The organism is Actinophytocola xanthii (assembly GCF_001921205.1).
Taxonomy (GTDB): Bacteria; Actinomycetota; Actinomycetes; order Mycobacteriales; family Pseudonocardiaceae; genus Actinophytocola; species Actinophytocola xanthii.
Genome location: NZ_MSIE01000073.1, coordinates 1 through 47,843, shown reverse-complemented (window position 1 = coordinate 47,843; position 47,843 = coordinate 1). Strand labels below are relative to the sequence as shown.

47 protein-coding genes are annotated in these 47,843 nt (G+C 73.1%); 30 read left to right on the top strand and 17 right to left on the bottom strand.

Translation table 11 applies throughout. The annotated features are described in order from the left end of the window. Nucleotides 1-333 precede the first annotated feature (333 nt). The 3 genes from BU204_RS31360 to BU204_RS31350 all read left to right on the top strand — a co-directional run bounded on the left by BU204_RS31360 (nt 334) and on the right by BU204_RS31350 (nt 2,233). Nucleotides 334-759, top strand: coding sequence for a hypothetical protein (locus BU204_RS31360; RefSeq protein WP_075129405.1), 426 nt, complete (start codon nt 334-336; stop codon nt 757-759). A gap of 3 nt (nt 760-762) precedes the next feature. Then, the gene (locus BU204_RS31355) at nt 763-1,371 is read left to right on the top strand and encodes a cell wall protein (RefSeq protein ID WP_075129404.1); all 609 of its coding nucleotides are present in this window, start codon (nt 763-765) and stop codon (nt 1,369-1,371) included. Nucleotides 1,372-1,435: 64 nt separating this feature from the next. Continuing rightward, on the top strand, nt 1,436-2,233 hold the full coding sequence (locus BU204_RS31350; RefSeq protein WP_075129403.1) for a MauE/DoxX family redox-associated membrane protein: 798 nt from the start codon (nt 1,436-1,438) through the stop codon (nt 2,231-2,233). Between the two features lie 4 nt (nt 2,234-2,237). On the opposite strand, the gene BU204_RS31345 is transcribed toward BU204_RS31350, so the two are convergent. Both BU204_RS31345 and BU204_RS31340 read right to left on the bottom strand, forming a co-directional pair. After that, a complete protein-coding gene (locus tag BU204_RS31345) occupies nt 2,238-2,756 on the bottom strand; it encodes a YqaA family protein (RefSeq protein ID WP_143229887.1) in 519 nt (172 codons plus the stop codon). 78 nt (nt 2,757-2,834) lie between these two features. Further along, nucleotides 2,835-3,392 (bottom strand): GNAT family N-acetyltransferase, encoded by a 558-nt coding sequence (locus BU204_RS31340; RefSeq protein ID WP_075129402.1) that lies wholly within the window; start codon nt 3,390-3,392, stop codon nt 2,835-2,837. Between the two features lie 26 nt (nt 3,393-3,418). On the opposite strand from BU204_RS31340, the gene BU204_RS31335 reads away from it, so the two are divergent. From BU204_RS31335 to BU204_RS31325, 3 genes are read left to right on the top strand one after another with little or no spacing between them, the layout of a single operon-like run. Next, nucleotides 3,419-4,978 (top strand): serine/threonine-protein kinase, encoded by a 1,560-nt coding sequence (locus BU204_RS31335; RefSeq protein WP_198943054.1) that lies wholly within the window; start codon nt 3,419-3,421, stop codon nt 4,976-4,978. A 43-nt stretch (nt 4,979-5,021) separates the two neighbouring features. Further along, nucleotides 5,022-6,131 carry an EamA family transporter gene (locus tag BU204_RS31330; protein ID WP_233160805.1) on the top strand — a complete coding sequence of 370 codons (1,110 nt, stop codon included), beginning with the start codon at nt 5,022-5,024 and terminating at the stop codon, nt 6,129-6,131. Next, a complete protein-coding gene (locus BU204_RS31325; RefSeq protein ID WP_269844675.1) occupies nt 6,128-7,348 on the top strand; it encodes a winged helix-turn-helix domain-containing protein in 1,221 nt (406 codons plus the stop codon). Before BU204_RS31330 ends, BU204_RS31325 begins: the two co-directional genes overlap by 4 nt. A gap of 65 nt (nt 7,349-7,413) precedes the next feature. Here the strand turns inward: BU204_RS31325 and BU204_RS31320 are convergent, their stop codons facing one another. Together BU204_RS31320 and BU204_RS31315 are read right to left on the bottom strand one after the other, a co-directional pair. Next, nucleotides 7,414-8,331 carry a DUF4097 family beta strand repeat-containing protein gene (locus tag BU204_RS31320; RefSeq protein ID WP_075129399.1) on the bottom strand — a complete coding sequence of 306 codons (918 nt, stop codon included), beginning with the start codon at nt 8,329-8,331 and terminating at the stop codon, nt 7,414-7,416. A 5-nt stretch (nt 8,332-8,336) separates the two neighbouring features. Continuing rightward, nucleotides 8,337-8,873: a toxin-antitoxin system HicB family antitoxin gene (locus tag BU204_RS31315; RefSeq protein WP_075129398.1), complete on the bottom strand. Its 537-nt coding sequence runs from the start codon at nt 8,871-8,873 to the stop codon at nt 8,337-8,339. Nucleotides 8,874-8,984: 111 nt separating this feature from the next. On the opposite strand from BU204_RS31315, the gene thyX reads away from it, so the two are divergent. Then, complete coding sequence (gene thyX, locus BU204_RS31310) at nt 8,985-9,737, top strand: FAD-dependent thymidylate synthase (RefSeq protein ID WP_075129397.1); 753 nt, start codon at nt 8,985-8,987, stop codon at nt 9,735-9,737. Nucleotides 9,738-9,741: 4 nt separating this feature from the next. After that, entirely contained in the window at nt 9,742-10,137 is a 396-nt protein-coding gene (locus BU204_RS31305; RefSeq protein WP_075129396.1) for an ACT domain-containing protein, read from the top strand. A gap of 55 nt (nt 10,138-10,192) precedes the next feature. Here BU204_RS31305 and BU204_RS31300 read toward each other — a convergent pair whose 3' ends face one another. Next, on the bottom strand, nt 10,193-11,257 hold the full coding sequence (locus BU204_RS31300) for a DNA polymerase IV (RefSeq protein WP_075129395.1): 1,065 nt from the start codon (nt 11,255-11,257) through the stop codon (nt 10,193-10,195). A gap of 33 nt (nt 11,258-11,290) precedes the next feature. On the opposite strand from BU204_RS31300, the gene BU204_RS31295 reads away from it, so the two are divergent. Genes BU204_RS31295 through BU204_RS31280 form a run of 4 tightly spaced genes read left to right on the top strand, consistent with a single transcriptional unit; the run spans nt 11,291 to nt 16,145 of the window. Beyond that, nucleotides 11,291-12,778, top strand: a complete 1,488-nt coding sequence (locus BU204_RS31295; protein ID WP_233160803.1) for a serine/threonine-protein kinase — start codon at nt 11,291-11,293, stop codon at nt 12,776-12,778. A 25-nt stretch (nt 12,779-12,803) separates the two neighbouring features. Further along, a complete protein-coding gene (locus BU204_RS31290) occupies nt 12,804-13,430 on the top strand; it encodes a TIGR03085 family metal-binding protein (protein WP_075129394.1) in 627 nt (208 codons plus the stop codon). A 22-nt stretch (nt 13,431-13,452) separates the two neighbouring features. Continuing rightward, the gene (gene dapA, locus BU204_RS31285; protein ID WP_075129393.1) at nt 13,453-14,466 is read left to right on the top strand and encodes a 4-hydroxy-tetrahydrodipicolinate synthase; all 1,014 of its coding nucleotides are present in this window, start codon (nt 13,453-13,455) and stop codon (nt 14,464-14,466) included. After that, nucleotides 14,463-16,145: a ribonuclease J gene (locus tag BU204_RS31280; RefSeq protein WP_075129392.1), complete on the top strand. Its 1,683-nt coding sequence runs from the start codon at nt 14,463-14,465 to the stop codon at nt 16,143-16,145. Before dapA ends, BU204_RS31280 begins: the two co-directional genes overlap by 4 nt. 20 nt (nt 16,146-16,165) lie before the next feature. Here the strand turns inward: BU204_RS31280 and BU204_RS31275 are convergent, their stop codons facing one another. Next, a complete protein-coding gene (locus BU204_RS31275; RefSeq protein WP_075129391.1) occupies nt 16,166-17,170 on the bottom strand; it encodes an EamA family transporter in 1,005 nt (334 codons plus the stop codon). Nucleotides 17,171-17,274: 104 nt separating this feature from the next. Here BU204_RS31275 and BU204_RS31270 point away from each other — a divergent pair, with 104 nt between their 5' ends. Continuing rightward, complete coding sequence (locus BU204_RS31270) at nt 17,275-17,766, top strand: Lrp/AsnC family transcriptional regulator (RefSeq protein ID WP_083661795.1); 492 nt, start codon at nt 17,275-17,277, stop codon at nt 17,764-17,766. Here BU204_RS31270 and BU204_RS31265 read toward each other — a convergent pair. Further along, nucleotides 17,756-18,616, bottom strand: a complete 861-nt coding sequence (locus BU204_RS31265) for a lysophospholipid acyltransferase family protein (protein WP_075129411.1) — start codon at nt 18,614-18,616, stop codon at nt 17,756-17,758. The genes BU204_RS31270 and BU204_RS31265 overlap by 11 nt on opposite strands. 124 nt (nt 18,617-18,740) lie before the next feature. On the opposite strand from BU204_RS31265, the gene BU204_RS31260 reads away from it, so the two are divergent. Continuing rightward, nucleotides 18,741-21,329 carry an FtsK/SpoIIIE family DNA translocase gene (locus BU204_RS31260; RefSeq protein ID WP_408608065.1) on the top strand — a complete coding sequence of 863 codons (2,589 nt, stop codon included), beginning with the start codon at nt 18,741-18,743 and terminating at the stop codon, nt 21,327-21,329. Nucleotides 21,330-21,406: 77 nt separating this feature from the next. Beyond that, on the top strand, nt 21,407-22,546 hold the full coding sequence (locus BU204_RS31255) for a lipase family protein (RefSeq protein WP_075129390.1): 1,140 nt from the start codon (nt 21,407-21,409) through the stop codon (nt 22,544-22,546). 211 nt (nt 22,547-22,757) lie between these two features. Here BU204_RS31255 and BU204_RS31250 read toward each other — a convergent pair whose 3' ends face one another. Beyond that, nucleotides 22,758-23,294: a phospholipase gene (locus BU204_RS31250; protein WP_233160802.1), complete on the bottom strand. Its 537-nt coding sequence runs from the start codon at nt 23,292-23,294 to the stop codon at nt 22,758-22,760. Between the two features lie 117 nt (nt 23,295-23,411). After that, nucleotides 23,412-23,909: an amino-acid N-acetyltransferase gene (locus tag BU204_RS31245; protein WP_233160801.1), complete on the bottom strand. Its 498-nt coding sequence runs from the start codon at nt 23,907-23,909 to the stop codon at nt 23,412-23,414. Nucleotides 23,910-23,950: 41 nt separating this feature from the next. Between BU204_RS31245 and rimO the strand changes: the two genes are divergently transcribed. The 7 genes from rimO to pspM all read left to right on the top strand — a co-directional run bounded on the left by rimO (nt 23,951) and on the right by pspM (nt 29,651). Continuing rightward, on the top strand, nt 23,951-25,384 hold the full coding sequence (gene rimO, locus BU204_RS31240; protein ID WP_233160800.1) for a 30S ribosomal protein S12 methylthiotransferase RimO: 1,434 nt from the start codon (nt 23,951-23,953) through the stop codon (nt 25,382-25,384). After that, complete coding sequence (pgsA, locus tag BU204_RS31235; protein WP_075129387.1) at nt 25,381-25,998, top strand: CDP-diacylglycerol--glycerol-3-phosphate 3-phosphatidyltransferase; 618 nt, start codon at nt 25,381-25,383, stop codon at nt 25,996-25,998. The genes rimO and pgsA overlap by 4 nt, the downstream gene beginning before the upstream one ends. Continuing rightward, complete coding sequence (locus BU204_RS31230) at nt 25,991-26,539, top strand: CinA family protein (RefSeq protein WP_075129386.1); 549 nt, start codon at nt 25,991-25,993, stop codon at nt 26,537-26,539. Before pgsA ends, BU204_RS31230 begins: the two co-directional genes overlap by 8 nt. A 151-nt stretch (nt 26,540-26,690) precedes the next feature. Next, the gene (locus BU204_RS31225; protein WP_075129385.1) at nt 26,691-27,149 is read left to right on the top strand and encodes a helix-turn-helix domain-containing protein; all 459 of its coding nucleotides are present in this window, start codon (nt 26,691-26,693) and stop codon (nt 27,147-27,149) included. 15 nt (nt 27,150-27,164) lie between these two features. Next, nucleotides 27,165-27,830 carry a hypothetical protein gene (locus BU204_RS40355; RefSeq protein WP_075129384.1) on the top strand — a complete coding sequence of 222 codons (666 nt, stop codon included), beginning with the start codon at nt 27,165-27,167 and terminating at the stop codon, nt 27,828-27,830. Between the two features lie 99 nt (nt 27,831-27,929). Then, a complete protein-coding gene (locus BU204_RS31215; RefSeq protein WP_075129383.1) occupies nt 27,930-28,781 on the top strand; it encodes a PspA/IM30 family protein in 852 nt (283 codons plus the stop codon). A 30-nt stretch (nt 28,782-28,811) separates the two neighbouring features. Continuing rightward, nucleotides 28,812-29,651 (top strand): phage shock envelope stress response protein PspM, encoded by an 840-nt coding sequence (gene pspM, locus BU204_RS31210; RefSeq protein WP_075129382.1) that lies wholly within the window; start codon nt 28,812-28,814, stop codon nt 29,649-29,651. A gap of 207 nt (nt 29,652-29,858) precedes the next feature. Here pspM and BU204_RS31205 read toward each other — a convergent pair whose 3' ends face one another. The 3 genes from BU204_RS31205 to BU204_RS31195 are packed head-to-tail and all read right to left on the bottom strand — an operon-like array spanning nt 29,859 to nt 31,595. After that, a complete protein-coding gene (locus BU204_RS31205) occupies nt 29,859-30,248 on the bottom strand; it encodes a VOC family protein (protein WP_075129381.1) in 390 nt (129 codons plus the stop codon). Further along, the gene (locus BU204_RS31200) at nt 30,245-30,541 is read right to left on the bottom strand and encodes an ArsR/SmtB family transcription factor (protein WP_075129380.1); all 297 of its coding nucleotides are present in this window, start codon (nt 30,539-30,541) and stop codon (nt 30,245-30,247) included. Before BU204_RS31200 ends, BU204_RS31205 begins: the two co-directional genes overlap by 4 nt. A 7-nt stretch (nt 30,542-30,548) precedes the next feature. Beyond that, nucleotides 30,549-31,595: a quinone-dependent dihydroorotate dehydrogenase gene (locus BU204_RS31195; protein WP_075129379.1), complete on the bottom strand. Its 1,047-nt coding sequence runs from the start codon at nt 31,593-31,595 to the stop codon at nt 30,549-30,551. Nucleotides 31,596-31,637: 42 nt separating this feature from the next. Here BU204_RS31195 and BU204_RS31190 point away from each other — a divergent pair, with 42 nt between their 5' ends. Continuing rightward, on the top strand, nt 31,638-32,537 hold the full coding sequence (locus BU204_RS31190) for a coiled-coil domain-containing protein (RefSeq protein ID WP_075129378.1): 900 nt from the start codon (nt 31,638-31,640) through the stop codon (nt 32,535-32,537). Nucleotides 32,538-32,873: 336 nt separating this feature from the next. On the opposite strand, the gene BU204_RS31185 is transcribed toward BU204_RS31190, so the two are convergent. Continuing rightward, the gene (locus BU204_RS31185) at nt 32,874-33,764 is read right to left on the bottom strand and encodes a ParA family protein (protein ID WP_075129377.1); all 891 of its coding nucleotides are present in this window, start codon (nt 33,762-33,764) and stop codon (nt 32,874-32,876) included. Between the two features lie 34 nt (nt 33,765-33,798). Here BU204_RS31185 and BU204_RS31180 point away from each other — a divergent pair, with 34 nt between their 5' ends. Genes BU204_RS31180 through BU204_RS31170 form a run of 3 tightly spaced genes read left to right on the top strand, consistent with a single transcriptional unit; the run spans nt 33,799 to nt 37,039 of the window. Then, nucleotides 33,799-34,539, top strand: coding sequence for a class I SAM-dependent methyltransferase (locus BU204_RS31180; protein WP_075129376.1), 741 nt, complete (start codon nt 33,799-33,801; stop codon nt 34,537-34,539). Nucleotides 34,540-34,551: 12 nt separating this feature from the next. Then, a complete protein-coding gene (locus tag BU204_RS31175) occupies nt 34,552-35,814 on the top strand; it encodes a DNA polymerase IV (protein ID WP_075129375.1) in 1,263 nt (420 codons plus the stop codon). A gap of 55 nt (nt 35,815-35,869) precedes the next feature. After that, on the top strand, nt 35,870-37,039 hold the full coding sequence (locus BU204_RS31170) for a hypothetical protein (RefSeq protein WP_075129374.1): 1,170 nt from the start codon (nt 35,870-35,872) through the stop codon (nt 37,037-37,039). On the opposite strand, the gene BU204_RS31165 is transcribed toward BU204_RS31170, so the two are convergent. Then, on the bottom strand, nt 37,027-38,001 hold the full coding sequence (locus BU204_RS31165) for a penicillin-insensitive murein endopeptidase (RefSeq protein ID WP_075129373.1): 975 nt from the start codon (nt 37,999-38,001) through the stop codon (nt 37,027-37,029). The two genes, BU204_RS31170 and BU204_RS31165, sit on opposite strands and share 13 nt — an antisense overlap. Before the next feature lie 96 nt (nt 38,002-38,097). Between BU204_RS31165 and BU204_RS31160 the strand changes: the two genes are divergently transcribed. Further along, nucleotides 38,098-38,487: a hypothetical protein gene (locus BU204_RS31160; protein WP_075129372.1), complete on the top strand. Its 390-nt coding sequence runs from the start codon at nt 38,098-38,100 to the stop codon at nt 38,485-38,487. A gap of 3 nt (nt 38,488-38,490) precedes the next feature. Here the strand turns inward: BU204_RS31160 and BU204_RS31155 are convergent, their stop codons facing one another. Next, nucleotides 38,491-39,222 (bottom strand): SIR2 family NAD-dependent protein deacylase, encoded by a 732-nt coding sequence (locus tag BU204_RS31155; RefSeq protein WP_233160796.1) that lies wholly within the window; start codon nt 39,220-39,222, stop codon nt 38,491-38,493. After that, entirely contained in the window at nt 39,219-40,220 is a 1,002-nt protein-coding gene (locus tag BU204_RS31150; RefSeq protein ID WP_075129371.1) for a PHP domain-containing protein, read from the bottom strand. Before BU204_RS31150 ends, BU204_RS31155 begins: the two co-directional genes overlap by 4 nt. A 217-nt stretch (nt 40,221-40,437) precedes the next feature. On the opposite strand from BU204_RS31150, the gene BU204_RS31145 reads away from it, so the two are divergent. From BU204_RS31145 to BU204_RS31135, 3 genes are all read left to right on the top strand, one after another. Further along, nucleotides 40,438-40,845, top strand: a complete 408-nt coding sequence (locus BU204_RS31145) for a DUF3040 domain-containing protein (RefSeq protein WP_075129370.1) — start codon at nt 40,438-40,440, stop codon at nt 40,843-40,845. Between the two features lie 146 nt (nt 40,846-40,991). Continuing rightward, a complete protein-coding gene (locus tag BU204_RS31140) occupies nt 40,992-42,557 on the top strand; it encodes an aldehyde dehydrogenase family protein (RefSeq protein ID WP_198943053.1) in 1,566 nt (521 codons plus the stop codon). Nucleotides 42,558-42,734: 177 nt separating this feature from the next. Next, complete coding sequence (locus BU204_RS31135) at nt 42,735-45,260, top strand: FAD-dependent oxidoreductase (RefSeq protein ID WP_075129369.1); 2,526 nt, start codon at nt 42,735-42,737, stop codon at nt 45,258-45,260. Here the strand turns inward: BU204_RS31135 and BU204_RS31130 are convergent. Further along, nucleotides 45,253-47,802, bottom strand: a complete 2,550-nt coding sequence (locus BU204_RS31130; protein ID WP_075129368.1) for a transglutaminase TgpA family protein — start codon at nt 47,800-47,802, stop codon at nt 45,253-45,255. The genes BU204_RS31135 and BU204_RS31130 overlap by 8 nt on opposite strands. Nucleotides 47,803-47,843 lie beyond the last annotated feature (41 nt).

Here is a 47,843-nt window from a genome sequence, read left to right as displayed (position 1 = left end):
ATCATGCACCATCACTCAGAAGAGCCATACGAGACACTGTCTAAGTGGGAAAACGTTATGTGGTTTGGGCCGTTTGCTGCGCAACGCTGCTCCGGGTGGACGGTGCGTTCTGGGTGACCAGCCAGTAGCGTCTTGCGCTGTCAGTGGCTAACCAACTCACGTTCGTCCGTGCGAAAGTCCCACCCCCTGCCATCGTCATGGGACCCAGCTCGGAGAGGGCCGAACGAGGGTTCTGGGTGGGCCCGTTGCGTTGGCGCGCGCGGGCCCCCCTACTCGTCATGCCTTTTTCCGTGTGGTGGCGGCGATGCCGGGGCTTTCCGAAGGGAATGACCCATGGCACAAACAGATCCCAGGGCGCCAACGACCGCCGAGACGTCGTGGTTCTGCTGTGGGGCCGCCTGGGGGCCCTGTGGTTCGGCCGGAGGCGGGGCCTGTGGCAACTGCCGGTCCGGCAGTCGGCACTGCGCCTGGCCCAACACCTCCGACAACTGCTTCGCGATCACCCGTCCGGACACCTGCGGCAACACGCTGCTGCGTCGCACCTGCGGGCACACCTTCTACGTCCAGCATCTGTGCGGCTCCACCGAGATCGCGGTGGCCATCGCCGACTGCGGGCCGCAGACCGACCTCTGGTGCGGCGAGCAGTCCTGCTGCTCCGGCAGCTGCGGCGAGGACCGGCTGCTCGACCTGACCCCGGCCGCGTACAGCGCGATCGGCAACCTGTCCAGCGGCATCATGCCCGTCACGATTCGGAGCTGACCAATGGATCCGTTGGGGCGTAGGCGTTTTCTCACCAGCGCGGTGCTGGGTACGACGGCGGCCGGTGTGGTCGGGGCGAGTGCGCTCGGCTCGTTCGCGCCGGAGGCGGCGGCGAGTCCCCGGCCGGCGCTCGACGTGGGGGCCGGCGAGCTGGACCCGAACTTCGTAGAGGGGCGGATCATCGGCATCACCAAGGGCCTGCTGCTCGTCACCAGCTCCGACCGGAGCATGCACCGGATCCACCTCACCGGGGCGACCAGCGTGTGGAAGCTGCGACCGACAACCTCGGACGCGGCGACGGTCGGCGACGGCCTCTACGCGCGCGGGGTGCGCATGCCCGACGGGACCCTGGCCGCCGACGCCGTCTGGCTGAACATCGTCAACCTCCAGGTGCACATCACCTCGATCGGCCGCTCGGTGCTGCACCTGGACCACCGCGGCGACCGGATCGTCGGCCACGTCGTCGCGGGCACCACGGCGGCCGTCTACAACAGCACGCCCGCGGTCAGCGACCTCTCGCTGCTGCAGGTGGGCAAGCACGCCCAGGTGGTCGGCGCGTGGCGCCCGGACACCAACGAGGTCGACCTGGCCACCGTGTACGCGGCGGCGTGATTCCACGCCCCGGGCCGCCGTGCCGGGCGGCCCGGGGCTCCCTCGTTCCCGGCTGGAGGACGTCGTGCTCGACTGGCTTGCGGGTGTGCAGCAGTTCCTGGTGGGTGGCGTGCTGGTCTGGGCCAGCACGGTGAAGCTCGGCACCGGCGCTCCGGCGGCCGCGCGCCGCTCGGCGTTGCGGCGGCTCGTCGGTGAGCGGTTCGCGGTGGTGGCGTACCGCGCGGTGGGGGTCGTCGAGCTGCTGCTGGGTGCTCTGCTGGTGCTCCCGCCCGCGGTCGTGGTCGAGGCGTACCTCGCGACGGCGCTCCTGGCCGGGATGCTCGGCTACCTCGCCTACGCCAGGCTGCGGGCTCCCGAATCGGGCTGCGGGTGCCTCGGCGACACGCAGGTCCCGGTTCGGGGCCGCGCCTTCGGCCGGGTCGGGTTCCTGCTCGTCGCCGCCGGCCTGGCCGGCTGGAGCACCGGCTGGTGGCCGCAACGGCCGCTCGCCGCGGTAGCGCTGCTCGTGCTGGAGGTGGCGGTCGTCGTCGCGCTGTCGCCCGAGCTGGACCGCCGCTGGCTCCTCCCGCTGCGCCGCTGGCGGGTGCGGATGAGCCACCCGCTCGGCTCGGTGCCGGCGATGGTGCCCCTAGAGTCCAGCGTCCAGCAGCTGGAGCGCAGCGACGCCTACCGCGCGGCGGTGAACCACCTGCGCTCGGACCTGCTGGACTCCTGGGAGGAGGGTGACTGGCGGCTGCTCACCTACGCCGCGGCCACCGCGGAGGGCCCGGCGACCGCGGTGTTCGCCGTGCCGCTGCGGGACTACCGCCCCGAGGAGATCCGGGTGGCCCTGGTGCCCGAACCGGAGCCGAGCCCGGTGTGAGCGGTCAGAGGAGCCAGCTCGCGAACAACGCCGGCGAGGCGGCGATCGCGCTGAACCGGACGAACCGTCCGAGCAGACCGGCCGACAGGAACGCCGACAGGCTCATCCTGGCCATCCCGGCCAGGACGGCGGTGGCCATGTACGGCGGCAGCCCGAGCAGCGAGCTCACCCCGTAGGTGCCGACCATCCACTTCGGGTGGCGGTGGCACTTCTCCCGCACGACCTCGAGCCAGCCGCGGATCCGCTTGGTCCGCAGCTGCCAGCGCACCCGGCGAGCGGTCACCGGCTTCGACCTGCGGTGCCGGCGGTGCATCCAGTGCGGCAGGTGCAGGTCGCCGCGGGCGGCGTAGTAGTACACGAGCTTCCCGCCCACCTGCCCGACCGCCACCACGGCCCCCAGCGCCAGCCACGGGATGTGCGGCTCCTGCATGACGAGCCCGACGAGGAAGATCTCGATGCTGATCAGGGGAATGAGCGCGGAGCCGAATGCGACACCCATGGTGAGGCACAGCCACGCAAGCACCAGTCCTACCCCTTGCACATCGACAACCCGATCGGCCGAACGGCCACCAGAGTATCTACTACTTGTACGTGTCGTCGGTCAGATCAGTTCGATACTGAGTGTTCCGGTCATCCTGACCTCCCTCAGCGGGCGGCCGCCGGCGTCCAACGTCCGCACCGTCCCGTCCCGCACCCACCTCGCCCGCTCGAAGAACCCGAGCGTCGCCTTGTCCGCCTCGGGGACCCAGGTGATGCCCCGGGTGGAGCCCGCGTCGCGCATGGCGCGGCCGGCCTCCGCCAGCAGCCGCCCGCCGTGGCCCCGGCGCCCCCAGCGGGGCTCCACGAGCAGCGTGCTGACCAGCGCGACCGTCTCCACGTCCTTGGCGGGGGAGCCCGCCGCGTCCGCCGTCTCGTCCTGCGGTGCGGGGCCGGCCGCGCAGAAGCCGACCAGGTACGGGCCCTCGACCGCGACGAACACCAGGGCGGGGCCCTGCTCGATGGTCTGTCGCCAGGTCAGCGCGGCCTGCTCGGCGTCGAGGCCCTCGAGCACGGCCTCGGGCAGCAGGTCGGCATAGGCGGTGCGCCAGGTGTCGAGCTGGATCCGCGCGATCTCCCCCGCGTCGGCGGGAACGGCGGGGCGCACGGTGGCTTCGGCCATGACCGCAACCTATACGCTTGGCGCTCGTGTCGAGCCTCGCCATCCCCGGCTACGAGATCATGGGCGTGCTCGGCAGGGGCGGGTTCGGCGTGGTCTACCGCGCACGCCACATCACGATCGACCGCGAGGTCGCGGTCAAGGTCGACACCCGGATCATCCTCGACGACCGGGACCAACGCCGGTTCCTGCGCGAGGTGCGGGCCGCCGGCCGGCTCTCCGGGCACCCGCACGTGGTCGAGATCCACGACGCCGGCGTGCTCCCCGACGCCCGTCCCTACCTGGTGATGGAGCTCTGCCCGGGCGGATCGCTCGCCGACCGCGTCCCGATGCCGCCGGGCGAGGTGGCCGAGATCGGCCAGCGGATCGCCGACGCCCTGGCCGCCGCGCACGACCTCGGCGTGCTGCACCGCGACATCAAGCCCGGCAACATCCTCGTCAAGCGGTACGGCACCGTGGGGCTGGCCGACTTCGGGCTGGCCGCCCTGGTCGAGGCCGGCCGGGACTCCTCGGTCACGCTCGCCGCGCTCACCCCCGCCTACGCCGCGCCCGAGGCGTTCCACCTGCATCCCCCGACGCCGCAGTCCGACGTCTACGCCCTGACCGCGACGCTCTACACGCTCATCGCCGGCTTCCCGCCACGGTTCCCGCGCGAGGGCGAGCTGAGCGTGCCCGAGATCGTGCGGCGCCACGACACGCCGGTGCTGGACCTGCCGGGTGTCTCGCCGGAGTTCATGGCGATCCTGCGCCGGGGCCTCGCCAAGGACCCCGCCCACCGCTACCCGGAGGCCGCGGCGCTACGCGCGGACCTGAGCCAGCTCACGGTCGGCGGCCTGGCCGGCCCACGCCACGCGGTCACCTCGGCGGTGACCACCGTCGCCATCCCGTCCACGCCCGCCCCGTCCACGCCCACGCCGCCTCCGCCCAGCGCCCTGTCCGCGCCGCCGTCCTCCGGGTCGTCACCACCTCCGCGCAAGCCCTCTTGGCGCCGCCGTCCGGCGCTGCTCGCCGCCGCCGCGCTCGCCACGGTCCTCGTGCTGCTCGCCGTCGGGTGGTTCGTACTCGACGGCCTGCAGCCGGACCAGCGCGCCGCCGACCGGTCGACCAGCCCGACCTCCGCCCCCACGTCCAGCCCACCCAACGCCGACGTCTTCGGCGTGCGCACCACGAGCGAGGGCTGCCCCGCGGCGCGGGTGAAGGGTGGCGAGGCGGCCTGCACCCGGCGGGCCGAGTGCTGGAGCGGCATGTTCGTCGTGCAGGGGGAGGTGCAGAACATCCGCACCCTGCCCTGCGAGCAGGGGCACCCCTTCGAGACGTTCGCGATCGCCGTCGTGCCCGGTGACGTGGCCGACCCCTACCAGGACGTGCTGGAGGCGCACCCGGTGGTGAAGAAGGTGTGCGCCAAGGAGGTCCTGGTGGCCTCCCGCTTCGGCGACGCGCTGGAGATCGCGCCCGAGCGCTGGGAGGTGTCGGTGCTGCCCCCGACCCCCGGCGACCGCGAGCAGGGCCGCGACAACGTCTACCGGTGCCTCGGCTCGATCACCGACGTCAACAGCGTCGCCGGCTCGGCCTTCCGCCCCCGGAACTAACCGCCGATCAGTTTTCGTCGGTGCCATGTGGGACGGTGACCCCATGACCGACACCAGGACCCACCCGCCGTGGTTGGCGTGGGCCGCGCTCGGGGTCGTCTACGTGGTGTGGGGGTCGACGTACCTGGCCATCCGCTTCAGCGTGGAGACGATGCCGGCGCTGCTGTCGGCCGGCTTCCGGTTCCTGGTGTCCGGCGCGCTGCTCTGCCTCGGGGTCCTGCTGTTCGCCGGCCCGCGTGCGTTCCGGATGACAAGGCCGCAGTTCGGCACCGCCGCGCTGGTCGGGTTCCTGCTCCCGGCCTGGGGCAACGGCCTGGTCGTCGTCGCCGAGCGCGACGTCGCCTCGGGCCTGGCCGCGCTGCTCGTGGCGAGCATCCCGCTCTACGTCGTCGTGCTGCGCCGGATCATCGGCCAGCGCCCCCCGCCGGTGACCCTGCTCGGGGTGGCGGTGGGCTTCGCCGGCCTGGTCGTCCTGCTGCTCGGCGGCCCCGTGGCCGGCGCGCACGGCTCGGCCTGGTTCGGCCCCTGGCTCGTGCTGCTGGCCGCGCTCGGCTGGGCCTGCGGCACGGTCGCCGGCTCCCGCCTACCGGTGCCCCCGAACCCGGTGACGTTCTCCGCCGTGGGCATGCTGATCGGCGGCGCGGTGCTGAGCGCCGGCGGCTGGGCGTCGGGGGAGTCGCTGAACCTGGCCGCCGTGAGCACCGAGTCCTGGCTCGGCTGGGCCTACTGCGTCGTGTTCGGCTCGATCGCGTTCAGCGCCTACGTCTACGCCCTTGGCCGCCTCCCGGTCTCGACCGTGGCCACCTACGCCTACGTGAACCCCGTGATCGCCGTCCTACTGGGAGTGTGGCTCGCCGGAGAGCGCTTCGGCCCAGCACAGCTGGCCGGGGGACTGATCGTGCTCGCCGCCGTGGTACTGGTGATCAGAGCCGAGGCCCGCGCAAGCACAGCAGCCACCTCCCCAGACCAGGCAACCGCTGCGCCAGCCATGCAAAAGCCGGGACGCACAGGAGCTAACTCCTTCGGGCGAGGTGAGGCCCGCGGCTGCGTGAGCGAGAGCGAAGGAGCGTCCACCGTCTGGACCGACGCAGCGCCCGCAGGCGCCCCAGGCGCCGAGGACGCGAAGGAAGGAAGACGGTGGTTAAGCGACTGAGCGAAGCGAACAATTTCACCGCCCGGCGGATCGCCTTAGCTGCGCAGGGTTTCGCGGATGCGCGGCCGGGGGGCGAGGTCACCCGGCGGCATCTGAGGCGGGTGCTGGACCGCGTGCGGCTGATCCAGCTGGACTCGGTGAACGTGGCGGTGCGCGCGCACTACATGCCGCTGTTCAGCCGGGTCGGGCCCTACCCGGCGGCGCTGGTCGACGACGCCGCCTGGGTGCACTCGGGCAGGCGGCCTCGGCTGCTCGTGGAGTACTGGGCGCACGAGGCGAGCCTGCTGCCCGTCGCGGACTGGCCGCTGTTCCGCTGGCGCATGCGGGACTACGAGGAGCGACTGGGCGTCCGCTACCGCTCCCTGCTGAAGGGCTCGCCGGGCCTGCTCGACGACGTGCTGGCCGCGGTCAAGGACCTCGGTCCGGTGGGCGCCGGCACGTTGGAGCAGGAGCTGGGCGTCGAGGGTGCCCGGGCCCGCGGCGGCTGGTGGAACCGCTCCTCGGTCAAGCACGCGTGCGAGTACCTGTTCGCGGTCGGGGAGCTGACCACGGGGACCCGCCGGGGCTTCCAGCGGCTCTACGACCTGCCGGAGCGGGTGCTGCCGCCGGAGGTGTACGCCACGCACGTCGCCGACGAGGACGCGATCCGGGAGCTGACCCGCCGGGCGGCCACCGCGCACGGCATCGCGACCGAGGCCGACCTGCGGGACTACTACCGGATCAGGCCGCCGGAGCGCAGCCGGCGGGCGGTGGCCGAGCTGGTCGAGGCGGGGGAGCTGGAGCCGGTCAGGGTCGAGGGCTGGGCGCAGCCGGCCTACCGGCACGTGGGGGCGCGTGCACCGCGGCGGGTGGCGGGGCGGGCTCTGCTGTCTCCGTTCGACCCGCTGATCTGGGAGCGGGCCCGGACCGAGCGGATCTTCGGCTTCCACTACCGGATCGAGATCTACGTTCCCGAGCCCAAGCGGGTCTTCGGCTACTACGTCTTCCCGTTCCTGCTCGACGGCGAGCTCGTGGGCCGGGTCGACCTCAAGGCCGACCGGGCCGCCGGCCTGCTGCGGGTGCGCGGTGCCTTCGCCGAGCCGGGCGTCCACACCCCGCGGGTGGCCGCGGAGCTGGCGGCGGAGCTCCAGGTGATGGCCGAGTGGCTCGAGCTGGACGCGGTGGTGGCCGAGGAGCGGGGGTCGCTCGCTCCCGCCCTGCGGGCTGTGCTGGCGTGAGCAGCCGGCCCGGGCGGCGCGTCCCACGCGCCGCCCGGGCCCGAACCCCCTCGGTCCGCCTTGGCTCAGTCGAGCGCGGTGGTCACCAGCGCCGAGCCCGAGCCGGTGCGGCCGCGGATGCGCAGCGGTGGCGCGGTCTCGGGTGGGGTGGTGGACAGGTCGAGGTCGCTGCGGGCCTCGCCGGAGCCGGAGGACAGGTCGATCTCGGCGCGGTTGCCCGGCCGGATCCCGATCCGGATCGCGCCCGAGCCGCTGTGCAGCTCGAGCTGGCCGGCGAGCGCGTTGGCGATGGTGAGGTTGCCGCTGCCGGTGCGGACCAGCACGTCACCGTCGACGGTGCCGAGCCAGACGTCGCCGCCGCCGGTCACCACGGTGCCGGCGCCGCCGACGGCGGCGATCTCGACGTCACCGCCGCCGGTTTTGACCCGAACGCCTTCGGTCATCGCGCCGAGGCGCACCACGCCGGAGCCGGAGTCGACCTTCGCGGTCCCGGTGGCCTGGTCGGTCTCGACCCGGCCGGTGCCGGTGCCCAGCTGTAGCCGCCCGGCGGACCCGGAGACGCGCAGGGCCCCGGAGCTGGACCTGGCCGAGACGTGGCTCCCGACCGGTGCCCGGACCGAGACCGCGACGCCGATGTTGCGCAGGTGCATGTCCTTGGGCGCACGCACGACGAGCCGGCCCGGTGTGTAGTCGATCCTGGTCTGGCGGACGGCCTCGGCGGTGAGGCTGCCCTCGGTGGGCTCGAGGTTGCCGAACTGGGTGCCGATCCAGCTCATCAGGCTGGACACCCCTTCGGCGAACGGGTGGGCCTCCCGGGAGTCGTGGCGCACCTCGACATGCACCCCCGGCTCCTCGACCAGCCGCACCTCGATGCGGCCGGCGCCGATGCCCAGGTCGAGCTCGACGGGCCCCTCGACCTCGAAGCTCTGCCGGCGGACCAGGTCCTCGGCCTCCACGCCGCCGAAGGCGTTTCCCTCGCTCATCGGCCTCACCCCTCGTACCAGCCGTGGACGCGGGAGGACGAGTCGCCACGGGGGCCCCTGCCCGCGTCGGGCCACTCGCCCCAGCCGCCCCACTCTCGGCCCCGGCCGCGGCCCTTGCCGTGCAGCGCGCCCTGGACGGCCTGCTGGACGAACGTGTTCAGCGAGACCCCCTGTGCGGCGGCCGCCTGCTCGGCCTTGCTCTTGAGCTGCTCGAACAGCCGCAGGGTCATCCGGCTCATGTCACCGCCCTCGTCCGGCGGGGGCAGCGGCGGCTCCTGCCGTGCCTCCTCGCGGGGCGCCCGGGTCGGAGTGACCACGACCTGCACGTCCCGGCCGTCGAGCCGAACCTCGACGACGTGGTCGTCCAGCGAGGCGGTCACCTCGGCGGCCAGGTCGGACAGCGCGTTCATCAGCGCCAGGCGGGCGGCGGGCTCCAGCGCGGCGGCCAGGACGGCGGCGGAGCGACGGGTGTTCTCGTCGCCGGCGGACGCGGCCGTGGTGAGGTCCTCCCGCAGCGAGGTGACGTACGGTGTGAGATCCATGATGTCACTATGACGTCATAAGTGACATCAGTCAAGCGACGGAGACGTCATCAGACACCAGCAATCAGACACCAGCAATGATGTCACGGGATGCGGTTTAGGCTGCGTGCCATGACCGAGACCGTCTCGCCCAAGGTGCAGCTCATCGCGAAGACCGAGTTCTTCCCGCCGGCCGACGTGCCGTGGTCCACCGACGCCGAGGGCGGCGAGGCGCTCGCCGAGTTCGCCGGCCGGGCCTGCTACCAGTCGTGGAAGAAGCCGAACCCGGCCACGGCGACCAACGCCGGGTACCTGCGGCACATCCTCGAGGTGGGGCACCTGTCGGTGCTCGAGCACGGCTCGGTCAGCTTCTACGTCTCCGGGATCTCCCGCTCGCTGACCCACGAGCTGATCCGCCACCGGCACTTCTCCTACTCGCAGCTCTCCCAGCGCTACGTCCCCGAGCGCGACGCGGCGATGGTCGAGCCGGAGGTGATCGCGGCCGACCCGGAGCTGCACGCGAAGTTCCTGGCGGCGACCGAGGCCAGCGTCGCCGCCTACACCGAGCTGCTCGCGGGGCTGGAGAAGCGGTTCGCCGACGTGCCGAACGCGACGCTGCGCCGCAAGCAGGCGCGCCAGGCCGCCCGTGCCGTGCTGCCCAACGCGACCGAGACCCGGATCGTGGTCACCGGCAACTACCGCGCCTGGCGCCACTTCGTGGCCATGCGCGCGAGCGAGCACGCGGACGTGGAGATCCGGGAGCTGGCCGTGGAGTGCCTGCGCCAGCTGCAGAAGGCGGCGCCGAACGTGTTCGACGACTTCGTCATCGGCACGCTGGCCGACGGCACCGAGGTCGCGTCCAGCCCGTTCGTGACCGAGGGCTGAGCCGGTGCGTCGCCTGGTGATCGAGGTCGCCCCGGCCGAGCACACCGTTCTCCGGCTGGCCGAGGGACAGCCGCCGCCGCCCGAGCTGTTCGGCCTCGGCGCGGGCGCGCTGGTGTCGGTGGTGAGCGCGGCGGACGGGGTGACCGTGGTCTGCCCGACCAGGAACGCGCCAGCCGCCGAGACCCGGGAGGACGGCTGGCGCGTGCTGTCGGTGCGCGGCCCGTTGGACTTCACGCTGACCGGCATCATGGCCGCCCTCGCCGGCGAGCTGGCGGCGGCGGGGGTGAGCCTGTTCGCCGTGTCCACCTACGACACCGACCACGTCCTGGTGAAGGCGACCGACCTGGAACGCGCGGTCAAGGCACTGCGTGAGGCCGGCCACGAGGTCGCCCCTCTGTAGGCGCCCCATTCGCGGCCCGCCGGTCTGGCGGGGCCCGGTCGCCGTCCCGCCCGAACTACGACTCCGCCGCGGTCACCGCGTCCGCGTCCGGTGCGAACTCCGCACGCACGCCGAGCAGGCGGACCGCGCGGTCGGCTCCGGTGCCCTCGCCGAACCAGGCCAGCACCTCCAGCGCGGCCCGCTCCAGCTCGTCGGCGTCGCTGGTCGGGCTGGGCAGCGTGGCGCTGCGGGTGTGGGTGAAGAACGGGGCGAACCGGACCTTCACCGCCACCCGCGCGGCCGGCCGGCCCTCCGCGACCACGTCCTCGGCGACCCGCCTGGCGAGGCCGGCGACCGCGGCGCGGATCTCCGCCGGTGAGGTCAGATCCTCCTGGAAGGTGGTCTCCCGACTGCGTGAGCGTGCCCGGTGCGGGGTCGGGCTGAGCTCGGTACCACCGGCGCCCAGCGCCAGGGTCCGATACCAGGGGCCCATCCTCGGGCCGAGCCGGTCGGCGAGGACCGCCGGGTCGGCCCCGGCCAGCTCGCGCACGGTCGTGAACCCCAGCTCGGTGAGCTTGGCCGCGGTCCTGCGACCGATGCCCCACAGCGCCCCGGTCGGCAGCTCACCCATCACCTCGAACCAGTTGTCCCTGGTCAGCCTGAAGATCCCGGCCGGCTTGGCGAAGCCGGTGGCGAGCTTGGCGCGCAGCGTGTTGTCCCCGATGCCGACCGAGCAGGACAGCCGGGTGCGCTCGAGCACGGTCCGCCGGACGTCCTCGGCCGTGCCCTCCGGGTCCTCGGTGGTGAGACCGAGGAAGGCCTCGTCCCAGCCCAGCACCTCCACCACGGCGTCGAACGTGCGCAGGGCCGCCATCACCTCGGCCGACGCCGCCTCGTAGGCGGGCGGGTCGTGCGGCAGGAACACCGCCTCCGGGCACCGGCGCGCCGCCACCCGCAGCGGCATGCCCGAGCCCACCCCGAACGCCCGGGCCTCGTAGGAGGCGGTGGCCACCACCCCGCGCCGGGTGGGGTCACCGGTGCCGCCGACCACGACCGGCAGCCCCCGCAGCTCCGGCCGGCGCAGCACCTCGACCGCGGCGATGAACTGGTCGAGATCGACGTGGAGGATCCAGGTCGGCATGACGCCAGTGTGGCGCGCAGTAGCATCCTGCGGGTGACCCACCAGCCAGAACAGACGGTGCGGCGCTCGCCGGAGCAGCAGCGCGTGATCGCCGGGCGCTACCTCGTCCTGCAGGAGATCGGTCGCGGCGGGATGGGCGTGGTGTGGCTCGCCGAGGACCGCACGATCGGGCGGCGGGTGGCGATCAAGGAGCTGCACCTACCCGACGGGGTGTCCGCCGAGGAGCGGCGGGTGCTCGAGGAGCGCGTGCTGCGGGAGGCGCGGGCGGCCGGGCGGCTGAACGACCCGGCGGTGGTGACGGTGTACGACGTCGTCCAGGAGGGCGGCACCACGTTCATCGTCATGGAGCTGATCTCGGCTCCGAACCTCGCCGACGTGGTGGCCCGACAGGGCCCGCTGCCCCAGGACGCCGTGGTCCGGCTGGCCGAGCAGCTGCTCTCGGCGCTGGAGAGCGCCCACGCCGCGGGGATCGTCCACCGGGACGTGAAGCCGAGCAACATCATGGCGTTGCCGAACGGTCGGGTGAAGCTCGCCGACTTCGGCATCGCGCAGGCCGCGGACGACCCCCGGCTGACCACCAGCGGTGTGCTGGTCGGCTCGCCGACCTACATCGCCCCGGAGCGGATCCGCGGGGCCGAGGCCGACGCCGGGTCGGACCTGTGGGCTCTGGCGGCCGTGCTGTTCTTCGCCGTGGAGGGGCGGTCGCCGTTCGAGCGCGCGTCCACCGCGGCGACCATGCACGCCATCCTCAACGAGGTGCCGTACCTGACCCGCTGCCAGGGGCCGCTCGCCTCGGCGATCATGGGGCTGCTCAACCCCGTCCCCGCCGCACGGCCGACCGCCGCCCAGGTCCGGGCGCTGCTCGCCCAGACCACCGCCACCCCGCCCGGCGGCACGCCCGGGGCCGGCCCGGCGACGATGGCCTACGCCGGGCCCGGGGCCACCCGGTTCACGACCGTCCCGAGCCCTCCGGCGCCGAACCGTCGCCGCTGGCTGGCCGCGGCCTTCGTGGCAGTGCTCGTCGCCGGGCTGGCCGGCGGCTGGTTCGGCGGCCGGGCGGTGCTGGCCGACGAGGAGCCCGCCGATCCGGCCAAGGGGGCGACGATGACCTACGGGCGCGAGGGCGAGGTCGAGGAGTTCGCGATCGGTGACTACGGGTGCTCGGCGGCTCCGCTGCGGGCCGGGAGCCGCTACCCGTCGAGCGCGTCCACCGACTGCGCCGGGCCGCACGAGTTCGAGGCCGTGGAGCTCGACCCGTTCGCCAACCTCGAGCTCGAGTACCCCAGCGGGGAGCTGCTGCGGCGCTTCGCCGAGGCGACCTGCGCGATGCTGTTCGCCAGTGAGGTCACCGCCTCGGACAAGGAGCGGACGCTGACCTACGTCACGCTCGTGCCCACGAAGGGCTCCTGGGACGACCAGGTCGACGACGACAGCGAGAACGGCGGGGACCGCGCCATCTGGTGCGTGGTCAACAGCCGCGACGGGAGCCAGCTGGACGAACCGCAGCTGGGCCAGGAGTGATCGACTCGCGGGTAGGCTTTCCCGCATGACCGTTTCCGCCGACGAGCGCGCGGCGCTGGCCGAGCTGTTCACCGAGGTGGGGCCGGACGCGCCGACCCTGTGCACCGGGTGGCAGACCCGCGACCTCGCCGCACACCTCGTGCTCCGCGAGCGCCGCCCGGACGCGGCGCCGGGGATCGTGGTCCCCGCGCTCGCCGGGTACACCAAGCGCGTCCAGGACGACTTTGCCCGCCGTCCCTGGGCAGAGCTGGTCGAGCTGGTCCGCACCGGGCCGCCCGCGCTGTCGCCGACCCGGATCCCGGCGGTGGACCGGCTGGTCAACTCGGTGGAGCTGTTCGTCCACCACGAGGACGTGCGCCGGGCCCAGCCTGGCTGGGAGCCGCGTCCGCCCGACCCCGGCAGGGACGCCGCGGCCTGGGCCGGGGTCACCCGTGCCGGCCGCCTGACCCTGCGCCGCAGTACGGTCGGCATCGTGCTGCGCCGCCCGGACGGCACCGAGGCCGTCGTGCGCCGCGGCCCGAACACCGTCCTGGTCACCGGCGAGCCCGGTGAGCTGCTGCTCTGGGCGTTCGGCCGCGAGCAGGTCCGGCTCGACTTCGAGGGCGAGCAGGCCGCGCTGGGCGTGGTCAAGGGACTGCGCCGGAGCCTGTGAGGCGCGGGGTAGCGTCTTGGTCATGAACACGTGTCCGACCGCCAGACCGGGGCGGCCGTTCGGCCAGGTGCTGACCGCGATGGTGAGCCCCTTCGACGCGAGTGGGAAGGTCGACCTGGACGCCGCGCAGCGCCTCGCGGCCCACCTGGTCGACCTGGGCAACGACGGCCTCGTGGTCAACGGCACCACCGGCGAGTCGCCGACCACCAGCGACGCGGAGAAGGCCGAGCTGGTGCGGGCGGTCGTGGACGCCGTGGGGGAGCGGGCGACGGTCGTCGCCTCGGTCGGCACCTACGACACCACGCACTCGGTGCACCTGGCCCGGGAGGCCGAGCAGGCGGGGGCGCACGGGCTGCTCGTGGTCACGCCGTACTACTCGCGCCCGCCCCAGGCCGGGCTGCTCGCCCACTTCACCGCGGTCGCCGACGCCACCGCGCTACCCAACATGCTCTACGACATCCCGCCCCGCTCGGTGGTGCCGATCGAGGTCGACACGCTGCGGCGGCTCGCCGAGCACCCGCGGATCCAGGCGGTCAAGGACGCCAAGGGCGACCTGTTCGCCGGCAGCGAGGTCATCTCCAGTACCGACCTCGCCTACTACTCCGGCGACGACGCGCTCAACCTGCCGTGGCTCTCGGTCGGCGCCGTCGGCTTCGTCAGCGTGATCGGGCACGTGGTCGCCGGACGGCTGCGGCGCCTGCTCGGGACCTACGAGAGCGGCGATGTCAGCACGGCCCGTACCGTGCACCGCGGCCTGCTCCCGGTGTGCCGGGCCCAGGGCCGGGTCGGTGGCGTGATCTTCGTCAAGGCCGCGCTCCGCCTGCGCGGGTATGACGCCGGCGAGCCCCGGCTGCCGCTGCCGCCAGCCACCGAGCAGCAGGTCGCGCTGATCGCCAGCGATCTGGCCGACGCCGGGGTGCCGCTGACCGACGCCCCGCCCTCGAGCGTGGCCGCCGCCCGGGTGGCCCACGCCGACGCCGCGGCGGCCTACGTCGCGACCACCACCCACACCAGCGCCGGGCAGGTCCACCAGTGACCTACGGGCAGTTGGCGCCCCCGGGCGCGTTGGCCGACGGCGGCCTCCGGATCGTCGCACTGGGCGGGATCGGCGAGATCGGCCGCAACATGACGGTGTTCGAGTACGGCGGGCGGCTGCTCGTCGTGGACTGCGGCGTGCTGTTTCCCGAGGACCAGCAGCCCGGAGTGGACCTGATCCTCCCCGACTTCCGGGCGATCGAGCCGCGGCTGGACGACATCGACGCGATCGTGCTGACCCACGGGCACGAGGACCACATCGGCGCGGTGCCGTTCCTGCTGCGCCACCGCCCCGACCTGCCGGTCGTCGGCTCCCGGTTCACCCTCGCGCTGGTCGCGGCCAAATGCCGGGAGCACCGGCTGACCCCGCGCCTGGTCGAGGTGGCCGAGGGCGGTCGGGTCGGGTTCGGCGAGTTCGACTGCGAGTTCTTCGCGGTCAACCACTCGATTCCGGACGCGCTGGCCGTGGCCATCCGCACCCCGGCCGGGCTCGTGCTGCACACCGGCGACATCAAGCTGGACCAGCTGCCGCTGGACGGCCGGCTCACCGACCTCGCCGGGTTCTCCCGGCTGGGCGACGAGGGCGTCGACCTGTTCCTGGTCGACTCCACCAACGCCGAGGTACCGGGCTTCGTCATGGCGGAGCGGGAGATCGGCCCGGTGCTGGACAACGTGATCAGCCGGGCCGGGCAGCGGGTGATCGTGGCCTGCTTCGCCAGCCACGTGCACCGCGTCCAGCAGGTGCTGGACGTGGCGATCGCGCACGACCGGCGGGTCGCGCTGGTCGGCCGGTCGATGGTGCGCAACATGGGCATCGCCGCCGAGCTGGGCCTGCTGCGGGTGCCGGACGGCCTGCTGGTGGACCTCGCCGAGGCGATGGAGCTGCCGGAGCACCAGGTCCTGTTCGTCTCCACCGGCTCCCAGGGTGAGCCGCTCTCGGCGCTGTCCCGGATGGCCCGCGGCGAGCACCGGCAGATCCGCATCCGCCCCGGTGACACGGTCGTTCTGGCCAGCTCGATGATCCCGGGCAACGAGACCGCGGTGTTCGGCGTCGTGAACGGGCTCGCCCGGCTCGGCGCCTCGGTCGTGCACCAGGGCAACGCCAAGGTGCACGTGTCCGGGCACGCCTCGGCCGGCGAGCTGCTGTTCCTCTACAACGCGGTCCGGCCGTCGAACGTGATGCCGGTGCACGGGGAGTGGCGGCACCTGCGGGCGAACGCGGCGCTCGCCGTGGCGACCGGGGTGCCCGCGGAGAACGTGGTGCTGGCCGAGGACGGGGTCGTCGTGGACCTGGTCGACGGCCGCGCGAGCATCGTCGGCCGGGTCGAGGTGGGGCACGTCTACGTCGACGGCCTCTCGGTCGGCGACGTGGGCGAGTCGACCCTGTCCGACCGGTTGATCCTGGGCGAGGGCGGCTTCATCGCGATCACGGTGGCCGTCGACTCGACGACCGGCCGCCCGCTGGGGCCGCCGACGATCTCCGGTCGCGGTTTCTCCGACGATCCCAAGGCGCTCGACGAGGTCATGTCGCTGGTGGAGATGGAGCTCTCGCACACCGAGAGCGAGGGCATCACCGACACGCACCGGATCGCCCAGTCGGTTCGGCGGGTGGTCGGCCGGTGGGTGGCCGACACCTACCGCCGCCGCCCGATGATCGTGCCGACGGTCATCCCGGTCTGACCGCCGGCTGACCGACCGCCTCAGTCGCCCGGGTGCTCCCCGGTCTCGAGCCGGGTCTCGGCCGGGGGCACCCGGGCGGAGGCGAGCTGGACGATCGTCGCGCCGCCGAGCAGGACGACGGCGCCCGCCACCTGGACGAGGGTGAGCTTCTGGTCCAGCAGCAGCCACGCCAGCGAGGTCGCGACGACCGGCTCGACCAGGGCGAGCACGCTGGCCACGTTCGCCGGCAGGTGCGCCAGCGAGCTGATCGAGAACAGGTAGGCCAGTGCCGTGCTGACGACGGCGCAGGCCACCAGCAGCACCCACGCCGGCAACCGCCAGCCGCCGAGCCCCACCTCCGCGGCCAGCCGGTCACCCGGCAGTGCCCACGGCGGGGCGATGACCGCCATCGCCACCGCGCCGACGACCATGCCCCAGGTGACCATGCCGAGCGGGTTCAGCGTGGTCATCCCGTGCTCGCCGAGCAGGAAGTACGCGGCGGCGCAGAGGGCGGCACCCACCCCGGCGAGCAGGCCGAGGGTGTCCAGCCGCAGTCCCTGCCAGACCTGCGCGACCATCGCGAGCCCGGTCAGCGCGAGCACCGTGCCGATCCACATCCGGGCCGGCAGGACCGTACGGCGGACGAACCGCACCCACAGCGCCACCAGGATCGGCGAGGTGAACTCCAGCAGCATCGCGATGCCGATCGGGATCCGCGACACCGCCGCGAAGTAGAGCAGCTGCACGGCGGCCACCCCGACCAGCCCGTAGCCGGCCAGCAGCCGCAGGTCGGTCCGGCGTACCCGCAACAGCGACGGCCGCGTGAGCCCGACGACGACGAGCAGCACGAGCGCGGCCAGACCGATGCGGACGCCGGCCACCTGTTGGGGGCTCAGGCCGGCGTCCATCACCGGCTTGGCGAGCACGCCCGAGGTGCCGAAGCAGCACGAGGCCAGCACGATGAGAACGGTCCCCCTGCGCCTAACCAGCGTTTGAGAGTCGGTAGTAACGTGCAGGTCCGGTTCGGCTGCTCCAGTCGCGGTCATGTGGGCGGATACCCCTCTCTTCCAGTAACTACTCCAGCGGAAGGCTATGTCAGGGGCCGCAGGCCGCGCTTGAAATCTTTCCCAGATTGGCGCAATATTTTTGCGTGCCGAAGAAGACCGAGCTGGTTCTCGATGACACCGACCACCGCCTGCTCGACGAGCTGCAGGACGACGCCGGGCGCACCCTGCGTGAGCTCGGCGAGATCGTCGGCCTGTCCCCGAGCGCGGTCCAGCGGCGGGTCGAGCGCTACCGGAGCTCGGGTCTGCTGGCCAGGACCGCCGCCGTACTGGACCCGACGTTCAGCCCCGACCTCGTGCTCGCCGTCTGCCTGGTCTCGGTCGAGCGCGAGTCCCGCCGGCTGCACGAGGCGTTCCACCGCCGGCTGCTGGCCGCACCCGAGGTGCAGCAGGTGTACGCGGTCTACGGCGAGTGGGACTACGTCGTCGTGCTCGCCGCCTCGGGCATGGCCCACCACGGCGAGATCTCCACGCGCCTGCTGATGGACGCGCCGAACGTGCGCAAGTACACGACGCTGTTCGTGCTCGACCCCATCCGCATCGGCTCGACGATCCCGACCGGGGCGCTCAGGACGTGACCGGCGGCGGGTCGGCAGGCCCGGTGCGCGGCCGCCACGGGCTGGTGCTGTCGGTCGGGCGGGTGGGGTCGTGGAAGCGGGGGGTGTCGGGCTCGTCGGGGCGCAGCGGCACCAGGTCGGCGGTGATGGCCTCCATGATCCGGCGGTGCGCGCGCACCGCGTCGCCCGGCCGCCTCGCGGACAGGTCCGACAGGTCCACCACCCGGCCGAAGTGGACGCGGAACACCGGCCTGGCCCGGAGCGCGCGCAGCCCCGAGGTCACCACCGGCACGAGGTCGCGCCACCCCTCGACCCGCTCGGTACCCCAGTACACGGCCTCGTGCGCACCCCACTGGCTGATCGTCATCACCGGTACGTTCGCGGCCAGCGCGATCCGGGCCACCCCGGTCTTGCCGCGCTCGGGCCACAGCCCGGGCTCCCGGCTGATCCGCCCCTCGGGGTAGACGAGCACGGGTCCGGACGCCGATCGCAGCGCCTCGATCGTCCGGGCGACCGCCTCCACGACGGTGCTCCTGCCCCGGTCCACCCGGACCGGCCCGCCCTGGCGCAGGATCCAGCCGACCACCGGCGCGTCGAGCAGCCCGCCGGCCAGCAGGAACCGCGGGTCCACCCCCGCCTTGCGCAATGCCGCGGTCAGCACGAACGCGTCGAACACGCCGATGTGGTTGGCCGCGATCAGCCCGGGGCGGCCGCGCAGTTCCTCGGGGATCGTCCCGGTGATCTCCAGGCGGCCCACCAGGCGGACCAGGCCGCGGTCGAACTGGGTCAGGGCCCGCCACAGCGGTGAGACCTGCGGCCTCTCGTCGCTACGGCGTGTCGGCTCGGCTGGGCGGCGGAACAGGGCGACCATGGGCGGAGCATCGCACGGGCCGGTCCGCCGCCGGCGCGGTGGTCCGGCGAGCCGGATCTCCTGCTCGAAGATGCCCGTGTGGCAGAAGTGACTCCTGTGGTGCAAGCCGACTACCGTGGGGACCATGGCGAACCGGACAGCAGCCTCGAGGTCCTCCAAGGGCGCCGGTGGCGGTGGCCGCGGAGGTGGCGGCCGCACCCGGTCCTCCTCGAGCCGCTCGTCCACCCGCACCAACACGCGCTCCTCGAGCGGTGGCTCCGGCCGGGGTTCGACCCGGGGTTCGACCCGCTCGTCGTCGGGCAGGTCCCGGACCTCGACCAGCCGCCGGCCCCCGGCCCGACGCAAAGGCGGGGTCGGCCGTACCGCGGTCCGCGGCCTGCGGGGCAGCTGGAGCCTCCTCGCGAAGGGCGCCGGGGGACTGGCCCGCACCGTCGGCCGCACCAAGGAGCTTGACCCGGCCCACCGGCGGGACGGTCTGGCGTTCGCGCTGGTCGCGGTCGGCGTGATCGCCGGTGCCGGCATCTGGTGGAAGGCGGGCGGCCCGGTGGGACGCTGGCTGGAGATCGGCGTGCGGTCCTCGATCGGCGCCGCGGCGATGGCCCTGCCGATGGTGCTGCTGGTGATCGGTGTCGCGCTGATGCGCTCGGACCCGCAGCCGGAGAAGCGGCCGCGGCTGGTGGTCGGCACGCTGCTGTTCTCGCTGGCGTTCCTGGGCATCCTGCACCTGTTCAGCGACACCCCCGACGACAACGAGGGCCGGATGTTCGCCGGCGGCGCGGTCGGCTACCTGTCCGGCGGGATGCTCGCCAAGGGGGTCACGGCCTGGGTCGCGATCCCGCTGCTGGTGCTCGTGCTCGGCTTCGGGGTGCTGGTGTTCACCGGCACCCGCTTCCGCGACATCCCGACCCGCCTGCGCGAGCTGGGCATGGACCCGGAGGACTACCCGGACGACTACGCCGACGGCTACGAGGACGAGCTCGAGCTGCCCGGCGAGGAGGAGGTCCCGCCGGCCGAGACGAAGCTGCGCCGCCCGTCCCGCCGCCGGCAGGCCGCGATGGCCGAGGAGCCACCGCCGGCGGAGCCGGAGCCGCCGGTCGAGGCGCCGCCGCCCCCGCCGCCCCCGCGCAAGCGGCCGCCCGTGCGGGCCGAGCAGGTCAAGGAGAACCCGCCGGCCAAGGAGTCGACCCAGCTCACGCTCACCCGGGTCGTCGACGGCGACTACCGGCTGCCCGACCCCGGCCTGCTGGCCGGCGGCGACCCGCCCAAGGCCCGCAGCCGCGCCAACGACGCGATGATCGAGGCGATCACCGGCGTGCTCGACCAGTTCTCGGTCGACGCCCAGGTCACCGGGTTCACCCGCGGCCCGACGGTGACCCGCTACGAGGTCGAGCTCGGCCCGGGCGTCAAGGTCGAGAAAATCACCGCGCTGACCAAGAACATCGCCTACGCGGTCGCCACCGACAACGTCCGGCTGCTCGCCCCGATCCCCGGCAAGTCCGCGGTCGGCATCGAGGTTCCGAACTCCGACCGCGAGATGGTGCGCCTCGGCGACGTGCTGCGCTCGGGAACGGCGGTCAACGACCACCACCCGATGGTGATCGGCCTCGGCAAGGACATCGAGGGCCACATGGTCACCGCGAACCTGGCGAAGATGCCGCACCTGCTGTGCGCCGGCTCGACCGGCTCCGGCAAGTCGAGCTTCGTCAACTCGATGCTGGTGTCGCTGCTCGCCCGCGCGACCCCGGACGAGGTCCGGATGGTGCTCATCGACCCCAAGATGGTCGAGCTGACCCCCTACGAGGGGATCCCGCACCTGATCACCCCGATCATCACGCAGCCGAAGAAGGCCGCCGCCGCGCTGACGTGGCTGGTCGAGGAGATGGAACAGCGCTACCAGGACATGCAGGCCAACCGGGTGCGCCACATCGACGACTTCAACAAGAAGGTGCGCTCGGGCGAGATCACCGCGCCGCCCGGCTCCGAGCGGGAGTACCGGCCCTACCCGTACATCCTCGCGATCGTCGACGAGCTGGCCGACCTGATGATGACCGCGCCCCGCGACGTCGAGGACGCGATCGTCCGGATCACCCAGAAGGCCCGCGCCGCCGGCATCCACCTGGTCCTCGCCACCCAGCGCCCGTCGGTGGACGTGGTGACCGGCCTGATCAAGACGAACGTGCCGTCCCGCCTCGCGTTCGCGACCTCGTCGCTGACCGACTCGCGGGTGATCCTGGACCAGCCCGGCGCCGAGAAGCTGATCGGCATGGGCGACGGCCTGTACCTGCCGATGGGCGCGTCCAAGCCGGTCCGGATCCAGGGCGCGTACATCACCGACGAGGAGATCAACGCGATCGTCTCGTTCGTCAAGGAGCAGGCACAGCCCGAGTACACCGAGGGGGTGACCGCGGCCAAGGCCGGCGAGAAGCGCGAGATCGACGAGGACATCGGCGACGACCTCGAGCTGCTGCTGCAGGCGGCGGAGCTCATCGTCACCTCCCAGTTCGGCTCGACCTCGATGCTGCAGCGCAAGCTGCGCGTGGGCTTCGCCAAGGCGGGCCGGCTGATGGACCTGCTGGAGAGCCGGGGCGTGGTCGGCCCGTCCGAGGGCTCCAAGGCCCGCGACGTGCTGATCAAACCCGAGGAGCTGGACAGCGTCCTGTACGTCATCCGCGGTGGCGGCACCGCCGGCGGGGGAGAGCCCGCCGAGGAGTGACCTTTACCGGCTGTGACCACGACGTTACGGTTGGGTGTTCTGAACTCACTCGACCGTGTGCCAAAGGGGGCACCACTATGCGTCGTGTACTCGTCGGGGTCCTGGTCACCACCGCCACGGTCGCGCTGACCGTCGCCGCACCGGCGGCCGCCGCCGAACCGTCGGTCGAGCCGGCGGCGGCCCCTGGTGACGTCGTCACCGCCAGGCAGATCAGCGCGCCGGGCTTCGTCTACGCCCGCACCTGGGTGATCACCTACAGCTCGACCTCCGCCACCGGAGCGCCGATCACGGTCAGCGGGACCGTGGTGGTGCCGCTGGGCGCGAACGCGAACACCCCGGTCGTGGGCTTCGCGCCGGGGACCCACGGCCTCGGCGACCAGTGCGCGCCCTCCCGCCACCTCGAGGCGGGCGACGAGACCGAGGGCCTGCTGATCCACCAGTACGCCACCCGCGGGTTCGCCGTCGCGATCACCGACTACGAGGGCCTGGGTACACCGGGCGAGCACACCTACATCGCCGGGCGGGCCGAGGGCAACGCCACCCTCGACGTGGTGCGTGCCGCGCTGCGCCTGCCGGGGACCGGGCTCTCACCGACCACCGAGGTCGCCGTCGTCGGCTACTCGCAGGGCGGCCACGCCGCCGGCTGGGCCGCCCAGCTCGCGCCGAGCTACGCGCCGGAGCTGAACATCGTCGGCTACGCGGTCGGTGCCCCGCCGGCACACCTGCGCACGGTCGCCGAGCACAACGACGGCGGCGAGAACGTCGGCCTGGTCATGGCGGCGGGCTTCGGCATGGACGTCACCTATCCGGAGCTCGAGCTCGCCCCGTACCTCAACGACGCCGGACGGGTGGCGTTCGCCGACATCCGCGACGACTGCACCAGCGACCTGTCGAAGTACGCCGGGCACTCGATGTCCGACTTCACCACCGAGGACGTGCTCGCCCGGCCGGAGTGGGTGGCCCGGGTGGACGAGCAGAACCTCGGCGGGAGCACGCCCCGTTCGCCGGTGCTGCTCTACCACTCCAACGGCGACGAGATCCTTCCCGTGTCGGTCAGCGTCGGCCTCCGGGAGGCCTGGTGTGACGGTGGCGGCAACGTGACGTTCCGGCGCACGAACACCGGGCCGCACGCGGTCACGGCCGCCCTGATGAGCCCGTCGGTGACGGCCTGGGTCGCCGACCGCCTGGCCGGCCGGGCGACCGCCGGCGACTGCTGAGACGCGCGACGGGGGCACGCCGCCGGCGTGCCCCCGCCGCGTCGGCCTTAGGGCACGTCCGCACAGCCCTCGATCGCGGTCTTCGCGCCCAGCTCGCCGCTGGCGGTGTTGTCGGACAGGCCGAGTACGACCCGGTACGAGGCCTGCCCTCCGCCTTGCCAGCGACGACCTGGATCACGAAGCCCATCGACCAGGACTGTGCGGACGCGCCCTAGCGGCTGGCGGCCAGCGCCGCCGCCGTGCGCACCGATGCCCGGTCGAGGATGTCCGCCGTGCTCAGCGCGCTGTTGCCGAACTGGCGGACGGCCGCGTAGTAGACGTCGGCGAACCGGTTGCAGGCCCAGTTGCCGTCGCAGATCGAGTACATGTCCGACTTGAACCGGTTGTCGATCGTGAGCCGGTTGGCCTCGGTGAACCGACCCTGCTGCCGGTAGTTGCGGTAGCCGAAGTCGTGCCGGTGGCACGCCCGGACGAAGTCGAAGCCGAACGGGTTGTCCGGCGCGCTCGTGCAGCCGTCCGAGGACCAGTTGAGCTGGTCGGCGTGCGGCTGCTGGGCGCGCAGGGTCTGGAAGCCGCTCAGCGAGGTGCTGAACAGGTACTTGTCGGTCTCGGCCCGCAGCTGGGCTGGGTCCAGGGCGGCCTGGGCGGTCGCGGCCCCGGCGAACATGGTGCCGGCGAGCACTGTGCCGGCGAGCGCGATGGCGGTGACCAGTGCCTGGGCGGCACGACGCAGGGTTGACGCGGCCACGCTTGTCTCCCTCATGAGGAACTCCGGGTCCACCGGTCGTGGACCCAGAACAATTAGGCCGCCACGACGACGAACGCGGTACCCGCCAACCGGCTAACAACAGGTGTCGGGAAGAAGTCACAGCTCCAACAGCATGCGGGCGTTGCCGAGGGTGTTGGGCTTGGCGTAGGGCAGGTCGAGGAACTCCGCGACGCCCTCGTCGGGCGAGCGGCGCATCTCCTCGTAGACCTCCGGGCTCACCGGCGTGCCGTCGATCTCCACGAAGCCGTGCCCGGCGAAGAACTCGGTCTCGAAGGTCAGCACGAACACCCGGGACAGCCCCAGCTCCCGCGCCACCGAGATCAGCCGCTCGACCAGCATCCGGCCGGCGCCGAGGCCGAGCGCGTGCGGCAGCACGGCGACCGAACGGATCTCGGCGAGGTCCTCCCACAGCACGTGCAGGGCACCGCAGCCGACCAGATCCTCGCCCCGCTGCGCCACCCAGAACTCCTGCACGTCCTCGTAGAGCGTGACGAGCTCCTTGGCGAGCAACACCTTGCCGACGTACGTGTCGATGATCGACTTGATGCCCCGCACGTCACCGGTCCGCGCCCGGCGGACCACTACTTGGCTCACGGAAGCCAACCTAGCCGCCGCCGGCGGTTACCCTGAGAGCCGTGTCCACACCATCACCCTCCCGTCGTGCCGCCCTGCTCACCCTCGGGTGTGCCCGCAACGAGGTCGACTCGGAGGAGCTGGCCGGTCGCCTCGCCGCCGACGGGTGGGAGCTCACGCAGGACGCCGGGGGTGCCGACGTCATCGTCGTGAACACCTGCGGCTTCGTGGAGTCGGCCAAGAAGGACTCGGTGGACACCCTGCTGGAGGCGGCCGAGGTGGGCGAGACGACGGGCGCGAAGGTCGTCGCCGTCGGCTGCATGGCACAGCGCTACGGCGCCGAGCTGGCCGAGAGCCTGCCCGAGGCGGCCGCCGTGCTGGGCTTCGACCATTACCCCAACCTCGGCGAGCGGCTCGACGAGGTGGTGGCGGGGCGCGCGGTCCCCTCCCACCAGCCGACCGACCGCCGCCGGCTGCTGCCGATCAGCCCGGTCACCCGCTCGGCGGCCGAGGTCGCCGTGCCCGGGCACGGCTGGGGGCCGCGGGTGCTCCGGCGACGGCTGGACGACGCCCCGGTGGCCGCGCTCAAGATCGCCTCCGGATGCGACCGGCGGTGCTCGTTCTGCGCGATCCCGTCCTTCCGCGGCGCCTTCGTCTCCCGCCCGCCGGGGGAGGTCCTCGCCGAGGGCGTGTGGCTCGCCGGACAGGGCGTGCGCGAGCTGTTCCTGGTCAGCGAGAACTCCACCTCCTACGGCAAGGATCTCGGCCGCGAGCACGGCGGCCAGCAGGCCCTCGAGCGCCTGCTGCCCGAGCTCGCCGCGATCGACGGCGTGGCCCGCGTGCGGGTGTCCTACCTCCAGCCCGCCGAGACCCGTCCCGGGCTGCTGCGCGCGATCGCCGACACCCCCGGCGTCGCCAACTACTTCGACATGTCCTTTCAACACGCCAGCCCGACCGTGCTGCGCCGGATGCGCCGCTTCGGCGGCACCGACTCGTTCCTCGCGCTGGTCGAGCAGATCCGCGAGCTCGCGCCGGACGCCGGCATCCGCAGCAACGTGATCGTCGGCTTCCCCGGCGAGACCGAGGAGGAGCTCGCCGAGCTCGAGCACTTCCTCACCGAGGCGCGGCTGGACGTCGTCGGCGTGTTCGGCTACTCCGACGAGGACGGCACCGAGGCCGAGCGGCTCGGCGGCAAACTCGACCCCGCGGTGGTCGACGAGCGGGTGGCGCGGGTGTCGGGCCTGGTCGAGCAGCTCACCGCGCAGCGCGCGGAGGACCGGGTCGGCGAGGAGGTGCTCGTGCTCGTCGAGCGGGTGGACGAGGAGGGGTGTGCGGGACGCGCCGCGCACCAGGGACCCGAGGTGGACGGCGAATGCCTGCTCACCGGTGAGGTGGCGGAGCTGGTGGTGGGCGACCTGGTGCGGGGCAAGGTGGTTGGTTCCGAGGGCGTCGACCTGGTCGTCGCGCCGGCCGAGGTCGTCGGGGCCCGGCCATGAGTGCGGCGCCGGCCGGCGGTGGGCCGCCGGAGCCCGTCGTCGCCGTGCCGGCCGTGCCGGTGCCGCTGTTCAACGTAGCCAACGTGCTGACCGTGCTCCGGCTCGCGCTGGTGCCGGTCTTCCTGCTCACCCTGTTCGCCGCTCCGGGCTCGACCGGGTGGCGGCTCGCCGCCGCGGTCGTGTTCGCGGTCGCCTCGGTCACCGACCACATCGACGGGACGCTCGCCCGGCGGCTCGGCCTGGTCACCGACTTCGGCAAGGTCATCGACCCGATCGCGGACAAGGCGCTGACCGGCTCCGCGCTGGTCGGCCTGAGCATCCTCGGCGAGCTGCCGTGGTGGGTCACGCTCACCATCGCCGGCCGCGAGGTCGCGATCACCGTGCTGCGGTTCTGGGTGATCCGCTACGGCGTGATCGCCGCCAGCTACGGCGGCAAGCTCAAGACGATCGCGCAGATCTTCGCGATCGGGCTGTTCCTGCTGCCGCTGCCGGCCGGGTTCGGCCCGGTGAACTGGTTCGCCATGGGCGTCGCGCTGGTCCTCACCGTCGGCACGGGGATCGACTACGTCCTCCGGGCCGTGCGCCTGCGTGCCTCCTCGCGCACCCGTGGCTAGGAACCCGCTCGCCGACGCGCTCGGCCTCCTCGCGGCGGACCTGACCGCGCTGGTCGAGGCCCTGCGCGAGCGCGGGGAGACCGTGGCGACCGCGGAGTCGCTCACCGGCGGGTTGGTCGCGGCGGTGCTGACCAGCGTGCCCGGCTCCAGCGCCGTGGTGCGCGGCGGCCTGGTCGTCTACGCCACCCCGCTCAAGACCGACCTGGCCGGCGTGTCGGCCGCCGACCTCGCCGACCACGGCCCGGTCCACCCGGTGGTCGCCGAGCAGTTGGCCGAGGGGGCGCGGCGCACCTGCGGGGCGAGCTGGGGCCTCGGGCTCACCGGCGTGGCCGGACCGGACCCCCAGGACGGCGTGGAGCCGGGGGTGGTGCATCTGGGCGTGTCGGGTCCCGACGGGACGACCGTGCGCACGATCGGCGTCGACGGCAACCGCCACCAGGTCCGCTCGGCCGCTGTCGGTGCGGTGTTGGGCCTGCTCAGAGCGTGTCTGGACGAGCCACCGACGGCTCGAGGCGAGGCGGTCGTCAGCTCGGCGCAGTAGGGTCGCGGGAACACCGGGACCGGTTCACTCGTTCGCTTGTGGCGGACGACTCGCGATGTTGCTGCCGATGATCGAGCGGTCTCGGTAACGTTGTCACCGTGCTCGACCGCCACTGGCCGGGTAGAGCGATCTTTGGAGGGAGGCGCGCGCGATGACCGTGCTCTTGCGCGAGGCGATCGGTGATCGGCTCCGGCATGCCCGCACCAACCAGCGCCGCACGCTGCGCGAGGTCTCCCGGGCCGCGCGGGTGAGCCTGGGCTACCTCTCCGAGGTCGAACGCGGCCGCAAGGAGGCGTCGAGCGAGCTGCTGGCGGCAATCTGCGACGCCCTGGAGCTGCCGTTGTCCCAGCTGCTGCACCACGTCGCCAGCGACATGGGTGCCGTGGACTCGATGGCCGAGGCCGTGCCGAAGCCCTCGGACACGTCCGAGCGTGGCGAGGCCCTGGACCGCGACCCGGCTTCCCGTGCCTCGGTCGAGGGTGTCGAGGGTGGTCGGCTGGTGCCCGCCGTGGTCGGCGAGAACCTGGCCGACCTGCGGATCCAGCCCGTGCTCAGCCACCGCATGGAGGGCTCCCTCGGCGGCCGGGTGGGCGCCGTCTTCGCTGCCTGACGGATACTCTGCGGTGTGCTCACCGCCCTGGTCGTCCTGCTCGTCGTGATCGGCGTGCTGGCCCTGGCGAGCGTGCCCCTGATGATCAGGAGCACTCGGCGGCAGCTCGTGGCCGACGTGCCGCCCGGGGCCCGGCATCCGGCCGTCGGCAGCCCGGCCCAGGTGTGGACCGAACGCGGCGAGCGGGTCCTGCGCGAGCTGGCTGCGCTGCTCGCCGACCACGCCGACCCCGACGGCGCCGTGGTCGGGATCTCCGAGGACGCCGCGCGGGTCGTCGCCGAGCTGCGGATCACCGCGAGCCGGGTGGCCGAGCTGGACCACGCCCTCGCCGCGATCCCCGTACCGGCACTCGAGCGGCGGCTGCCTGAGCTCGGGGCCGATGCCCCGTCCGGGACCCGGGACGCGGTCGCGGCACGGCTGGAGGTCGCGCGCCGGCACCGTGCGGCGCGGGAGGCGCTGCTCGCGACGATGCGGGACACGGTGGGCGAGCTCGAACGCGCCCGCGACGAGCTCGCCGAGGTGGTCGGGGAGCTCGCGCACCCCGTCGCCGCCGGTGGCGAGCCCGGCGACAACGCCACGGCCCGGCTCACCGGTAGGCTCGATGCCCTCAGAGAGGGGCTGGTCGAGGTGCGTGACGTGGCCCACCCTGAGGTGGGTCCGGGCACTCAGGGCTATCCCTGATGAGTTCCTGATTTGTGCCGGGTTCAGTGGTGAGGACCGCGTTCCACCTGACACGATGGAACCCGTAAGCGACCAGCACGGAGAAGGCAGGCGGAGGAGATGGCCAACCCGTTCGTGAAGGCTTGGAAGTACCTGATGGCGGCCTTCTCGTCGAAGATCGACGAGCACGCCGACCCCAAGGTGCAGATCCAGCAGGCCATCGAGGAGGCCCAGCGGCAGCACCAGGCGCTCTCGCAGCAGGCGGCCGCCGTGATCGGCAACCAGCGCCAGCTGGAGATGAAGCTCAACCGTCAGCTCGGCAACGTCGAGAAGCTGCAGGCGTCCGCGCGCCAGGCGCTCGTGCTGGCCGACGAGGCCCGGTCCAAGGGCGATGAGGCCAAGGCCACCCAGTTCGAGAACGCCGCGCAGTCGTTCGCGACGCAGCTGGTCACGGCCGAGCAGGACATCGAGGACCTGAAGACCCTGCACGACCAGGCGCTGCAGGCCGCGACGCAGGCCAAGACCGCGGTCGAGCGCAACGCGATGATGCTGCAGAACAAGCTGGCCGAGCGCACGAAGCTGCTCAGCCAGCTCGAGCAGGCGAAGATGCAGGAGCAGGTGTCCAAGTCGCTCAACCAGATGAGCGAGCTGGCCGCGCCCGGCAACACGCCGTCGCTCGAGGAGGTCCGCGACAAGATCGAGAAGCGGTACACCACCGCCCTCGGGTCCGCCGAGCTCGCCTCGAACTCGGTGCAGGGCCGCATGATGGAGGTCCAGGCGTCCACCACCGAGATGGCCGGCCAGTCGCGCCTGGAGCAGATCCGCGCGTCGATGTCCGGTGGCTCGGTCACCCCCCAGGTGACCAGCGGCACCGGCGCCTCGGCCTCGACGAGCGCGGCGACGCAGAACATCCAGGCGGAGATCGCGCAGCGGGTCGCGCAGGAGCAGAAGGCGAACCCGCAGAGCTCCTGACCCCAGCTACCCCGGGGAGGTACCGGCACCATGGCACTAAGCGGTCGGGACATCAACCAGCTGACCCGGCTGGCCAGCCGGTACGTCAACGGGCAGGTCGTCCAGCAGGTGCAGGACGCGCTCGCCCGCCGAGGCGACGAGGCGGTGCGGATCGAGCGCCAGCGCCGCAAGCTCGAACGGCGCCGGATGTGGGCGTCGCGCTGGGCGACGGCCTGGGCGCTGATCACGGCGATCTGCATGGTGTTCGTCGTCGGGGCGCTCACCGGCGCGATCGGTACCGACGACGATCCGCTGACCGCGGCGGGTGGTATCGCCGTCAGCCTGGTGACCGGCACGCTCGCCATCCGCGCTGCGCGGAAGATGACGCTGCTCAAGCGGGCGCAGCGGGAGTTCGACGAGCAACACGCTCCGGCCGCGGTCCGGCCCGCGCCCACCGCGCTGCCCCCCAAGGGCTCGGCGGCCCGCGAGCCCATGCAGCGCCTGGCCGAGGCGGAGACGGCGCTGGCCCAGGTCCTCGCCCAGCTGACCGGCGCCAACGCCGCGGTGCCCGCCGAGTCGGTGGCACAGGCCAGGGCCACGGGCACGGAGGCGGCCAACGCCCTGCGGGCGGTGGCCGCCCAGCTGGCCGCGGTGGAGGTGGCCAGGGACCACGCCCCGCCCCTGGAGCGCGGCCCCCTGGTCGAGGGCGTCACGCGGCTGCGCGAACAGCTGGACGAGGGCCTGGACGGCTACCGCAGCCTGGTGGCCGCTGCCGGCCGCGTTGTCGCCGCCACCTCGGCGCCCGGCCCCAAACAGGAGCTCACCGAGGCGACCGACCACCTGGCCGGTCTGGCCGCCGCCCTCCGCGAGCTGTCCGAGTCGGCTTCCTAGGGAGCGTCCTCACAGCCCTCGGTCGCGGTCTTCGCGCCCAGCCCGCCGCTGGCGGCGTTGTCGGACAGGCCGAGTACGACCCGGTACGAGGCCTGCCCTCCGCCTTGCCAGCGACGACCTGGATCACGAAGCCCATCGACCGGGACTTTGAGGACGCGCCCTAGGGCGCGTCCAGCACGTCCAGCACGGGCCGCGCGGCTGCTCCGCCTACTTCAGGGTGGCGAGCTGGATCAGGTTGCCGCAGGTGTCGTCGAGGACGGCGGTGACCACGGGCCCGAGGTCGGTGGCCTCCTGGGTGAACTCGACGCCCAGGCCCTTGAGCCGCCCGACCTCGGCGTAGACGTCGTCGACGGCGAACTGGGTGAACGGGATGCCGTCGGCGACCAGGGCCTTCTTGAACGGACCCGCCGCGGGGTGGCCGTCGGGCTCCAGCAGCAGCTCGACGCCGTCCGGCTCGGCGGGGGAGACCACCGTGAGCCAGCGGGCGCCGCCGGCGGGGACGTCGGTCTTCTTGGTGAACCCCAGCTTCTCGGTGTAGAAGGCCAGCGCCTTGGCCTGGTCGTCGACGAACACGCTGGTGACGTTGATGCGGATCACGGGTTCGGTGCCTCTCGGTCGATGGGCCACCGCTCGACGATCGAGCGCAGCGGGCTCGGGTCGAGGTGGTGGAACTTGTACCGGCCCTGGCGCCGGGTACGCACCAGGCCGGCTTCTTCGAGCACCGCGAGGTGCTGTGAGATGGCCTGGCGTGAGGACGCCAGGCCGTGCTTCATGGTCAGCCGACCGCAGATCTCGAACAGCGTCTGACCGTCCCGGTCGGTCAGCTCGTCGAGGATGAGCCGTCGCGTCGCGTCGCCGAGTGCCTTGAACAGTTCGGGGTTCGCGTCCACGCGCCAGTTATATGCAAGTCGTCACTTGCCTGTCAAGCCGGTTGATCCGGCGGACGAGGGCAGGTCCCCGGTAGATGAACCCGGTGTACAGCTGGACCAGGGCCGCACCGGCGTCGAACATCCGCATCGCGTCCTCCGGTGTCAGGATCCCGCCGACGCCGATCACCGGGAGCCGGCCCTCGGTCCGCTTCACCACATGGCCCACCACCTCCAGGGCCCGCTCGCGCAGCGGCCTGCCCGACAGCCCGCCGGGCTGCTCGGCGAGGTGCGCCTCGTCGGCCTCCACCCCCGGCCGGGAGAGGGTGGTGTTGGTCGCGACCAGACCCGCGACACCATGCTCCGCGCAGACCTCGAGCACGTCGTCGACCGCCTCCAGGGTCAGGTCGGGGGCGATCTTCACCAGCAGCGGCGGGTTGCGCTCGGCACTCGCCAGCGAGTCCGACTCCCGGCGGAGCTCCGCCAGCAGCTCCCCCAGCGCCGAGCGGTCCTGCAGGCCCCGCAGACCGGGGGTGTTCGGCGAGCTGACGTTGATCGCGAAGTAGTCGGCGAAGGGGTGCAGCTCCCGCAGCGACGCCGAGTAGTCCGCTACCGCCTCCTCCACCGGGGTGGCCTTGGACTTCCCGATGCTCACCCCGATCGGCACGCGCGAGGTGCCCAGCGCGCTCAGCCGCCGGGCCAGCGTGCTGGCGCCCTCGTTGTTGAAGCCCATCCGGTTGATCAGGGCCTCGCTGCGCGGCAGGCGGTACAGCCGGGGCCGCGGGTTCCCGGGCTGGGCGTGCCAGGTGACGGTGCCGACCTCGACGAACCCGAAGCCCAGACCGGGCCAGGCCCGCAGCGCGACGCCGTTCTTGTCGACCCCCGCCGCCAACCCCACCGGGCCCGGGAAGCGGACGCCGAAGACGGTGCGCGGCGTTGGCCTCCCGGCGAGCCGGCGGAGCCCGCCCATCGCGGGGCCAAGGCGTGCCAGGGCCGCGAGCGTGCGCTCGTGGGCGATCTCGGGGTCGCCACCACCGAGGCGGAACAGCGCCCGGCGCACCACATGCTGGTAGACCACCCGATCATCGTCGCACCGGCGGCGGCAGGAGAAGATGGTGGTGTGCCAGACACCGTCGACCTGGACTCGGCCGCCGAGCAGCTCTACGCCGGCACCCGCGAGGAGTTCACCGCCCGGCGCAAGGAGCTGGCCAAGGCGGCCAGGGCCCAGGGCGACCAGAAGACGGCCGCCGCGATCGACAAGCTCGCCAAGCCCACCACCTCGGCCTGGCTCGCCAACCAGCTGGCCCGCGACCCCGACGCCGACCTCGGCCAGGTCGCCGAGCTCGGCGACGCCCTGCGCGAGGCCCACGCCGCCCTCGCCGGCGCCGAGCTCAGGACGTTGTCGCAGAAGCGCACCGCGCTGGTCGCGACCCTGGTCAAGCAGGCCGGCCGATTCCAGGACGCCCCGCTGACCGAGGCGATCGTCCGGGAGCTCGAGGAGATCTTCACGACGGCGGTCGCTGACCCCGAGGTGGCCAGGGTGCTGCTCGCCGGCCGGCTGACCTCGGCCAAGGAGCTCGCCGCCGTGGCCGCCTGGCCCGACATCACCGCGAGCAGCTCGGGCGCGGCTACCGCGCCGGTGAGCCGTCCCCGTCCCGCCAAGCCGAAGAAGGAGCGGTCCGCGCGGGAGGAGGCCGAACACGCGGCGAAGGTCGAGGCGGCCAGGGAGGAGCTCGAGCGGGCGCGCGGGGCGGTCAAGGAGGCCGAGGCCGACCGGGCCGAGGAGGAACGCATCCTGGCCGAGGCCCAGCGGCTCGCCGACGAGGCGACCGACGCGGTCCGGCGGGTCTACGAGGAGCTCGACGCGGCGGAGGCCCACGAGAAGGAGGCACGCCGTCGGGTCGGCTCCGCGAGCCGGTCGGTGAAGGACGCCGAGCGCCGGGCCAGCCAGGCGTGGCGCTCGGTGCAGCAGGCCGAGCGGGCGCTCGACGAGCTGGGCGGAAAACAGAACGGGAAATAGGACGACCCCCGGGCGGCTCCTGCGTTCGCCGAGCGAGCACAGGCTCAGGATCGGACGAGGTCCTGAGAGCTCCGGGGGCCGGGTGACTGCCTGGTATTCGCCGACCACACCGCGCGTCTACGGCACCGGCAGAGCCGATGTCAGCCGTGTTGCGCAGCCGGCCAAACCATGTCCGGTTGGGTGGTCCTTAGCGGACAGCCACCTCACGAGTCCTATAGCAATTCACCGTTGGACCACCTCCTCTCTCGTGTACCACCGAGCCTACGTGTGCCGCGTCGCGGACGCACAGAGATTTTTCTCGCCGGCCGCGGCTTCACACGATCGGGCGGATTCCGCTCAGGTCTCGACGACGACCTTGCCGTCGTTGTCGCCGTCGTTCTCGTCCTGGTGGGTGTCCGCATCGGACTCCTCGGGCCAGTTCCTGGTCCGGTGCCGGCCCCGCCCGCTGGTCCGCAACACGCGCGCCAGCAGCAGGTTCAGTGCCAACGCGACCTCTCGCGCGCCGGGCGTGCCCCAGTGGTGGATCGGCATGCACGCGCCCTGTGCCTGCTGCACGGCGAGCCGGTCGGGCAGCGCGACCGGCATCACCAGCCGACCGAAGTGCTCCCGCAGCTCGGCGATCCGGTACTGGTGCTCGTAGGACTGCGGCCGCACCCGGTTGACCACCACGCCCAGCGGCGAGAGGACCGGGTTGTGCTCCTCGCGAGCCTGCTCGACCGCCTCGAACGCCCGCTGCGCGCCGGACACGGCGAACAGCGTCGGCTCGGTGACCAGCAGGGCCCCGTGTGCGGCCATCAGCGCGGAGCGGGTCAACCTGCCCAGCGAGGGCGGGCAGTCCAGCAGCACCAGCTGGTAGGGGAGCTGGCCGTCCTCGAGCATCGGGCCGAGCTCGGTCAGCGCCCTGGCCAGCTTCTCCAGCCGCCTGGGGTCCGGGTCCTGGTCGTTGAGCAGCTCGAGGTTCTCCGAGCCGACCAGCACGTCGACCTCCTCGCCCCACCCGCTGCGCGCGATCGCGTCGCGCAGCACCGCCGGGCGTGGCGTCTCGAGCACGTCGGCCAGCGTCGCGTCGGTCTCCTCCGGGTCGAGCGTGGCCGTCGCGTTGCACTGCGGGTCCAGGTCGACCACCAGCGTCCGCGCACCGCGGCGCAGCGCGGCCGAGGCAAGGCCGAGCGCGATGGTGGTCTTGCCGACACCACCCTTGAGGCTGAGCACCGCCACCGTTTGCACGGCGACAACCCTACGGGGCATACCCTGTGCGTCCATGCGTCCGGATGCAGTTCGTCACTCGCTCGATGTCGAGCTGGCCGCCGCACGCCGGCGGCGCGGTGGCGACGACCCGCGGGTGCTGGACGTCGGCGGCGGCAGCGGGGTTCTCGCCGTGCCGCTGGCCGCCGCCGGGTGCGTGGTGACCGTCGTCGAGCCGAACCCCAACGCGCTGGCGACGCTCTCCCGGCGGGCCGAGGACGCCGCGGTCGCCGCGCGGATCACCGCGGTCGCCGCCGACAGCGACGCGCTCGGACAGGTGGTGGCCGCCGCGGGCTTCGACCTCGTGCTCGCGCACGGCCTGCTCGAGGTGGTCGACGAACCGAAGAACACCGTCGCCGCGATGGCCGAGGCGGTGGCTCCCGGAGGCACGGTCTCGGTCCTGGTGGCCAACCGCACCGCGGCGTTGCTGCACCACGCGATCGCCGGCCGGTTGGCCGAGGCCGGCCGGCTCGCCGACGACCCCGAGGGGCGCCTGCCCACCGAGCAGCTGCTGCGCCGGTTCGACACCGCGGGCCTGACCGCGCTCCTCACCGACGCCGGCCTGGTCGTCGAGCTCGTGCAGGGCCAAGGGGTGCTGACCGACCTGGTGCCGGGCTCGGCGCTGGGACAGGACCCCGGCGCCGCGGAGACGCTGGCCGAGCTGGAGCGGCGGCTGGCGGCCACCGCGCCGCTGCGTGACATCGCCACCCGCCTGCACGCCGTGGCGCGTCGCGGGGGGACTGTCGGTCCCGTCTGAGAGCCTGGCGGCATGGGGCGCAGTGGAGACCTGCCGCGCGGTCTCGTCGACCGGTTCAAGGCACGCGACGGCAGCTGGCCGGACGACACCGGCTGCACGGTGCTGCACGTCGACATGGACGCCTTCTACGCCTCGGTGGAGATCCGCGAGCGCCCCGAGCTGGCCGACCGCCCGGTGGTGGTCGGCGGCACCGGCGGCCGGGGCGTGGTGAGCTCGGCCAACTACCTGGCCCGCACGTTCGGCGTCCGCTCGGCCATGCCCACCGCCCATGCCCGCCGCCTCTGCCCGAAGGCGGTGTTCCTGCCGCCGACCTTCGCGCTGTACCAGGAGGTGTCCGCGGGCGTGATGGCGATCTTCCGGGACGTCACGCCGCTGGTCGAGCCGCTGAGCCTGGACGAGGCGTTCCTGGACGTCGCCGGCGCGCTGCGGCGGCTGGGCATGACGCCGGGAGCGGTCGCCGAGCAGATCCGCGCCCGCGTCGTCGCCGAGCACGGAATCACCTGTTCGGTGGGTGTCGCGCCGACGAAGTTCGTCGCCAAGCTCGCCTCGGGGTTGTGCAAGCCGGACGGCATGCTGGTCGTGCCGCGCGAGGAGGTGCTCGCGTTCCTGCACCCGCTGCCGGTCTCGGCGCTGTGGGGGGTGGGCAAGCGCACCGCGGAGCGGATGGCGGCGGTCGGCCTGCACCGGGTCTCCGACGTGGCCGCGACGCCGCTCGCCCGCCTGCGCCGCACGCTGGGCAACGCCGCCGCGGAGCACCTGCACGCCCTGGCAAACGGGCACGACAACCGCACGGTCGAGCCGGAGTCGGTGGACAAGTCGGTCGGTGCGGAGGAGACGTTCGAGGTCGACCGCACCGACCGGGCCTCGCTCCGGCAGGAGCTGCTGCACCTGTCCGAGCGCACCGCGACCACCCTGAGGCGCCGCGGGTTGCGCGGTCGCACCGTGTCGATCAAGGTCCGCTTCGCCGACTTCACCACGATCACCCGCTCCCGCACCCTGTCCGTCGCCACCGACGTGACCCAGGAGATCTACCGCACGGCCTGCCGGCTCCTCGACGAGCAGACCCCGCCCGGTGCGGTCCGGCTGATCGGCGTCCGCGTGGAGCAGCTGGGCGAGGAGTCCGCCCAACAGCTGTTCCTCGACGCCCCCGAACGGGGCTGGCGGGACGCCGACCAGGCCGCCGACCAGGCCCGGGCCCGCTTCGGGCTGGCCGCTGTGCGCCCCGCTACGCTGTTGCCGCGTAACCCGGAAGAGCGAACTCACTACCGTCAGTGATCACGCATGTGCGGCGATCAGGAGCGGTCGAGCAGCGGTTGGGGATCGTCAGCGGATGTCGTGGATCATCGCAGGAGCGGGTGTCCTGGTCGTGCTCGTCGGCGTCTACCTCGCCCAACGGCGGCGCAGGCGACCGCGGACCCTCGTCGGGCGCTGGGCCGCCGACAACGGCTTCGTCAACCGCACGGACAGCCGGGTTCACCTGTTCGTGCAGGGCCCGCCGTTCGACCGCGGGGACGGGGTCGTCGAGCGGGCGCTGCTGGTCGGGCAGTGCGCGAGGCGGCCCGCGCTGATCGCCTACTTCGGCTGGTACCGGGGCGACCCGAGCCGGGTCGACGGAGCCTGCCTGGCGCTGGTGCTGGAGCTGCCGGCCGAGGTGGCGCCCCTGCAGCTCGAGGCGAGGGAGGAAGCCGAGGGGGAGCGGTTCGAGCAGCTCTATCGGATCACCTGCGGCGGCCCGGAGCTCGTCGCCGGCGTGGTGACCCCCGCGTTCATGCGTGTCCTGGTCGCCGGGACCGCCCTCGAGCGGGTGAACCTGCGCCTGGACGGGACGGCGATGATCGTCTGGCGGGACGGCGAGCTGGTCGGCGGGCGTCAGCTCACGGCCCTGCACGACCTCGCCGCCGAGCTCTACCGGCAGATCCCCGAGTCGGTCCTGCGGGGCGAGCAGGCTCCGGTCGCCACCCCGGCCACCGCTCCGGTGTCGGCGCCGCCCGGGGCGTCGGCGATCGACATCCACGGCCGTGCGGGCGCGGCCTGGCAGGTGGGTGGCTCGCGCGAGGAGGTGTGGGTCGCCCTCCCGGTCGAGGCGGCCTGGCCCCGGCTGGACATCGTGGCCTACGAGCTGCTGACCGACCAGTACCACGCCACCCGGTTCGACCGGCCGGCCCCGAGCGCCCACCCCCTGGTCGACGTCATGTTCGCCGTCCGTTCGGGGGACGAGAACTTCCGCCGCGACGTGCTGGCCGACCTCGCCGACTGGCTGCCGATCGACGATCGGACCCGCCGGTGTGGCCTGGTGCTCGAGCGTGACCCGCAGCGGAGTGCTGCCACCGCGGACCGCTCGATGAGCCGGATCAGTGCCTACGCCCCGGGCCGGCTCGCCGACACCGCACTCGTCGAGCTGCTGGCCGACGTCGTGCACGAGGTCAGCCAGCGGCTCTCCGAGCGGACCTACGGGTACCGGGTGTCCGGGCGGCGTGAGCGCTCGCCTCAGCAGGTGTAGAGGCTGTTCGGGTGGACGCGTTCGCAGTAGCGGACGTGCAGGTGGTTGTCGTGGTTCGGGTACTCCGTGGTCAGGCCCTCCTGGACGAGCACCGGGTCGTTGAAGAAGATCAGCCGCACGTGGCCGGGTGCGGTGTTGCGGATCGCCTGGACGAGGGTGCGGGTCGCCGCCCGGTCGTAGGTCGAGGACTGCCAGGTGATGCGCCCCGCCGAGCACTGGGCGCTGTCGGTGCGGATCGGCCACAGGTCGACGTCCAGCCCCACTTCGTGGCTGGAGTGGCCGGGGATGTCGCCGCCGTGCTCGAAGCCGGCGTCGCCGAGGGGCACCTGCCCGTTGCCGGTGCCGGCGAAGTTCCGCACCGCCTGCTCGAGTTGGCCGACCGCGGCCGCCGTCGCCCAGTTCGCCGTGCCGTTGCCGTCCGGGTCCTTGTCGCAGATGCCGGTCGCGAGGTCGGGGTAGCCGTAGTGCCAGAGCAGGTTGCGCCAGGTCGTCGGCCCGACGATGCCGTCGACGCCGATGCCCGCGTGCTCCTGGAAGGACCGGACGGCCGTGGCCGTCGCCGCGTCGAACGTCCCGTTGACCGGGAGCGCGAGGCGGCGTTTCTCGTTGAGCTGGACCTGGAGGGCACGCACGGCTGGACCGGTCGCGCCCTGGCTGATCTGCGGTACCAGCGCGGTCCAGGTCGCCGGGCCGACGATGCCGTCCACGCCGAGGCCCTTGCTGGACTGGAAGGCGCGCACGGCCGTGGCGGTGGCGTTGCCGAAGATGCCGTCGGCCGTGGTGGCGTGGCCGTGGTGGGTCAGCAGGTGCTGGAGCGCCACCACGTCGGCTCCGCGGGTGCCGGTGCTCTGGGTGGGGAAGAAGGCGTTGGGGAAGGCGTTCGCCGGCGTGCTCACCAGGAGCGTGCCGGCCAGGGCGAGCACGGTGGCGAGTGCGACCACCATGCGACGGGGAGTAGCCATGGGGCCACATTATGGTGATTACCTGTCGGAAAATAAATGGGGATCGTTAGATTTTCACCGGGCTCCCGGTCGACGCCCGGGTCCTAGAATCTCGGCATGGGCGACGTGGCGGTGACCAACGTGGTGCTGCTGGTCGTCGCGGTGCTCGCCCCGACCGTGCTGTTCTGGCTGCTGCTGCGGCTGCCTCGGGTCGTCGACGGGCTCGGGGCGGCGGTGCGGCGGCGACGGGGGCCGAGTCCGACGGGCCCGCCCATCGAGCGGCTGGCCGCCGACCTGGAGCGGGTACGTCGCACGCTCGCCGAGTTCCCTCCGGGAACGCCCCAGGTGCGCCGGCGCGCCGCCGGCGAGGCCTACGACGCGCTCCTGGCGCAGGCCTGCCGCGCCGTCGACGTGCCGCACACCCTCGACCAGCTGCCGCAGGGAATGGCCCGCGAGGTGGAACGGCTGCGGGTCGAGGAGGCTCTGCGCCGGGCCGGTATCAGCTGAACCTCAGGGGTTGGTCAGCGCCGGGAGGAGCTCGGCGAGCGGGTCGCGGAGGATGACGGCGGCCAGGTGGTCGTAGGGGGTGGGGGAGGCGTTGCAGATCATCACCGTGGCGCCGGCGCGGGCGGCGAGGCCGACCAGCCCGGCGGCCGGTTGGACGGCCAGCGAGCTGCCGGTGACCAGCATCAGGTCGCAGGTCTGGACGGCTTCCTTCGCGCGCAGCAGCACCTCCCGGTCCAGCGACTGACCGAACGAGATCGTCGCCGACTTGAGGATGCCGCCGCAGACCAGGCAGGGCGGGTCCGGCTCGCCCGCCCGCACCCGGTCCAGCGCCTCGGACATCGGCCGGCGGTCACCGCAGGACAGGCACACGGTGTCGAAGATCGAACCGTGCAGCTCGATCACGCGCTCCGGGTCCGAGCCTGCCTTCTGGTGCAGCCGGTCGATGTTCTGGGTCACGATCGCCGCAAGGCGGCCGGTGTGCTCGAGCGTGACCAGCGCGCGGTGGGCCGGGTTGGGCTCGGCCGACCAGACCGGGTGGGACAGACGGGCCTGCCAGGACCGGCGGCGGACCTCCGGGTCCTCGGTGTAGGCCCGCAGCGAGGACAGGCGCTGGCTGCCGGGCTCGCGGGTCCACAGGCCGTTCGGGCCGCGAAAGTCCGGAATGCCCGACTCGGTGGAGATCCCCGCTCCGGACAGCACGACGATCCGGGACGCGGCGGCGAGCGTGGTGTTCACGAGCGCCAGGCCAGCAGGTCGTCCAGGGGCTTTGTGTTGATCACTCGCTCGGGTGGGACCTCGCACTCCTCGGCGCGTTCGCAGCCGTAGGGGAGCCAGTCGAGTTGGCCTGGGGCGTGGGCGTCGCTGTCGATGGCGAACACGCAGCCGGTCTCCAGGGCGAGCGAGAGCAGCCGGCGGGGCGGGTCGAGGCGGTCCGGGCGGGAGTTGATCTCCACGGCCACGTTGTTGTCCCGGCAGGCGGCGAACACCTCGGCCGCGTCGAACTCCGACTCGGGCCGTGGGCGGCCGCGCACCCGGCGCCCGGTGCAGTGGCCCAGGATGTCGACGTTCGGGTTGCTGGCCGCCGCCACCATCCGCCGGGTCATCTCGGCGGCCGGCATCCGCAGCTTGGAGTGGACGCTGGCCACCACGACGTCCAGGCGGGCGAGCAGCTCCGGTGTCTGGTCCAGCGAACCGTCGTCGAGGATGTCGACCTCGATCCCGGTCAGCACGCGGAACGGCGCCAGCTCCCGGTTGAGCTCGGCCACCACGTCCAGCTGGCGCTCCAGCCGCTCCGCGGACAGCCCGTTGGCGACGGTGAGCCGGGGGGAGTGGTCGGTGAGCACCACCCAGTCGTGGCCGAGCAGCCGGGCGGTCTCCGCCATCTCCCGGATCGGGCTGCCGCCGTCGGACCAGTCCGAGTGAGTGTGGCAATCGCCACGTAGCTGGGTGCGCATCGCCTCGCCGTCGGCGACGGGGGTGACACCGCGCTCGAGGAGGTTCACCAGGTAGGCCGGCTGCTCGCCGCGGGCTGCCGAGGTGATCACGGCGGCCGTGCTGCGGCCGATACCCGGCAGCTCGACCAGCGTCCCGGCCCGCAGCCGAGCGTCCAACTCGCCCTCGACCAGGCCGTCCACGACGCCCGCGGCCCGGCGGAACGCCTGCACCTTGTGGGTGGGCTCACCCGCCCGCTCCAGCAGGAACGCGATCTGCCGCAGGGCTCGAGACGGATCCATCTACCCCGTCCAGCGGGGCTCGAGGCGGATCGCGACACGCTCGTGACGCGCCTGGTTTTGCTGATGCATACGACCATGATTCCGGATCGGGTAGTCGCGGAGGCTCGGGGCTCGTATCCTGGGGGGTGACGCCCCCGGGGTGGGGCGCCCGCCGGGTCCGGCGGCCAAGAACCGTGATCGCCCGGCGCTCGCGACCGCTGTGCCGGAGGAGGAACGAATGCCACTCTCCGAGCACGAGCAGCGACTGCTCGACCAGATTGAGCGTGCGCTTTACGCCGAGGATCCCAAGTTCGCATCCACGGTCCGCGGCGCGCGCCTGCGCCGCCCGTCGCGGCGACGACGCCTACAGGGCATCGCGCTGTTCGTACTGGGTGTCGCGCTTCTGGTGCTGGGTGTGATCCTGCCGCTGAAGCCAGGCGGTGTCCCAGTAGTCAGCTTGCTCGGGTTCCTGGTGATGTTCTTCGGTGCGTTGCTCACGCTCTCCGCCATCCGCCACGGCGGCGGCGAGGGTGAGGAAAGTGCCGAGGCACCCGCGAGCGGCGGAGGAGCGCAGAAGGCGCGCCGCAGCTCGTTCTCTCAGCGAATGGAGGACCGCTTCCGCAAGCGGTTCGACGAGGAGCCGTAGAGAGTCTCGTTCGTCTGGATCGCCGGGCGCCGCACGTCGGCACCCGGCGATTCTTCGTGCGTGAGGTCGACCGCATGACGAGGGGAATGTCAGCGGTCATCCGGCAGCATTGACCTGGCACCCGTCCGCCACGATGGAGGTTTGCCGTGGGCCTGCGGATTCCGGAGAACGCACAGTGGACACGACTGGCCGAGCGAGTTGCGGGGGTAGCCCCGTCGGGGTTCGCCGGCGACCGGCTGCGCAACCTGTACGAGGGGCGCTGGCAGGACGGCGGGGAGCGCTCCGCCATGGTCTCGCCGGTGGACCAGACGACGATCGGTCAGCTCTCCAAGGTGGATGAGCCGACCGCGCTCAAGGCGGTGTCGGCCGCCCACCAGCAGCACCGGGAGTGGGCCGACGTCCCGCTCGCCGACCGCAAGGCGCGGGTCCACGCCGCCGTCGACGCCATGAGCGACGTCCGCGACGACCTGGCCCTGCTCCTGGCCTGGGAGATCGGCAAGCCCTGGAAGCTCGCCTGCGCCGACGTCGACCGCGCCCTGGACGGCGTCCGCTGGTACCTCGACAACATCGACGAGATGCTCGCCACCGACGCCCACGGCCGCCCGTTCGACCGCACCCCGCTACCGGGCCCGGTGAGCAACATCGCCAGCTGGAACTACCCGATGTCGGTGCTCGTGCACGCCGAGCTGGTCCAGCTGCTGGCCGGCAACGCGGTCGTCGCCAAGACCCCCACCCAGGGCGGCGCGGTGTGCCTGACGGTCGCGCACGCGCTGATGAACGACGCCGGCCTGCCGGTCACGCTGCTCTCCGGGGACGGCTCGAAGCTCTCCGGCGCGCTCGTCCGCTCGATGGAGATCGGCGCGCTGGCGTTCGTCGGCGGGCGGGACAACGGGGGCAAGGTCGCCACCCAGCTCGTCGACACCGGCAAGCGGCACATGCTCGAGCAGGAAGGCCTCAACTGCTGGGGCATCTGGGAGTTCTCCGACTGGACGAGCCTGGGTGCCCACCTGCGCAAGGGGTTCGAGTACGCCAAGCAGCGCTGCACCGCCTACCCCAGGTTCGTCGTCCAGCGCGACCTCGTCGACGCGTTCCTGGCGACCTACCTGCCGGTGGTCTCCTCCGTCCGGTTCGGCCACCCGCTCGCGGTCGACGACGCGGCCGGCGCCGAGCTGCCGCAGCTCGACTTCGGCCCGATGATCTCCGCGGCCAAGGCCGCCGACCTGCGCAGGCGGGTGGACGAGGCGCTGCACCACGGCGCTGTTCCGCTCTACCGGGGATCGCTGGACGAGGGCCGGTTCCTGCCCGGCCAGGACACCTCGGCCTACGTCGCGCCGACCACCCTGCTCGCCCCGCCCGGGGCGTCGCGGCTCATGCACGAGGAGCCGTTCGGCCCGGTCGACACGATCGTCGTCGTCGACACCAAGGCCGAGCTGCTCGCCCAGATGAACGCGTCCAACGGTGCCCTGGTCGCCAGCATCGCCTGCGACGACGAGGAGCTGGCAACCGAGCTCGCCGAGCACGTGCAGGCGTTCAAGGTGGGCGTGAACAAGCCACGCTCCCGTGGCGACCGCGAGGAGCCCTTCGGCGGTCGCGGCGGCTCGTGGAAGGGCGCCTTCGTCGGCGGCGTACACCTGGTGCACGCGGTCACGCAGGGGCCCGCCGACGAGCTTCTGTACGGCAACTTCCCCGACTACAACCGCTACCCGGTCTGATGGTCGCTCCCGCTCCTGGGGGCGTGGTCCCTGGTGACCGCTACCCGGGGGCGTAGTTTCTGGCATTCGGCCTCGGGCGCTGCGCTAAGTGCCCGAGGCCGTGGCTTTTGCCTGTCTTGACCTCACTTTCGTTGCTACGTTGCGAAAGTCGGTGGGTCGAGCCGAGGGCGGGTGCACATGGCGAGCGAGCACGGGCAACATCTCCCCCGGCGGGCGGTGCTCGGCGGTGCCGGCGCCGCGGCGGCCTGGCTCGCCGTGGGCGGGTCCCGCGTGGCCGGTGCCAGCGGGAGCGCGGCGGCCGCGCCCGGGCTGCACTACTGGTATCCCGTTCCGGCCGCGCCCGGGCAGGTCACCGCCGACGTGTGCGTCTACGGCGGGACCTCTGCCGGCGTCGCCGCCGCGGTGCGGGTCGCGCGGGCGGGGCGGTCGGTGGTGCTCGTCGTGTTCGGGCGGCACCTGGGCGGGTTGGCCTCCTCCGGGCTCGGGGCCACCGACTCCGGGCGGATCGAGGCCATCGGCGGGCTCTCCCGGGAGTTCTACCGGCGGGTCGGTGCGCACTACGGCCGGCCCGAGTCGTTCGCGTTCGAGCCGCACGTCGCCGAGCGGGTGTTCGACGAGTGGGTCGCCGAGGCCGGCGTGCCCGTGTACCGGGAGCACCGGCTGGCCGGGGTGGACACCGCGGCCGGCCGGATCACCGCGCTGCGCACCGAGAACGGGAAGGTGTTCCGCGCCCGCGTCTTCGTCGACGCCTCCTACGAGGGCGATCTCATGGCCGCCGCCGGCGTCACGCATACCGTGGGCCGGGAGTCCAACGCGACCTACGGGGAGACGCTCAACGGCGTGCAGTTCCGCTCCGGCCACCAGTTCCAGGGCACGGTCGACCCGTACGTCGTGCCGGGCGACCCGGTCAGCGGGCTGCTCCCCGGCGTGCAGCCCGACGTGCCCGGCCCCACCGGCTCGGGCGACCACCGGATCCAGGCGTTCAACTTCCGGCTCTGCCTGACCAGGGCGGCCGACCGGCTGCCGTTCCCGCGCCCCGCCGGCTACGACCCGGCGCGCTACGAGCTGCTGCGCCGCTACCTCGCGGCCGGCGTCTGGGACGCGATGCGGCTCAACACGCCGATGCCGAACGGCAAGACCGACATGAACAACAACGGCGCGGTCAGCACCGACAACATCGGGCGCAACTACGGCTGGCCAGCCGGCGACTACGCCACCCGCGAGGCCATCTTCCAGGACCACGTGCGCTACCAGCAGGGCCTGCTCCACTACCTCGCCAACGACCCGGGGGTGCCGGCCGCGGTCCGCGCCGAGGTCAACACCTGGGGCCTGCCGGCGGACGAGTTCCCGGAGACCGGCGGCTGGCCGCACGAGCTGTACGTGCGCGAGGCCCGCCGGATGGTGTCCGACTACGTGATCACCGAGCACGACTGCCGGTGGGCCAGGGTCGCCCCGGATCCGGTCGGCCTGGCCTCCTACACCATGGACTCGCACAACTGCACCCGCGTCGTGGTCGGCGGTGCGGCGCGCAACGAGGGTGACGTGCAGGTCGCCCCCGCCGGACCGTACGGGATCTCCTACCGCGCGATCGTCCCCCGCCGCGGCGAGTGCGCCAACCTGCTCGTCCCGGTGGCGCTGTCCGCCTCGCACATCGCGTTCGGCTCGGCCCGGATGGAGCCGGTGTTCATGCTCCTCGGGCACGCCGCCGCGGCGGCGGCCTGCCTCGCCGTCGAGCACGACGCCGCCGTGCAGGACGTCGACTACGCCACGCTGCGGCGCGGGCTGCTCGCCGACGGGATGGTGCTCACCTGGCCACCCGGCCGCGGCCCGCTCGCACTCGAGGGCGCCTCCACGCTCCCCGCCGGGCAGCCCTCACCGGTGTCGGCGACGCTGCGCAACGAGGAGGGCGTCCAGGTCACCGGCGTGTCCGTGGCGCTGTCCGCGCCGAGCGGCTGGAGCCTCACGCCGGCCGGGCCGCAGACCCGGCCCGCGCTGGCCGCGGGGGAGTCGTTCACCGCGACCTGGACGGTCACCGCCGCCGCCCCGCCGGTGCTGCTCGACCCCGCGACCCTGTCGGCCAGGGCCGCGTACTCGGCGGGCGGGCCGGTGTCCGTCGACGCCTCCACCACGGTGACCGTCGCCGAGCCGGTCGCCGCGCCGCTGGTGACCGCGTCCTCGACCACCGCCGTGTTCGGCCAGCGGGGGACCGAGCTCGCCGTCCGGGCCACCGGACGCGACCTCTGGACCGGCGTCGACGAGTACGGCGCGATCCTGCGTCCCGACGCGGCCGGCACGGCGACCGTCGCCGAGGTGACGCTGCTGTCCCAGGACGCGACCGACCCGAACGCCCGCGCCGGCCTGGTGATGCGGGACGACCTGCGCGCCCCCGGCCGGTCGGCCGGCTACGTCGCGCTCGTCGCCAAGCCCGCCAACGGGTTCCTGCTGCTCTGGGACGCCGACGGGGACGGCACGCTCGACTCGGTGTCCCGGCTGGAGCTCACGCCGACCCCGTTCCCCACCCGGTTGCGCCTGGCACGCTCCGGCACCCGCTTCACCGGCTCGGTGCTCCTCGACGGCACCTGGCGCCAGGTCGGCACCGCCACCCTCGGCTCGGCGGCGCCCACCCAGGACGTCGGCGTGCTCTGCTGCGCGCACAGCACCACTCCCGGCCGCGCCCGCTTCCGCGACCTGACCCTCACCTGACCCGGCGCCGCCAGATCGAACGGGGGAGCAGCCGGGCTCGCCAGCCGATCGGGTTGGAGCGCCGCAGCCCGGCGATCACCTGGTCGAACGCCGCCCCGAGCGCGGGATCCGGCGCGGTCTGGCCGCCGTACCAGGACCGCTCGACCTCGGTGACCACGGTCCGCAGCGCCCGACGTCCGTCCTGGTCGAGCTCGTGCTGGGTGGCCAGGCGGCGGGCGGCGGTCCGCACCGTCTCGGTCTCCGCGACCTCGATGCCGCGGTCGGTCGACTCCGCCAGCAGCTCCGCCCACGCCGAGGAGGCCGCGGTCGGACCGCTGGTGTGGGCCTCGTGGCGCCGACGCAGCCGGACGCGCTCCCGCACGACCCCGGGTGCTGCCGCGAGCAGCAGGACCACCACGAGCGCCGCCAACCACCAGGACACGAACCCGGCCGCGAACACCGCGCTGAGCACCCAGCCCACCGCGGCCAGCGCGACCAGCACCTCGGCGCGCCGCCGCGACGGCGGGGGTGCGGCCTCCGCGCCGACCGCGGGCTGGGCGTCGCCCGCCCGCCGCCGGGCGGCCATGGCCGCCGCGCTCGCCAGCAACGACAGCGCGACCAGCGCGCCGATCGTCCACCACATCCAGCCAGGTGAGCTGGTCTGGTCGGCGTCGCCACCGGCGGCGCCGCCCTCGTCCTCGAGCTGCTCCGCCTGGTTGGTGGCGGGACCGCTCGGCGCGGTCGGCGGCGCCGACGTCTCCGCCGAGTTGGTGGGGTCGTCCTCCGGCGTCGGCGCCCCGCTCTCGGTCGCGTAGGGCGGGTCGTAGGTCGTGCCGTCGGCCAGCGGCGTCGGGTCGAACTGCACCCAGCCCGAGCCCGGGAAGTACACCTCGACCCAGGCATGCGCGTTCTGCGTGGTGATCGTCCGGTAGTCGCCGGAGACGAAGCCCGCGGTGTAGCCCATCGCCACCCGCGAGGGGATGTTCGCCGCGCGCAGCAGGATCGCCATCGCCGAGGCGTACTGCTCGCAGAACCCGGCCTTGCTGTCGAACAGGAAGTCGACCAGCGCGTCCTCGTCGGTCACGCTCTCGGTCTCGGTCTCGTAGGTGAACCCGTTCTCCACGTCGAAGTACGACTTGATCGACTGCACATGGTCGAACGTGGTGCCGGGGCCCGAGGTCAGCCGCCTGGCCAGGTCCACGACCCGCTCGTCGATCCCCTCGTTGCGCGTGTAGACCTCGTCGATCTCACCTGCGGCGACCGGCGGCGCGGCGCGCAGCGTCTCGGCGGAGGGCAGGGTGAGGTCCGCCTCCTCGACGTAGGTGGGCAGCCGCTGCTCGTTCTGGCTGTAGACCGTGCCGCTCGCCGGGTCGTAGCGCATGCCCTCCGGGAGGTTGTGCAGGCGGCGGGGCGTGCCGACGACCGGTGCCCAGTGGTCCTTGGAGTTGATCGGCTCGATCTGCACCTCGACCGGTTCGCCCGGCGCGAAGCCCGGTGAGCCGGGCGGGGCCGGCAGCTCGCGGGCCTCGGCCGGCACCCCGCGCGGCATCTGCTCACGCCCGCGCCAGCCGCCGTTGGCGTCGTACTCGGCGAGGGTCAGGGCGCGCAGGTACCGCGGGTCCTCGAGGCCGCGGATGCGGAACAGCTCCGCGTTGCCGTCCCGGTTGAGCATGCCGCGCAGCGAGGTGAACGGGTTGAGGCCCAGACCGCCGGAGCCGCTGCCGCCCGAGCCCCCGGGGAGCTGGCCGACCGTGCCGATCCCGGTCACGGTCGCCCCGGCGAACAGCGCGACGACAACCGCCGCGGACACCAGCGCGGCGGGCGAGCCGAAGCCGCCGCCGGTGCCCTGGACCGTCGGCCGGTTGCGCCACTGCTGGTGGCGGTGGGCGCCGTCGACGGCGAGCAGCGCGGCGAAGGAGACCGCTCCCAGCACGAACGCCCACCAGGGCAGCATCTCGTCGGCGAGCGAGGCGGGGACCGCGTAGACGCAGAGCAGCACCAGTCCGCAGGCGGCCGGTGTCCCGGCCGACACCGCGAGCGTGTCCACGAGCACGGCGACCATGCCGATCGCGATGACCACCAGGCACAGGACGGCTGTGGTGGCGCTGACCGGGGGTACGCCTGTACGGACGACCTCCACCGAGTTCCGCAGCACCTCGCCCAGGTCGGCCAACGCCTCGGGCCCGGGGAAGATGCCGAGCACGCCGCTGTCGGTGAACAGGACCACGAGCAGGCACAGCAGCGCGAACATCTGCAGCAGGCCGACGAGCAGGACCGGCGTGCGCACCGCGCGCAACCCCAGCCCGACCGCCGTCACCACGGTCACCGCGACACCGCCGTACCCCCACCACCGCAGCCCCTCGATGACCCCGGCCAACGCGAGCGAGGCGCAGAGCGTGGTGACCGCCGCGACCACCGGGGTCACGGTCATCGACCACTGCGCCGAGGTCAGCTCGGCGGGCCCGGCCGGCGGGGGAGCGGACGGGCGGGGCCGACGCGGCGGGTGCGGCGACGCGGGCGGTGGCGGCGCGGGTGGCGGGGGCGCCGTGGGCGATGCGGTCACTGGCCGACTCCGGTCCGGGTGGCGGTGCGGGTGGCGGTGCG

What these genes read in the sequence shown, in the direction of transcription:
- BU204_RS31360 (WP_075129405.1), top strand. Translation starts at nt 334, where the DNA reads ATGGCACAAACAGATCCCAGGGCGCCAACGACCGCCGAGACGTCGTGG.
- BU204_RS31355 (WP_075129404.1), top strand. Translation starts at nt 763, where the DNA reads ATGGATCCGTTGGGGCGTAGGCGTTTTCTCACCAGCGCGGTGCTGGGT.
- BU204_RS31340 (WP_075129402.1), bottom strand. Translation starts at nt 3,392, where the DNA reads ATGGCCGAAGCCACCGTGCGCCCCGCCGTTCCCGCCGACGCGGGGGAG.
- BU204_RS31330 (WP_233160805.1), top strand. Translation starts at nt 5,022, where the DNA reads ATGACCGACACCAGGACCCACCCGCCGTGGTTGGCGTGGGCCGCGCTC.
- BU204_RS31320 (WP_075129399.1), bottom strand. Translation starts at nt 8,331, where the DNA reads ATGAGCGAGGGAAACGCCTTCGGCGGCGTGGAGGCCGAGGACCTGGTC.
- BU204_RS31315 (WP_075129398.1), bottom strand. Translation starts at nt 8,873, where the DNA reads ATGGATCTCACACCGTACGTCACCTCGCTGCGGGAGGACCTCACCACG.
- thyX (WP_075129397.1), top strand. Translation starts at nt 8,985, where the DNA reads ATGACCGAGACCGTCTCGCCCAAGGTGCAGCTCATCGCGAAGACCGAG.
- BU204_RS31300 (WP_075129395.1), bottom strand. Translation starts at nt 11,257, where the DNA reads ATGCCGACCTGGATCCTCCACGTCGATCTCGACCAGTTCATCGCCGCG.
- BU204_RS31290 (WP_075129394.1), top strand. Translation starts at nt 12,804, where the DNA reads ATGACCGTTTCCGCCGACGAGCGCGCGGCGCTGGCCGAGCTGTTCACC.
- dapA (WP_075129393.1), top strand. Translation starts at nt 13,453, where the DNA reads ATGAACACGTGTCCGACCGCCAGACCGGGGCGGCCGTTCGGCCAGGTG.
- BU204_RS31275 (WP_075129391.1), bottom strand. Translation starts at nt 17,170, where the DNA reads ATGACCGCGACTGGAGCAGCCGAACCGGACCTGCACGTTACTACCGAC.
- BU204_RS31265 (WP_075129411.1), bottom strand. Translation starts at nt 18,616, where the DNA reads ATGGTCGCCCTGTTCCGCCGCCCAGCCGAGCCGACACGCCGTAGCGAC.
- BU204_RS31260 (WP_408608065.1), top strand. Translation starts at nt 18,741, where the DNA reads ATGGCGAACCGGACAGCAGCCTCGAGGTCCTCCAAGGGCGCCGGTGGC.
- BU204_RS31255 (WP_075129390.1), top strand. Translation starts at nt 21,407, where the DNA reads ATGCGTCGTGTACTCGTCGGGGTCCTGGTCACCACCGCCACGGTCGCG.
- pgsA (WP_075129387.1), top strand. Translation starts at nt 25,381, where the DNA reads ATGAGTGCGGCGCCGGCCGGCGGTGGGCCGCCGGAGCCCGTCGTCGCC.
- BU204_RS31225 (WP_075129385.1), top strand. Translation starts at nt 26,691, where the DNA reads ATGACCGTGCTCTTGCGCGAGGCGATCGGTGATCGGCTCCGGCATGCC.
- BU204_RS31215 (WP_075129383.1), top strand. Translation starts at nt 27,930, where the DNA reads ATGGCCAACCCGTTCGTGAAGGCTTGGAAGTACCTGATGGCGGCCTTC.
- pspM (WP_075129382.1), top strand. Translation starts at nt 28,812, where the DNA reads ATGGCACTAAGCGGTCGGGACATCAACCAGCTGACCCGGCTGGCCAGC.
- BU204_RS31180 (WP_075129376.1), top strand. Translation starts at nt 33,799, where the DNA reads ATGCGTCCGGATGCAGTTCGTCACTCGCTCGATGTCGAGCTGGCCGCC.
- BU204_RS31175 (WP_075129375.1), top strand. Translation starts at nt 34,552, where the DNA reads ATGGGGCGCAGTGGAGACCTGCCGCGCGGTCTCGTCGACCGGTTCAAG.
- BU204_RS31170 (WP_075129374.1), top strand. Translation starts at nt 35,870, where the DNA reads ATGTCGTGGATCATCGCAGGAGCGGGTGTCCTGGTCGTGCTCGTCGGC.
- BU204_RS31165 (WP_075129373.1), bottom strand. Translation starts at nt 38,001, where the DNA reads ATGGCTACTCCCCGTCGCATGGTGGTCGCACTCGCCACCGTGCTCGCC.
- BU204_RS31160 (WP_075129372.1), top strand. Translation starts at nt 38,098, where the DNA reads ATGGGCGACGTGGCGGTGACCAACGTGGTGCTGCTGGTCGTCGCGGTG.
- BU204_RS31150 (WP_075129371.1), bottom strand. Translation starts at nt 40,220, where the DNA reads ATGGATCCGTCTCGAGCCCTGCGGCAGATCGCGTTCCTGCTGGAGCGG.
- BU204_RS31145 (WP_075129370.1), top strand. Translation starts at nt 40,438, where the DNA reads ATGCCACTCTCCGAGCACGAGCAGCGACTGCTCGACCAGATTGAGCGT.
- BU204_RS31135 (WP_075129369.1), top strand. Translation starts at nt 42,735, where the DNA reads ATGGCGAGCGAGCACGGGCAACATCTCCCCCGGCGGGCGGTGCTCGGC.